52 protein-coding genes (2 of these 52 running past the window's edge) are annotated in these 57671 nt (G+C 60.4%); 26 read left to right on the plus strand and 26 right to left on the minus strand.

Translation table 11 applies throughout. The annotated features are described in order from the left end of the window. A protein-coding gene (locus G5195_RS05415; RefSeq protein WP_216952739.1) for a calcium:proton antiporter crosses the window boundary here: on the plus strand, positions 1-840 show its 3' portion. The gene continues 258 nt to the left of window position 1, outside the view; 840 of the gene's 1098 nt are visible here — the last part of the coding sequence; the start codon falls outside the window, past its left edge; its stop codon occupies positions 838-840. A 145-nt stretch (positions 841-985) separates the two neighbouring features. On the opposite strand, the gene hutH is transcribed toward G5195_RS05415, so the two are convergent. The 10 genes from hutH to ftsY form a co-directional block, all read right to left on the minus strand. Then, positions 986-2518 carry a histidine ammonia-lyase gene (hutH, locus tag G5195_RS05420; protein WP_421223056.1) on the minus strand — a complete coding sequence of 511 codons (1533 nt, stop codon included), beginning with the start codon at positions 2516-2518 and terminating at the stop codon, positions 986-988. Positions 2519-2522: 4 nt separating this feature from the next. Further along, a complete protein-coding gene (gene hutU, locus G5195_RS05425) occupies positions 2523-4232 on the minus strand; it encodes a urocanate hydratase (protein ID WP_421223058.1) in 1710 nt (569 codons plus the stop codon). Positions 4233-4285: 53 nt separating this feature from the next. After that, positions 4286-5242 (minus strand): formimidoylglutamase, encoded by a 957-nt coding sequence (gene hutG / locus G5195_RS05430; RefSeq protein ID WP_421223060.1) that lies wholly within the window; start codon positions 5240-5242, stop codon positions 4286-4288. After that, complete coding sequence (gene hutI, locus G5195_RS05435; RefSeq protein WP_416004414.1) at positions 5235-6470, minus strand: imidazolonepropionase; 1236 nt, start codon at positions 6468-6470, stop codon at positions 5235-5237. Before hutI ends, hutG begins: the two co-directional genes overlap by 8 nt. A gap of 154 nt (positions 6471-6624) precedes the next feature. Beyond that, on the minus strand, positions 6625-7329 hold the full coding sequence (hutC, locus tag G5195_RS05440; RefSeq protein WP_041202413.1) for a histidine utilization repressor: 705 nt from the start codon (positions 7327-7329) through the stop codon (positions 6625-6627). A gap of 11 nt (positions 7330-7340) precedes the next feature. Next, the gene (gene can, locus G5195_RS05445; RefSeq protein ID WP_005339998.1) at positions 7341-8000 is read right to left on the minus strand and encodes a carbonate dehydratase; all 660 of its coding nucleotides are present in this window, start codon (positions 7998-8000) and stop codon (positions 7341-7343) included. 125 nt (positions 8001-8125) lie between these two features. Further along, entirely contained in the window at positions 8126-8980 is an 855-nt protein-coding gene (rpoH, locus tag G5195_RS05450; RefSeq protein WP_005339997.1) for an RNA polymerase sigma factor RpoH, read from the minus strand. 450 nt (positions 8981-9430) lie between these two features. Next, a complete protein-coding gene (gene ftsX / locus G5195_RS05455; RefSeq protein WP_005342860.1) occupies positions 9431-10384 on the minus strand; it encodes a permease-like cell division protein FtsX in 954 nt (317 codons plus the stop codon). Next, positions 10384-11052, minus strand: a complete 669-nt coding sequence (gene ftsE, locus G5195_RS05460) for a cell division ATP-binding protein FtsE (protein WP_005339995.1) — start codon at positions 11050-11052, stop codon at positions 10384-10386. The genes ftsX and ftsE overlap by 1 nt, the downstream gene beginning before the upstream one ends. A gap of 89 nt (positions 11053-11141) precedes the next feature. Next, positions 11142-12914, minus strand: coding sequence for a signal recognition particle-docking protein FtsY (ftsY, locus tag G5195_RS05465; RefSeq protein ID WP_421223063.1), 1773 nt, complete (start codon positions 12912-12914; stop codon positions 11142-11144). 110 nt (positions 12915-13024) lie between these two features. Between ftsY and rsmD the strand changes: the two genes are divergently transcribed. Both rsmD and G5195_RS05475 read left to right on the plus strand, forming a co-directional pair. Next, positions 13025-13654, plus strand: coding sequence for a 16S rRNA (guanine(966)-N(2))-methyltransferase RsmD (gene rsmD / locus G5195_RS05470; protein WP_124930360.1), 630 nt, complete (start codon positions 13025-13027; stop codon positions 13652-13654). Further along, positions 13638-13949 (plus strand): DUF1145 domain-containing protein, encoded by a 312-nt coding sequence (locus G5195_RS05475; protein WP_042052536.1) that lies wholly within the window; start codon positions 13638-13640, stop codon positions 13947-13949. The genes rsmD and G5195_RS05475 overlap by 17 nt, the downstream gene beginning before the upstream one ends. Positions 13950-14802: 853 nt before the next feature. Here G5195_RS05475 and G5195_RS05480 read toward each other — a convergent pair. The 5 genes from G5195_RS05480 to G5195_RS05500 all read right to left on the minus strand — a co-directional run bounded on the left by G5195_RS05480 (position 14803) and on the right by G5195_RS05500 (position 19927). Beyond that, positions 14803-15789, minus strand: a complete 987-nt coding sequence (locus tag G5195_RS05480) for a helix-turn-helix transcriptional regulator (RefSeq protein ID WP_005339987.1) — start codon at positions 15787-15789, stop codon at positions 14803-14805. 290 nt (positions 15790-16079) lie between these two features. Then, complete coding sequence (locus G5195_RS05485) at positions 16080-16466, minus strand: SirB2 family protein (RefSeq protein WP_421223065.1); 387 nt, start codon at positions 16464-16466, stop codon at positions 16080-16082. Next, positions 16463-18319, minus strand: a complete 1857-nt coding sequence (locus G5195_RS05490) for a monovalent cation:proton antiporter-2 (CPA2) family protein (protein WP_337073106.1) — start codon at positions 18317-18319, stop codon at positions 16463-16465. Before G5195_RS05490 ends, G5195_RS05485 begins: the two co-directional genes overlap by 4 nt. Positions 18320-18386: 67 nt before the next feature. Beyond that, positions 18387-18983, minus strand: coding sequence for an NAD(P)H-dependent oxidoreductase (locus G5195_RS05495; protein WP_337073105.1), 597 nt, complete (start codon positions 18981-18983; stop codon positions 18387-18389). 101 nt (positions 18984-19084) lie between these two features. After that, complete coding sequence (locus G5195_RS05500) at positions 19085-19927, minus strand: LysR family transcriptional regulator (protein ID WP_005342847.1); 843 nt, start codon at positions 19925-19927, stop codon at positions 19085-19087. A gap of 142 nt (positions 19928-20069) precedes the next feature. On the opposite strand from G5195_RS05500, the gene G5195_RS05505 reads away from it, so the two are divergent. From G5195_RS05505 to G5195_RS05530, 6 genes are all read left to right on the plus strand, one after another. Continuing rightward, positions 20070-20792 (plus strand): SDR family oxidoreductase, encoded by a 723-nt coding sequence (locus tag G5195_RS05505; RefSeq protein WP_005348556.1) that lies wholly within the window; start codon positions 20070-20072, stop codon positions 20790-20792. Between the two features lie 88 nt (positions 20793-20880). Continuing rightward, positions 20881-21204 (plus strand): hypothetical protein, encoded by a 324-nt coding sequence (locus G5195_RS05510; protein ID WP_279463958.1) that lies wholly within the window; start codon positions 20881-20883, stop codon positions 21202-21204. Positions 21205-21250: 46 nt separating this feature from the next. Then, positions 21251-21682 carry a DUF411 domain-containing protein gene (locus G5195_RS05515; RefSeq protein ID WP_005339953.1) on the plus strand — a complete coding sequence of 144 codons (432 nt, stop codon included), beginning with the start codon at positions 21251-21253 and terminating at the stop codon, positions 21680-21682. A gap of 234 nt (positions 21683-21916) precedes the next feature. After that, entirely contained in the window at positions 21917-24070 is a 2154-nt protein-coding gene (locus G5195_RS05520) for a S9 family peptidase (protein WP_421223069.1), read from the plus strand. A 414-nt stretch (positions 24071-24484) separates the two neighbouring features. Next, a complete protein-coding gene (locus G5195_RS05525) occupies positions 24485-25456 on the plus strand; it encodes a TAXI family TRAP transporter solute-binding subunit (protein WP_204382487.1) in 972 nt (323 codons plus the stop codon). 103 nt (positions 25457-25559) lie between these two features. Then, positions 25560-28115: a TRAP transporter permease gene (locus G5195_RS05530; RefSeq protein WP_227341536.1), complete on the plus strand. Its 2556-nt coding sequence runs from the start codon at positions 25560-25562 to the stop codon at positions 28113-28115. 75 nt (positions 28116-28190) lie between these two features. Here G5195_RS05530 and pmbA read toward each other — a convergent pair whose 3' ends face one another. Further along, positions 28191-29534: a metalloprotease PmbA gene (gene pmbA / locus G5195_RS05535; RefSeq protein ID WP_216952730.1), complete on the minus strand. Its 1344-nt coding sequence runs from the start codon at positions 29532-29534 to the stop codon at positions 28191-28193. 114 nt (positions 29535-29648) lie between these two features. On the opposite strand from pmbA, the gene yjgA reads away from it, so the two are divergent. Beyond that, a complete protein-coding gene (gene yjgA, locus G5195_RS05540; protein WP_005336359.1) occupies positions 29649-30173 on the plus strand; it encodes a ribosome biogenesis factor YjgA in 525 nt (174 codons plus the stop codon). Between the two features lie 392 nt (positions 30174-30565). Continuing rightward, the gene (locus G5195_RS05545; protein ID WP_421223071.1) at positions 30566-31342 is read left to right on the plus strand and encodes a gamma-glutamyl-gamma-aminobutyrate hydrolase family protein; all 777 of its coding nucleotides are present in this window, start codon (positions 30566-30568) and stop codon (positions 31340-31342) included. A 3-nt stretch (positions 31343-31345) separates the two neighbouring features. Here the strand turns inward: G5195_RS05545 and G5195_RS05550 are convergent, their stop codons facing one another. Beyond that, positions 31346-31729 carry a hypothetical protein gene (locus G5195_RS05550; protein ID WP_227343122.1) on the minus strand — a complete coding sequence of 128 codons (384 nt, stop codon included), beginning with the start codon at positions 31727-31729 and terminating at the stop codon, positions 31346-31348. 145 nt (positions 31730-31874) lie between these two features. Here G5195_RS05550 and G5195_RS05555 point away from each other — a divergent pair, with 145 nt between their 5' ends. Together G5195_RS05555 and G5195_RS05560 are read left to right on the plus strand one after the other, a co-directional pair. After that, positions 31875-33401 (plus strand): mechanosensitive ion channel family protein, encoded by a 1527-nt coding sequence (locus tag G5195_RS05555; RefSeq protein ID WP_216954494.1) that lies wholly within the window; start codon positions 31875-31877, stop codon positions 33399-33401. A gap of 45 nt (positions 33402-33446) precedes the next feature. Continuing rightward, complete coding sequence (locus G5195_RS05560) at positions 33447-33845, plus strand: STY0301 family protein (RefSeq protein ID WP_421205628.1); 399 nt, start codon at positions 33447-33449, stop codon at positions 33843-33845. 76 nt (positions 33846-33921) lie between these two features. Here G5195_RS05560 and G5195_RS05565 read toward each other — a convergent pair whose 3' ends face one another. The 6 genes from G5195_RS05565 to lptM all read right to left on the minus strand — a co-directional run bounded on the left by G5195_RS05565 (position 33922) and on the right by lptM (position 38882). Beyond that, positions 33922-34632: an HAD-IA family hydrolase gene (locus tag G5195_RS05565; protein WP_421223073.1), complete on the minus strand. Its 711-nt coding sequence runs from the start codon at positions 34630-34632 to the stop codon at positions 33922-33924. 32 nt (positions 34633-34664) lie between these two features. Continuing rightward, complete coding sequence (gene xerC / locus G5195_RS05570) at positions 34665-35642, minus strand: tyrosine recombinase XerC (RefSeq protein WP_421205631.1); 978 nt, start codon at positions 35640-35642, stop codon at positions 34665-34667. After that, positions 35635-36315, minus strand: a complete 681-nt coding sequence (locus G5195_RS05575; RefSeq protein WP_005336370.1) for a DUF484 family protein — start codon at positions 36313-36315, stop codon at positions 35635-35637. Before G5195_RS05575 ends, xerC begins: the two co-directional genes overlap by 8 nt. Before the next feature lie 91 nt (positions 36316-36406). Beyond that, positions 36407-37237 (minus strand): diaminopimelate epimerase, encoded by an 831-nt coding sequence (gene dapF / locus G5195_RS05580; RefSeq protein WP_005336371.1) that lies wholly within the window; start codon positions 37235-37237, stop codon positions 36407-36409. Positions 37238-37422: 185 nt separating this feature from the next. Continuing rightward, positions 37423-38673 carry a diaminopimelate decarboxylase gene (lysA, locus tag G5195_RS05585; RefSeq protein ID WP_421205633.1) on the minus strand — a complete coding sequence of 417 codons (1251 nt, stop codon included), beginning with the start codon at positions 38671-38673 and terminating at the stop codon, positions 37423-37425. A gap of 32 nt (positions 38674-38705) precedes the next feature. Continuing rightward, positions 38706-38882, minus strand: a complete 177-nt coding sequence (gene lptM, locus G5195_RS05590; RefSeq protein ID WP_019444858.1) for an LPS translocon maturation chaperone LptM — start codon at positions 38880-38882, stop codon at positions 38706-38708. 73 nt (positions 38883-38955) lie between these two features. Here lptM and cyaY point away from each other — a divergent pair, with 73 nt between their 5' ends. Then, positions 38956-39270: an iron donor protein CyaY gene (cyaY, locus tag G5195_RS05595; RefSeq protein WP_019444859.1), complete on the plus strand. Its 315-nt coding sequence runs from the start codon at positions 38956-38958 to the stop codon at positions 39268-39270. Continuing rightward, the gene (locus G5195_RS05600) at positions 39267-39920 is read left to right on the plus strand and encodes an alpha/beta hydrolase (protein ID WP_421223075.1); all 654 of its coding nucleotides are present in this window, start codon (positions 39267-39269) and stop codon (positions 39918-39920) included. The genes cyaY and G5195_RS05600 overlap by 4 nt, the downstream gene beginning before the upstream one ends. Before the next feature lie 63 nt (positions 39921-39983). Here G5195_RS05600 and G5195_RS05605 read toward each other — a convergent pair whose 3' ends face one another. Continuing rightward, the gene (locus G5195_RS05605) at positions 39984-42503 is read right to left on the minus strand and encodes a class I adenylate cyclase (protein WP_216952724.1); all 2520 of its coding nucleotides are present in this window, start codon (positions 42501-42503) and stop codon (positions 39984-39986) included. Positions 42504-42826: 323 nt separating this feature from the next. On the opposite strand from G5195_RS05605, the gene hemC reads away from it, so the two are divergent. From hemC to G5195_RS05625, 4 genes are read left to right on the plus strand one after another with little or no spacing between them, the layout of a single operon-like run. Then, the gene (hemC, locus tag G5195_RS05610; RefSeq protein WP_139740585.1) at positions 42827-43756 is read left to right on the plus strand and encodes a hydroxymethylbilane synthase; all 930 of its coding nucleotides are present in this window, start codon (positions 42827-42829) and stop codon (positions 43754-43756) included. After that, positions 43753-44487 (plus strand): uroporphyrinogen-III synthase, encoded by a 735-nt coding sequence (locus tag G5195_RS05615; RefSeq protein WP_421212210.1) that lies wholly within the window; start codon positions 43753-43755, stop codon positions 44485-44487. Before hemC ends, G5195_RS05615 begins: the two co-directional genes overlap by 4 nt. Continuing rightward, on the plus strand, positions 44484-45533 hold the full coding sequence (locus G5195_RS05620) for a uroporphyrinogen-III C-methyltransferase (protein ID WP_005336380.1): 1050 nt from the start codon (positions 44484-44486) through the stop codon (positions 45531-45533). The genes G5195_RS05615 and G5195_RS05620 overlap by 4 nt, the downstream gene beginning before the upstream one ends. Positions 45534-45543: 10 nt before the next feature. Beyond that, positions 45544-46707, plus strand: a complete 1164-nt coding sequence (locus G5195_RS05625) for a heme biosynthesis HemY N-terminal domain-containing protein (protein ID WP_100646922.1) — start codon at positions 45544-45546, stop codon at positions 46705-46707. A 69-nt stretch (positions 46708-46776) separates the two neighbouring features. On the opposite strand, the gene G5195_RS05630 is transcribed toward G5195_RS05625, so the two are convergent. Beyond that, positions 46777-47028, minus strand: coding sequence for a YkgJ family cysteine cluster protein (locus G5195_RS05630; RefSeq protein WP_005336384.1), 252 nt, complete (start codon positions 47026-47028; stop codon positions 46777-46779). A gap of 134 nt (positions 47029-47162) precedes the next feature. Continuing rightward, the gene (glpX, locus tag G5195_RS05635) at positions 47163-48173 is read right to left on the minus strand and encodes a class II fructose-bisphosphatase (protein WP_005336386.1); all 1011 of its coding nucleotides are present in this window, start codon (positions 48171-48173) and stop codon (positions 47163-47165) included. A 218-nt stretch (positions 48174-48391) separates the two neighbouring features. On the opposite strand from glpX, the gene G5195_RS05640 reads away from it, so the two are divergent. The 7 genes from G5195_RS05640 to G5195_RS05670 form a co-directional block, all read left to right on the plus strand. Then, on the plus strand, positions 48392-49453 hold the full coding sequence (locus tag G5195_RS05640; RefSeq protein ID WP_216952723.1) for a porin: 1062 nt from the start codon (positions 48392-48394) through the stop codon (positions 49451-49453). A gap of 120 nt (positions 49454-49573) precedes the next feature. Further along, entirely contained in the window at positions 49574-50494 is a 921-nt protein-coding gene (locus G5195_RS05645; protein ID WP_421223078.1) for an ABC transporter substrate-binding protein, read from the plus strand. A 33-nt stretch (positions 50495-50527) separates the two neighbouring features. After that, positions 50528-51406 (plus strand): DMT family transporter, encoded by an 879-nt coding sequence (locus tag G5195_RS05650; protein WP_421223079.1) that lies wholly within the window; start codon positions 50528-50530, stop codon positions 51404-51406. Positions 51407-51841: 435 nt separating this feature from the next. Next, positions 51842-53308 (plus strand): glutamate/gamma-aminobutyrate family transporter YjeM, encoded by a 1467-nt coding sequence (gene yjeM, locus G5195_RS05655; RefSeq protein ID WP_042053465.1) that lies wholly within the window; start codon positions 51842-51844, stop codon positions 53306-53308. Positions 53309-53567: 259 nt separating this feature from the next. Further along, entirely contained in the window at positions 53568-54479 is a 912-nt protein-coding gene (gene pbpG / locus G5195_RS05660) for a D-alanyl-D-alanine endopeptidase (protein ID WP_005336410.1), read from the plus strand. Between the two features lie 223 nt (positions 54480-54702). Continuing rightward, complete coding sequence (locus G5195_RS05665) at positions 54703-55740, plus strand: acyltransferase (RefSeq protein ID WP_421235921.1); 1038 nt, start codon at positions 54703-54705, stop codon at positions 55738-55740. Between the two features lie 291 nt (positions 55741-56031). Beyond that, positions 56032-57671, plus strand: partial view of a TonB-dependent receptor gene (locus G5195_RS05670; protein ID WP_421235922.1) — the 5' portion only. 403 nt of this gene lie beyond the right edge of the window; 1640 of the gene's 2043 nt are visible here — the first part of the coding sequence; the start codon lies at positions 56032-56034; the stop codon falls past the right edge of the window.

A 57671-nucleotide genomic window follows, 5' to 3' on the forward strand; every position in this document is an offset into this window, starting at 1 on the left:
ATGATCTCTTCGGTGATGCTGACCGGTGAGCCTAACCCCACCATGGCCCGCGATACCATGTTTGCAGTAGTGATGCTGGTGAGTACCGGTCTGGTGGGCTTCACCCTGCTGTTTGGCGGCTGGCGCTACCACACCCAGAGCTTTAATCTGGACGGGGTCAAATCCTATCTGGTGGCCATCATCCCGCTGGCCCTGCTCTGTCTGGTGCTGCCCAACTTCACCGAGGGCGGTGCAATCGGCAGTATGTCGCGCGCCATGTCGTGGATGCTGATCATCATCTCGATCCTGCTCTACGGGGTCTTTCTGCTGATCCAGACCCGCAGCCACAGCCACTTCTTCGTCGACAGCGATCACGAGGATTATGAGGAGCACCACGGCCCGCTGCAGAGCAACGTCTATCACACCATCCTGCTGCTCGCCTACCTGCTGGTGGTGATCCTGCTGGCCAAGACCCTGGCCATCCCCATCAACTACGGGGTGCATGTGATGGAAGCACCCGCCGCACTGGGCGGCTTTATCGTGGCCTGCATCGTGCTGGCCCCCGAAGCAGTCGGCGCCATCAAAGCCGCCTTCAACAACCAGTTGCAGCGGGCAATGAACCTCTACTTCGGCTCTGTGCTGGCCACCATCGCCCTCACCGTGCCTGCCGTGCTCTTTATCGGCTCCATGCTGGATCAGGAGGTACGCCTCGGCCTCTCCCCCGCCGATATGGTGCTGCTGGTCACAACCCTGATGGTCTGTAAAGTGACCTTCAGCAGCGGCCGCACCAATGTGCTCCATGGAGCGACCCATCTGGTGTTGTTTGTGGTCTATCTGTTCCTGATGTTCGAACACGAATAACCGCGTTCAACCAACGTCAGAAACGCAAAGACCGCCCGATTGGGCGGTCTTTTGTTATCTGCTCCCGGCAGTCACCGGCGCCAGTGAAGCGGCCTCCCCCTCATCCCCCACCCTTCTCCCGCCAGGGGAGAAAGGGGATCAAGGCTTACAGGCTGGGCAGCATCCCGGCCGGGATCAGGTCGTTGTAGCTGGCACGACCCAGCAGGGCGGCGGCAGCTTCGATGTCCGGCGCGAAGTACCTGTCTTTGTCGTAGAAGCTCACCTCTGCCCGCAGTCGTCCCTTGGCCTGCTCGATCAGCTCGGTACTGCGCAGCGGCGCGCGGAAATCGAGCCCCTGTGCCGCCGCCAGCAGTTCAACAGCCAGAATGCCGCGGGTGTTCTCCGCCATGTCTGCCAGCCGGCGGCCAGCGAAGGTCGCCATGGAGACGTGATCCTCCTGATTGGCGGAAGTGGGCAGACTATCCACCGAGGCGGGATGGGCCAGGGTCTTGTTCTCGGAGGCCAGCGCAGCCGAGGTGACCTGAGCGATCATAAAGCCCGAATTCACCCCGCCGTTATTGACCAGAAACGCCGGCAGACCGGACATCCGAGAGTCGATCAACAGCGCCATGCGCCGCTCGGAGAGGGAACCTATCTCGGCGATGGCCAGTGCCAGATTATCGGCGGCGAAGGCGACCGGCTCGGCGTGGAAGTTGCCGCCGGAGATGATCTCCTCATCCTCGGCAAACACCAGCGGGTTGTCGGAGACCGCGTTGGCCTCGCACACCAGCACCTCGGCGGCGTGGCGGATCTGGGTCAGGCAGGCGCCCATCACCTGCGGCTGGCAGCGCAATGAGTAGGGATCCTGTACCTTCTCACAGTTGTGATGGGACATGCCGATCTCGCTGCCATCCACCAGCAGGTGGCGATAGCAGGCGGCCGCATCAATCTGACCACGCTGACCGCGCACTTCGTGGATGCGGGCATCGAACGGCCGGCGGCTGCCAAGGGCGGCCTCCACGCTCATGGCACCGATGGTGATGGCACCGGCGTAGAGATCCTCGGCATGGAACAGCCCTTCCAGCGCGAAGGCGGTGCTCGCCTGAGTGCCGTTGAGCAGCGCCAATCCTTCTTTGGGTGCCAGCGCGATAGGCTCGAGCCCGGCAATTTTCAGCGCTGTGGCGGCGTCGATCAGCTCGCCCTTGTGACGAGCCTTGCCCTCCCCGATCAGCAGGCAGCTCATATGAGCCAGCGGCGCCAGATCGCCAGAGGCACCGACGGATCCCTTCTTCGGCACCACCGGATAGACTTCAGCGTTGATGAGGGTCATCAGGGCCTCAAGCACCGTCAGCCGGATGCCGGAGAAGCCCCGCGCCAGCGAGTTGAGCTTGAGCACCATCATCAGCCGCACGGTGGCGTCATCCATGTACTCGCCAATCCCTGCCGCGTGGGAAAGCACGATGGAACGCTGCAACTCGTCCAGCTGCTCCACCGGAATGCGGGTGTTGGCCAACAGGCCAAAGCCGGTGTTGATGCCATACACCACCCGGTTCTGCTCGATCACCTTGGTAACCACGGCGGCTGAGGCGTGGATCCCCGGCAACGCCGCCGGATCCAGTGCAATATGTACCGGCTCGCGGCTGACGCGGCGCAGGGTGGCAAGATCCAGCTCGCCCGGGGTAATAGTCAATTCAAACATGGTGTTACACCTTTCCTTTGACACCGTTGGCGCCGTCAATCATCGGCAGATCCAGTTTCGCCTCGCAGGCGCAGTTGATGGCAATCTCGTAGCCCGCATCGGCATGGCGCATCACGCCGGTGGCCGGGTCGTTGCGCAGCACCCGACCGACGCGGCGAGCCGCGTCATCGGAGCCATCACAGACGATCACCACGCCGGAGTGCTGGGAGAAGCCCATGCCGACCCCGCCGCCGTGGTGCAGCGACACCCAGGTCGCGCCGCCGGCCGTGTTGAGCAGGGCGTTGAGCAGCGGCCAGTCGGAGACGGCATCGGAGCCATCCATCATCGACTCGGTCTCGCGGTTCGGGCTCGCCACCGAGCCGGAATCCAGATGGTCGCGGCCAATGACGATGGGGGCTTTCAGCTCGCCGTTTTTCACCATCTCATTGAAAGCCAGACCGAGGCGTACCCGATCCTTGACCCCGACCCAGCAGATCCGCGCCGGCAGTCCCTGAAACGCGATGCGCTCGCGGGCCATGTCGAGCCAGTTGTGCAGGTGAGGATCGTCGGGGATCAGCTCTTTCACCTTCTGATCGGTCTTGTAGATATCTTCCGGATCGCCGGAGAGGGCCACCCAGCGGAACGGGCCTATCCCCTCGCAGAACAGCGGGCGGATATAGGCGGGGACGAAGCCGGGGAAGTCGAAGGCGTTCGCCACCCCCTCCTCCAGCGCCATCTGGCGGATGTTGTTGCCGTAATCCAGAGTCGCCGCGCCGCGCTCTTGCAGGGTCAGCATCGCCTCCACCTGACGGGCCATGGAGCGACGAGCAGCCAGATTCACCTCCTGCGGGGCACTCTGTTGCAGCTCGCGCCACTTTGCCACGCTCCAACCCTGCGGCAGGTAGCCGTGAACCGGGTCGTGGGCGGAGGTCTGGTCGGTCACCACATCCGGGGTGATGCCACGAGCCACCAGTTCGGCGAACACGTCAGCGGCGTTGCCGAGTAGGCCGATGGAGATAGCGCTGCCGCTCTGTTTGGCCTCCTCGACCATGGCCAGCGCCTCATCCAGACTGTGGGCCTTCTTGTCCACATAACGGGTGCGCAGACGAAAATCGATGCGGGTTTCGTCGCACTCCACTGCGATCATCGAGAAGCCGGCCATGGTGGCGGCCAGCGGCTGGGCACCGCCCATGCCGCCCAAGCCACCGGTCAGGATCCAGCGCCCCTTGGGTTCGCCGTTGAAGTGCTGATTGGCCACCGCGAAGAAGGTCTCGTAAGTGCCCTGCACGATCCCCTGAGTACCGATGTAGATCCAAGAGCCCGCGGTCATCTGGCCGTACATCATCAACCCCTTCTTATCGAGCTCGTTGAAGTGCTCCCAGTTGGCCCAGTGGGGCACCAGGTTGGAGTTGGCGATCAGCACCCGCGGCGCATCCTTGTGGGTCTGGAACACCCCGACCGGCTTGCCGGATTGCACCAGCAGGGTCTGATCCTCCTCCAGCCGGGTCAGCACCTCGACGATCTTGTCGAAGCAGGCCCAGTTGCGGGCAGCGCGACCGATGCCGCCATACACCACCAGCGACTGGGGATGCTCGGCCACCTCGGGATCCAGGTTGTTCATCAGCATCCGCAGCGGCGCCTCGGTGAGCCAGCTCTTGGCGGTCAGCTCGGTACCGCGCGGGGCACGGATCACGCGGTTCGGATCATGACGGGGATCCTGCTGTTGCACAGACATACACACTCCTTGTTGTATCAATAGGGAGCCTTCGGCGATATGCGGCCAAAGGGTTAACGGGTCAACAGATGAACCAGTCGAGCGACCACGCGGGCGCTGCGATTATCCTGATCCAGCGTCGGGTTGTACTCGGCCAGATCGGCGAGCCTCAGCTTGCCGCTGGCCCGGATATGGGCGATCAGTGGTTCGATCACCGCCAGCTCCACGCCACGGGCGGCGGGAGCACTCACTCCCGGCATCAGGTTGCCGGGCAGCACGTCAAGATCGATGGTCAGATAGAGGTGATCACAATCGGCGATAAAGGCGTCCAGTCCGCTTAGCAAGGCTGGCAGCCCGGTCTGAGTCATCGCCTCATCCAGCACATGCCACACTCCCAGCGCCTTGGCACGGGCAAACAGGGCTTGGGTATTGGCGGTCTCGGCCACCCCGAGGCAGGCGTAGTGAAACGGCGAGCCCTGAGCGGCGCACTGCTCGGCGATCTGGAAGAAGGGGGTGCCGGAGCTTGCCAATTCCTGCTTCATGCGCAGGTCGAAGTGGGCGTCAAAATTGATAATGCCGACTCGCCCCTGACCCGCCAGATGCAAGTTGAGGCCGCTCCAGCTGCCGAAGGCCACCTCGTGGCCGCCCCCCAGCACCAGCGGGAAATGGCCCAGTTCGAGCGCAGCAGCGACCCGCTCGGCCAGACGGCCGTGGGCGGCATCGAGATCCCCATCGGTACAACTCACATCCCCGCCATCGTAGACAGGTCGATTCAGGTGCCAAGCGGTGTTGGCCAGCAGCTTGCGCACCGCCAGCGGCGCACCGGCGGCGCCCACACGCCCCTTATTGCGGAGCACCCCTTCGTCACAGGCAAAACCAAGCAGCACCACGCCGGGCTCGCTGTCGGCGTGCCTAGGCTGCGCCTCTTGCCAAGGCAGAACTTTGTCGTGCCAACGCAGGGCCAGTTCGCCATCTTCCGGATCCTGTCGTCCCTGCCAAAGCGACATGTCGATCGGGTTTAGCTTATCCATGGAGGGTCTCCTCGCCGTTGAAGATGCGGCCTGCCAACTGATCGACGCCGACCATGTAGCTCAACTCGGCCGGATGGGCGCAGTGCCAGAACAGGAAATCGGCCGCCATCCCCAGCCTGAGCTGGCCAAGGTGCTCCTGCTCGCCAAGCGCTTTGGCGGCGTGGCGGGTCACCCCGACCATGGCCTCCACCGGCGTCAGACCAAACAGGGTACAAGCCATGTTCATCGCCATCCGCAGCGAGACGATGGGTGCGGTACCCGGGTTGATATCGGAGGAGACCGCCATCGCCACCCCCGCCTTGCGCAGGGTGGCAACCGGCGGCAGCTTGGTCTCTTTGAGGAAGTAGAAGGCGGTGGGCAGCAGGGTGGCGACCACGCCACGGTGGGCCAGCGCCAGGATCCCTTCCGGATCCAGATACTCCAGATGATCCACCGAGAGGGCGCCAAAGTTGGCAGCGAGGGTGCTGCCACCGAGATTGGAGAGCTGATCCATATGCCCCTTCACCGGCAGGCCGTATTGATCCGCCGCCAGATAGACCTGCTCGGTCTGGGCCAGCGAGAAGCCGATATGCTCGCAGAAGACATCTACCGCATCGGCCAGACCCGCCTCGGCGGCGGCCGGGATGATCTCCTGACAGATGGTCTCGACCCAGCTGTCGGGATCGTCGCGATACTCCGGCGGCACCGCATGGGCCGCCAGCAGAGTGGTCTTGACCCGGATCGGCAACGCCTCTCCCAGTCGACGGGCCACCCGCAGCATCTTGAGTTCATCATCCAGCGTCAGGCCATAGCCGGACTTGATCTCCACCGTGGTGACCCCTTCGCGGATCAGGGATTTCACCCTCGGCAACGCCAGATCGAACAGTTGCTCTTCGCTGGCGGCACGGGTCGCACGCACCGTGCTGATGATGCCGCCGCCCCGACGGGCGATCTCGGCATAGGGCACACCCTGCTGACGCAGCTCGAACTCTTCGGCACGGCTGCCGGCGAAGATGAGGTGTGTATGGCAATCGATAAGGCCGGGGGTGACCAGCTTGCCCTGCATATCATGCCAGTGAGCAGGATACGGCCCCTTCAGTTCGGCCATCGGCACCAGCGCATGGATCTTGCCATCCTTCACGCCGATGGCGTGGAGCGGCAGCAGGCCGTAGTCGGCCAGCTCATCATTCAGGGTGGCGGGTGTCACGTTGAGCCAGACCCGCTCGCAGTTCAACAGTTCCTTGTTCATAGTGACCTCAAATGTATATACATATTCTTATAGTCGATCTCTATGACGAAAGAAAGAGCGAAATTCACATCCTGATAACAGCATCAAACTTAGAGTTTAAGCACAAAAAAGCCCACCAGGAGGTGGGCTTTGCAAAATCAAGTTGTATAGACATTTACTCCAGCTGAGTCTTGGAGCTTAGCTTGTAACGGGAACCGGGGGAGAGCAAACGGGCGTAGGAGACCAGATGCCCCTCCGACCAGGTGCGTCTGTGCAACAACAGGCAGGGGGAATCTACGCGGATCTGCAACAATCCCGCCTCACCGGCGCTCGGCAACACGGCTTCCACCACGTGCTCCATCTCGGAGAGGGGGCAGACATCCATCAGATAGCGGTTGGGGGTCTGTTGGGTAAAATCCTGCTCGCCATAGCCCGGCAAGCGCCCGGCATCGACGAAGCGCTCCTCCAGCTGCAACGGCTCACCATCAGCCTGATGGACGATCAGGCTGTGAAAGATAGGGGCACCTACCCGCAGCCCCAGTTGTACCGCTACCTTCTCGTCGGCGGCCAGCCGCTGCAGCCGGATCACCCGGGCACTGTACTCGCCGCCACGCTCGGCGATCTCGTCAGCGATGTTGCGAATGGCCAGCAACGGCGATTCGGTTCGCCTGTCCGCCACGAAGCTGCCGGAACCGGCGGTACGCACCAGCCACCCCTCAGCCACCAGTTCCCGCAACGCCCGGTTGACCGTCATCCGGCTCACGGTGAACTGCTCGCACAGGGCCGCTTCGGTCGGGATCCTGTCCCCCGCCTGATAGTGGCGTTCGCGGATCCCGTCCAGAATGTGCTGCTTGATCTGCAGATAGAGGGCTGGCGCCACCATGAAGCTCCCTAGCGCCGACGGTGGGGCGGACGCATATCCGGCCAGGCGCGGTAGACGTCGGGGATCTGATCCGGGCCGCTGATGCAGAGATCGAGATCGTGCAGCAGACCATCCTTGATCCCGTAGATCCAGCCATGCACCGCCAGCTCCTGCCCCTTGCGCCAGGCGTTCTGGATGATGGTGGTGTGGCAGACGTTGGCGACCTGCTCGGCCACGTTCAGCTCGCACAGGTAGTCGAAGCGCTCGTGCTCATCCTCGATGGCCTCGAGCTCTTCACCATATTTGAAGTAGACATCCTTGATGTTGCGCAGCCAGTTGTCGATGAGACCCAGCTCCTGATTCTGCATCGCGGCCTTGACGCCGCCGCAGCCATAGTGACCGCAGACGATGATGTGCTTCACCTTGAGCACTTCTACCGCGTATTGCAGCACGGAGAGGCAGTTGAAATCGGTATGCACCACCAGATTGGCGACGTTGCGGTGGACGAAGACATCCCCCGGCAGCAAGCCCATCAGCTGGTTGGCGGGGACCCGGCTGTCGGAACAACCGATCCAGAGGTATTCGGGGGCCTGCTGGGCAGAAAGAGTGGCAAAGAAAGCGGGATCTTCGGCTTTGATCCGTTCGGCCCACTCACGGTTGTTGGTAAACAGGTCGTTCAACAGTTTCACTTCTGCTCTCCCTAATGTGGCAGTGGCGGCAACATAACACACTCACGGGTAACCAAAGCAAGGCCGACCAGATCCCTGCGAAACAAAAACAGGGCCATCAGGCCCTGTTTTTATGAGAGGAAGCATCAGGCTTCCATGGCATCTTTCAGCTTCTTGAGTGCGTTTTTCTCAAGCTGACGCACACGCTCGGCAGAGACGCCGTAGGTATCGGCCAGCTCCTGCAGAGTGGTCTTGCTGTCATCATCGAGCCAGCGGGCACGGATGATGTGTTGGCTGCGCTCATCCAGGGTGGCGAGGGCCGAGCTCAGGCGACGGGTCGCGTGATCGTCCCAGTTGTCGTTCTCGATGGTCGCGGCCAGATCGGAGGATTTGTCCTCCAGATAGTGAACCGGTGCGAAGCCGCCCTCTTCCTCATCATCACCAACCAGATCGAACGCCTGATCGTAGTTGGCCATCCGCGCTTCCATCTCGGTCACGTCAGCGGCAGAAACGCCGAGATCGGCCGCCACGGCCTGAACCTCTTCGTGGTTCAGCCAGCCCAGACGCTTTTTGGATTTGCGCAGGTTGAAGAAGAGCTTGCGCTGGGCCTTGGTGGTCGCCACCTTGACCATGCGCCAGTTGCGCAGGACATATTCGTGGATTTCGGCCTTGATCCAGTGCACGGCAAAGGAGACCAGACGCACGCCGACCGTCGGGTCGAAGCGCTTGACCGCCTTCATCAGGCCGATGTTGCCTTCCTGTACCAGATCGGCCTGAGGCAGACCGTAACCGGCATAACTCTTGGCGACATGAACGACAAAGCGCAGGTGCGACATAACCAGCTGACGGGCAGCCTCGAGATCGCCATCCTGCTGCAAACGCTCAGCCAGTTCACGCTCTTCCTCTGCGCTCAGCACCGGAATAGAGTTTACTGCCTGGATATAGCCTTCCAGACTACCTTGCGGAATCAGAGCCATAGTGCGCTGCAATGAAGTTCCCATCTGTTACCTCTTACTTTTCAATCGAATCAGTCTAACACCCTGAGAGGGTCTGTCTACTGACCGGATGCCATTCTGCGGCGTGTATCAAAGAACATGCCCAGTTTTAGACCGGCTTATCTTAAGCCTGCAGGATGAATCATGAATGAACAGTCAAAAAAAGGGGGTCACAATGAAGGACCCCCGAAAAGTAGCATGCTAAGTCCATTGTTGCGGAGCTCGCAACCTTCACATGCTTGCCAAGTCTGACGAGCAAGGCAGAGGGGCCATACTCGTATAAATGCTTCAGCTTAATAGACTGCTTATAAATCAGAAGGTTCCACGGATCCAGCAAAGATCCGGAAGATCGCCGCTATTCAGAATACTCTGACTGAGGGGGTCAAGCCAGAAACGGAGCCTCTTTTACTTGATCCACCTCTCAAAATCCAGCGATTTACTTTGATAATAAATTAATCAGGATGGCTCTATATCTCGAATGTGACGATGAACCGAAAACCAAGAAGCAATCAGCCCCAGCAAGGCCCCCAGCAGGATCAGGTTCACCCCGTCTACCAGACCCATGCCAACCAGCCGGAAATTACTGTTATACAAGCCCGCAAGCTCCTTCACCACCCCTTCGCTCCAGATCACCATCACCTCGGTCAGCCACCATGCCAGCATGCCGCCGATCACCCCGAACCAGATGCCGGTATAGAGGAAAGGGCGATGGATGAAGGCATCGGTTGCCCCCACCAGCTTGAGCACCTCGATCTCTGAGCGCTGGTTGAGGATGTTGAGACGCAGGGTGTTGCCGACGATCAGCAGCACGGCGGAGAGCAGCAGCACGGCGATACCGGTAATGGTGTGACGCAGCAGGTTCATGATCCCCTGCAGGCGGGTCAGCCACTGCAGATCCAGCTTGCCCTGCTCGACCCCATCCTCATTGTTTAGCTTGCCGAGCAACTCGGCGGCCCCTTCCGGATTCTGCCAGCGCGGATCCGGAATGACGCTTAGCACCGGCGGTAGCGGGTTGCTGTCCAGATAATCGAGGGCATCGCCGAAACCGGAGATCTCGCGAAACTCCCGCAACGCATCGTCACGGCTCAGGTAGGTGACCGAATCCACCTCGGGATAGAGCAGGATCCTGTGCTGCAGATCGAGAATGCTCTGCTCCGGCAGATCCTTGCGCAGATAGAGGGAGATCTGGGAGCTGTTCTGCCAGCTCCCCTCCACCACCTCGGCGTTTTTCAACAATACGTGGAAGCAGGAGGGCAACGCCAGACTGACACCGAGCACCGCCAGCGTCATCAGGGAGGCGAGCGGATTTCGCCACAGCTCCCCGAGACTGGCAAACGCCTGCCGCACATGGTCAACCCCGTACATCATCAGACGACGCAGCGGTGGTTGTTTATGACGAACAATAGCCATCAGAGCTCCTCCCCGGCCGAATACATGCGACCCGCCTTGAGGGTCAGGGTGCGATAGCGCATGCGGGCGATCAGCCCCAGATCGTGAGTAGCAATCAGTACAGAGACCCCAAAATTGTTGAACTCCTGAAATAGCCGCATGATATCCATGGAGAGCTGGGGATCCAGGTTGCCGGTCGGTTCATCCGCCAGCAGCAGCGGCGGCTTGTTGACGATGGCACGGGCGATGCCGACCCGCTGCTGTTCACCCCCGGAGAGCATCCGCGGCTGGTAACGCTCCTTGCCGAGCAGCCCCACCTTGTCCAGCGCCGCCGCCACGCGCTTGTTGATATCGGCGTGGCTGTAGCCATCGATCACCAGCGGCAGCGCCACGTTGTCAAACACGGTGCGGTCCATCAGCAGGCGGTGATCCTGAAAGATCATCCCGATCTGGCGGCGAACATAGGGGATCTGGCTGCGCTGGATATGGCTGACATCATCACCATGAAAGAAGACGCGACCATCGGTCGGACGCTCCATCACGCTGATCAGTTTGAGGAGGGTACTCTTACCCGCCCCCGAGTGCCCGGTCAGAAAGGCCATCTCTCCCTTGCGCAGGTGAAAGCTGACCTTTTGCAGCGCCTGATGGCCGCCGCTGTATACCTTGCTGACCTTGTCAAAACGAATCATAACGGTTCCCTGAAATTGACAAACCCCGACCGGAGTCGGGGCATGGAACACTTACTCATCACGGCAGAGCTGACTCATCACGGCCGGACTTATTCATCGCGGCTGAAGAGCGCCTCGATGAAGTCGTTGGCAACGAAGGGACGCAGATCGTCGATCCCCTCGCCCACCCCGATATAGCGGATCGGGATCTGGAACTTGTCGGCCACCGCAAAGATGACGCCGCCCTTGGCGGTGCCATCCAGCTTGGTGAGGGTGATACCGGTCAGGCCCACTGCCTCGCTGAACAGCTTGGCCTGGCTCAGGGCGTTCTGGCCAGTGCCGGCATCCAGCGTCAGCATGATCTCGTGGGGCGCCTCTTCATCCAGCTTCTTCATCACCCGCACCACCTTCTTGAGCTCCTCCATCAGGTTGCTCTTGTTCTGCAGGCGACCGGCGGTGTCGGCGATCAGCACGTCAGCCCCGCGGGAGCGGGCGGCCTCGATAGCGTCATAAATGACAGAAGCGGAATCGGCGCCAGTGTGCTGGGCAATCACCGGAATGTTGTTGCGCTGACCCCAAACCTGCAGCTGTTCGACCGCTGCGGCACGGAAGGTGTCACCCGCCGCCAGCATCACGCTCTTGCCTTCAGCCTGGAACTGCTTGGCCAGCTTGCCGATGGTGGTGGTCTTGCCGACGCCGTTTACGCCGACCATCAGGATCACATAAGGCTTCTTGCTGGTGTCGATCACCAGCGGCTGTTCGACCTTGGCCAGCATCTCGCCCATGTCCTGCTTGAGCAGGCCGTAGAGCGCCTCGGCATCCTTGAGCTGCTTGCGATCCGCGTGCTGCACCAGCCCCTCGATGATACGAGTAGTGGTATCCACACCGAGATCGGCGGTCAGCAGCTGGGTTTCCAGCTCTTCAAAGAGCTCATCGTCGATCTTCTTGCCACGGAACAGGCCGAAGAAACCGGAGCCGATATTCTCCTTGGTGCGTACCAGACTGCGCTTGAGGCGAGCAAAGAAGCCCTCCCGCTGCGGTTTGTCCTGGGTGTCGTCGTCCACCTTGGCGGCCAGCGGCAGAGCGGCCAGGGCGGCAGCCTCAGCCTCCATCGCTGCGACCAGGCGCATATCTTCCGCTCGCTGGGCCTCTTTGGCGATACGGGCTTCTTCCGCAGCCTGAGCTTCGGCAGCGATGCGAGCCTCGGCAGCAATACGAGCCTCTTCCGCGGCGCGAGCCTCGGCGGCAATGCGAGATTCTTCTGCGGCGCGAGCTTCGGCGGCGATACGAGCATCTTCTGCAGCGCGAGCCTCGGCGGCGATACGAGCATCTTCTGCAGCGCGAGCCTCGGCGGCGATACGAGCATCTTCTGCAGCGCGGGCTTCGGCGGCGATACGAGCCTCTTCCGCGGCGCGAGCTTCGGCAGCAATACGGGCCTCTTCCGCGGCGCGGGTTTCGGCAGCGATACGGGCCTCTTCTGCGGCGCGAGCGTCGGCAGCAATGCGGGCCTCTTCCGCGGCGCGGGCGTCGGCGGCAATGCGAGCGGCTTCAGCGGCACGATCCTCTTCGGCGATCAGTGCTTCATTGACAATCACCGGCTCCAGATCGGAAGCGCACTCCTCCACCACCAGCGGGCCGCGGTCGTCCAGCTCGGTCGGCGGGCAGCAATCATCTTGTAAAACGGGATTCTGTGCGCTGGCAGGCACTTCGGGGGCCACAGCCGGCGTACTATCGGAAACAGTGGTATCGGAAACGAGAGCGGGGGTAGCAGTGACCTCGGGCTCAACGGTAACGGGGGTGGCTTGGGGTGTCTGTGGTTGGACAGCCTCAGCCTCTTCTTTCTTGCGGCCGAAACCCAGCCAGGAAAACAAACCTTTTGCCATCTAAAAATACTCACATCAAAGGCTGACTGCTAAGATAGCCGTCCCTTGGCGGGTCGGCATAAAAATGAACCGCCTTATACTACCACTTTATTTTCTGACGATGAAACGCGATGCCCAGAGTGAAATCCAGCCGTAGCAACCCGAGCAAGAGTCCTGCCCCGCAAGGAAAATCGGGCTTTGTAAGAATCATCAGCGGCCAGTGGCGAGGCCGCAAATTGCCGGTCAAGGATGTGGAGGGGCTCAGACCCACCACGGATCGCGTCAAGGAAACCATCTTCAACTGGCTGGCCCCCCATATTCGCGGCACCCGCTGCCTGGATCTGTTTGCCGGCAGCGGCGGACTCGGACTGGAGGCGCTGTCGCGCTATGCCGAGCAGGTGACCCTGATCGAAATGGACAAAGGGGCCGCCGACCAGATCAAGAAGAACCTGACCGCTCTCGGCAGCAGTCAGGGTCAGGTGATCCAGTCAGATGCAGTGAGCTGGCTGCAAGGCCCGGCCACGCCGTTTGATCTGGTGTTCCTCGATCCGCCGTTTCGCCGCGAGCTGCTGCCGCAAGTGTGCGAACTGCTGGAGCAGCGCGGCTGGCTGGCAGCGGACGCCCTCATCTATCTGGAGCGGGAGAAGGAGATGGCCGATCTGGCGCTGCCCGCCAGCTGGCAACTACTCAAGGACAAACAAGCCGGTCAGGTCTGCTATCAACTCTATCTAAGGGAGGTAAACAATGAAGCGAGTCTTTAATCTGTTGGCGATGGGGCTGATATTGTTCTTCTGGTTTGGTGTGCTGATGAGCCTGATTGCCCCGCTGCCCGGCAAACTCAACGGCTTTCTGCCGGTCTGCGGCGTGATCGTCGCCCTGCTGCACTGGCTGCAGGCCAGCATGATCAAGGCAGCTTGCAAACGCTACTTCGCTGTCACCAAGGCCGAGTTTGTCACTGTGCTGATATTTGGCGTGTTTGGCATGGTCGACATTCGTCAGCGCCTGCAAGAGATCGTCAACGCCGCCCAGCGCGGCAATCTCTCGGACAAACCATAAAGAAAAGGGGACGGCGGTAGCCGTCCCCTAGAGTCGTGTCGTCCTGTCCGTAGAACTGCAATGCTCCCTGCAATCCCTGACGTTATCCTAATCCTTTGGAATATCCCCTTTCCAATCCGTTGGCGTGTCCTGCGGCGTTCCTGGCCTGGCAATTCATCCTGAACTGCTTCCCTGTCTCCATCCTGGAGGTGTCCATTACCACGTCCTGTGGGGTTCCTTGCGTCTTCCTGACAGATAACCATCCGGGTTATCTCACTTCATCCTGAAGTATTCCTCTCGCATCCGGCGAGGTCCTGTTCATCCTGAAGAACGAGGTTCCGTTCGTTCTACTCCCATCCCGAGAGTGTCCTGCCGCATCCCGCGGTGTTCCTTTATTCATCCGTAACGATAATCATCCTGATTATCGAGCTCATCCTGAGGTGTTCCTTGTCCACATCCTGCGGACTATTCCATCTTTATGCGCTGCCCTGCATCCTGCCGGACCAGCTCCGTCCTTGTGAGACCAATACTAAGGAAATGCGCCCCCCGAACAAGGGCCATCCGATGATAAAGATCCGATGCAGCTCTCATCCCAAAAAACAAACTTAAAAACTAACCCTTTAATATCAGTTATTTATTTAGTTTCACGGGAAAGTTCGATCATTCTGGCATGGCTTCGCGTACGGCTCAAAGCGCCAGCCTCTTACAGTCGCTATGGCAGATCTCTTACACGGGTTTCGCCCCCAAAAACGGGGCAGGAAAACGGTTCAATCCTGACGTTAAGACTTAAAAATTAGTTGAATAAATATGCTTAAAAAAACCGCAAAAAAAGAGCCGAGACCAGGCTCGACTCTTCAACATTCCAATTTTTTAATCAGCTCAAGCGGTTGGCCGGATTGAGATAGGCCTTGCGCAACGATTCCGGTGCCAGCACCTCCAGTTCACCGCCGATGTTGTTCAACCAGCTGCGAAACTCCGGGGTGTCCTGCACTTCGGTCTCCACCACCACGCTGCGCTTGTCATAGCGGGTCATGCGCGGATTGTTGCCGGGGATCTGGTTATCCACCAGCGACTGGCTGTTGGCATCGATCCGGCCGACGAAGCGGATCGGGCCGCTCACATCCTGATAGCCCTGATCGCGGATCAGCTTCTGGATATTGAAATCCTTCGGCTGGGTGGCGCTGAAGTTGGTCAGCTCCACGTTCTTGATATGGTCAAACGGGATGCCGTAAACCTTGGGATCCAGCTCGGATAGTGTGCAGAGCAGGATCGGCCCGTCCGGCTGATTGAGAATGCCGAGCGGGTTGATACGGTCGTAGCAGAGCCACACGGTGCGCTCTTTGATCACGCGCTGGATCTCGGCACTGAACTTGCGACCACGCCAGAGCGCATCGCGGATCAGGGTGCTGCGACGGATCTCCGGGTTGCCGGCAAACGGGCGCGGTGACTGGTGGACACTCTCCAGCCAGCGTTCGGCCAGTTCACTCTGGCTGTCGCGGATCACCTGGCTCGCCTTGTCGACCAGCGGATTCAATTCAGTCAGTACACTCGCCGGCAACAGTTGGCTCGCCTGATCACTCCAGGTTTTCAGGGCCACCGCCAGCGAGAGCGGCATGATATTGGCAAAGTCGTTGAGGCCGTGGCGCTCGAAGCACCAGCCATGGGGTTTGCTGCGCTCGTCCGAGGTGAGGTCGAACAGTCCCATGCCGGACATCTCCTCCAGGTCCCGTTGCACGGTACGCAGACTGACATGGATGCCTTCCTCTTCCAGTTTTACCTGAAGTTGGCTGGCGGTCAGCTTGTAAGGGCGGTGCGGGATGCAACGCGCCAAGGTCAGTTGTCGTAACAGCTTCTTACTCATGGTGCATGCCTTCACTGGTTTAGCGTTGACTGTATGCTAGTCGCAACTTGCGACAGTCTATGTCGTAAGTTTTGTAGCGACAACTGTCGCCATTTTCATACAAAATTACGTATATATATGATTGATAAGAAAAAATATGAATAAACACAGCTAACTTGACGTTTTCAGACAAGCTAAGCGTATCGAAGAAAACTAAGTGGAGAGGCAGGCTAACATAGAGGGGCGTAGGATTTTTCTGAATCTATTCTTTTGAGATAGCCGGAGGGAGGCAATCCTCCCTCCCAGCCAAATCACGTCAGCCACGACCAGGCTGACTTGGTGATGGCCGCACCGACCATGTAGCCAAACACCGCCAGCGCCGCCACACCGGCCACCAGCTTCTGACCGCGGGCCGGGCGCTTGAGTGCCATGACACCCAGACCGATATAGAGCACCAGTGCAATCAGCTTGGCCATCAGCCAGGGCTGCTGGCCGGGGCTCAGCTGCAAGGTCACCGCCAGCAGCACGCCAAACAGCAGCAGGAAGGTGTCGTTGATATGGGGCAGGATCTTCAGCCACTTCTGCTGCAACCGATCGCTGCCGGCCAGCGCCAGACTCCAGCGATAGATAAAGAGCAGCAGACTGACCAGCGCCAGCGTCATATGCAGGTGTTTGAACATGGGATAATAGGCAATCATTTTGCTTCCTTGTCGTCGTCGGGTAGCCCGCTGTTCCAGTTGTGGGCATGGATACGCTCCTGCCCCTCCTCGTCGTCTTGCAACAGATCGGAGAGGATCTCCCGGTATTGCAGGCTCTTGTTGATATAAGTGTGTTCGTCGTCCAGATAGTTGACCTGCTCACGCAACAGCCAGTTATCGTGCTGCTTGAAGGTCTGCCCCGCCCGCCAGGCCTGGTTGGCCCGAAAACCGAGCTGGGTCAGGGCTTCCACCCCCAGATCGACCGCCGAGCCCAGGGTTTCCCGGTGCACGCTCTCGACCCCGTGGCGCAGGATCTCGTGGGCATGGGGTCGATCCAGCGCTCGCGCCAGGATCTTCAGGTGCGGGAAGTGCTTCTGCACCATCTCGATCACCGCCAGCGAGGTAGCTGGATCGTTGATGGAGAGCACCAGCAGCTTCGCCTTGTGCGCCCCTGCGGCATGGAGCAGATCGATCCGGCTGGCATCGCCATAGAAGACCTGATAGCCATACTTGCGCAGGGTCTCTATCTGGCTAGCATCCTGCTCGAGGATGGTGGTACCGATGCCGTGACCGTGCAGCAGACGCCCCACGATCTGACCGAAGCGGCCGAAGCCCGCGATGATCACCGGATGCTCCACCAGCTCAGGTTGCTCATGCTGCGGTGCGTCGCTCTGGTTACGGTAATCGAACCAGGGCTGGATCACCCGATCGTTGAGGATCAGCAGCAGCGGGGTGAGCGCCATCGAGAGCGCCACCACCAGCGTCAGCAGCGAGATGGTCTCGCCGGGCAGCACCCGGTTCTGGGCGGCAAACGAGAAGAGCACGAAGGCAAACTCGCCCCCCTGCGCGAGCGCCAGCGCGAAGGTCCAGCGTTGACTCGGCGAGATGCGGATGATGAAGCCGAGCGCCATCAACACCAGCCATTTGAGCACCATCAGGCCAACCACCATAGTGGGTATCAGGAAGGGGTGCTCGGCAAACAGTCCGAAGTCGATCCCCGCCCCCACCGACATAAAGAACAGGCCGAGCAGCAAGCCCTTGAACGGCTCTATGTCGGCCTCCAGCTCATGGCGATATTCGCTGTCGGCCAGCACCACCCCGGCGAGGAAGGAGCCAAGTGCAGGCGAAAGCCCCACCGACTCCATCAACACAGCGATAGCGATCACCAGCAGCAGAGCGGCGGCGACGAAGATCTCCCGCATGTGGGACTGGGCGATGGCACGAAACACCGGCCGCATCAGGTAGTGGCCACCCAGCACTATGCCGGAGATGGCCGCGACCACCAGCAGACCATGCTGCCAACCCGCCAGCTCGGAGCCACCATTGCTGGCGACCGGCGCCATGGCCAGCAGCGGCAGCAGCGCCAGGATCGGAATGACCGCAATATCCTGAAACAGCAGCACCGCAAAGGCGGAGCGACCGCTCTCGCTCTGCATCAGCTTGCGCTCCTGCAGGCTCTGCAACACGATGGCGGTGGAAGAGAGCGCCAGAATGAGGCCGATGGCCAGCCCCTGTTGCAGCGGCAGACCGATCAGGTGCGCCACGCCGGTCAGTGCCGCCGTGGTGAGCAGCACCTGCAGGCCGCCGGTGCCGAGGATCGGCCCCTTCAGCTGCCACAAGAGGGCCGGACGCAATTCAAGACCGACCAGAAACAGCATCAGCACCACGCCAAACTCGGCGAAGTGCATCACATCCTTCTGCTCCCCCACCAGCCCCAGCAGAAAGGGGCCTATGATGATCCCCGCCAGCAGGTAGCCGAGCACCGAGCCCAGCCCCCAGCGTTTGGCCAGCGGCACCGCGATAACGGCGGCGGAGAGATAGATAAAGGCATCAAACAGGATCCCGTGGCCCATCAGTCAGCCCTCCGTTTGAACGTCTGAGCCGACTCATAAGCACGGCCAACAAGCGGCCCGTGTTTCATCAGAGCACCTCCAGCAAGTCGCGCAGATAAGGACGCCCGGCCAGCTGCTCCGGGGTCAACTGATCGTCACGCAGGGCGCAGAGCAACTGGCGATAATCCTGACCGCAGCGGCGCAGGGCTGCGGGATCCTTGATCTTGTGGAACGAGTGAAGCACAAAAGGCGGCAGCCAGTTCATGCCGCACAAGGTGGCAGCCTGCTGAAATGGCAGCAGAAAATCGAGCAACGGTCGGCGGTTGTAACCCTCGCTGCAGTAGGACTCCGGCGCCCCGCCGGTGGTGATGGCGCTCAGCCACTGCTTGCCCTTGAGGGCGTGGGCTTCAGGGCCGTAGGCATAGCCATACTCCAGCACCAGATCCATCCACTCTTTCATGATGGCCGGGCAGGAGTACCAGTAAAACGGGTGCTGAAAGACGATGATGTCGTGATCACAGAGCAGCGCCTGCTCCCGCTTCACATCGATGAACATATCGGGATAGTGCTGGTAGAGGTCGTGAACCGTGACCCCCTCCAGCCCCTCAATCGCCTGCAATAGCTGCTTGTTGGCCCGCGAGCTCTGCAGTGCGGGATGGGAAAAAATAACCAGAATGCGTTTCATGACCACATCACCCGAACAAAGCCTTGCGGTGCAAGGCGCGGTAAACAGAAAAGGGGAGTCTGGGGAGCTGCATCGTAAAGGTGCACAGGAGAGCGACCTTATCAGGAAGCACCATAGCCTGCCAACTCGGGTATCAGCTCCCGCAGCGCCGGATTGAGGGTCTGGTGGGCAGGATAGCAGAGCCCGATCCGGCGAAACATCCGCGGCCCGCTCACCGGCAGGGTACAGAGCCCCGCCTCATCCTCCACCAGCCCGTCCGGCAGAAAACTGATGCCGACCCCCGCCAGCACCAGCGCCATCACCAGCCCCTTGCTCTCGGCCTTGGCTACCAGATTGAGGGTAAGCCGGTCACAGGCCAGCAGGCCGATAGTCTGCTGATGGGCTTCGCAGGGCGGGCACTCAATAAAATCATAATGTTGCAGCTCGGCCAGCTCGATCCTTTCGCGACTGGCCAGGGGATGGTCGACCGGCACGCAGAGCACGTAATCCTCCTCCCACAGCGGCAGAAAGATCTCGTCCTCCCGGCGCAAGGCATCCAGCGTCAAGCGGCAGTCGGCGGGTGTGGTGTAGTCGGAGAGGGTGAGATCCAGTTGCGGCAGCACGCCCTGTACTTGCTGCAACAGCCCGGCCACCCGGCGGCGACTCAAGTCCGGCATGATGGCGATATTGAGCCTCGCACGCGTCGCTTTCTGGCGAAACAGCTCCGGCAAACGGCGCGCCTCCTCCACCAGCTTGACCGCGTGGGGATAGAGATAGTGGGCCGGATCTTTCGCCACCACCCCCTTCTTGCCCCGGACAAACAGGCTGTCACCGAGCGCCTCTTCCAGCTGGCGCAGCCCCGCCGAGAGGGAGGGCTGGCTGACGTGGCAGCGCTCGGCCGCCGCCGTGATGTTCTTCTCTTCATAGATGGCGATGAAGAAACGCAGCAATCTCAGGTCCAGCATAAACCAACCATAGTTTTTTCAGATGATAACCAGCGGAAAACAATATTTATCACTTATAGATGCAGTGACTATAGTGATTGGGTTCCGTGCTGGCCAGCCACCTGTTTGCTCAAACCGACTCTTGAATCAGAAGGAAAGACCCATGTCCAAATCTCTCGTCGTGATCACCGGTGCCTCCGCCGGGATCGGTGCCGCCATCGCCCGTGCCTTCTCTGCCGCCGGTCATCCGCTGCTACTGCTGGCCCGCCGGGTCGAGCCGATGCAGGCACTGAACCTGCCCGATACCCTCTGCATCGGGGTCGATGTAACCGACACCGCTGCCATGAAGGCCGCCGTCCAGCAGGCAGAAGCCAAATTTGGCCCGGTCGGCTGCATGGTCAACAACGCCGGTGTCATGCTGCTGGGTCAGGCAGATGTGCAGGATCCCGCCGAGTGGCAGCAGATGCTCAACATCAACGTGATGGGGGTGCTGAACGGCGTCCACGCAGTGCTGGCAGGCATGAAGGAGCGCCGCAGCGGTACCATCATCAACATCAGCTCCATCGCCGGTCGCAAGACCTTCCCGAACCATGCTGCCTACTGCGCCACCAAGTTCGCCGTGCACGCCCTGACCGAGAACATCCGGGAAGAGGTGGCCGATGTCGGCGTGCGGATGGTGACCATAGCCCCGGGTGCGGTGGAGACCGAGCTGCTCAGCCATACCACTGACGAGAGCATCAAGGCCGGTTACCACGACTGGAAAGATCAGATGGGTGGCGTCATTGCGCCGGAAGTGATCGCCGATGCCGTGCTCTACGCCTGGAACCAGCCTGCCAACGTCTGCGTGCGCGAGATCGTGCTGGCGGCGACCCGTCAGCAACCTTAATCCTAGCTGACTGACACCATGGGGAGGGCTTGACCCTCCCCCTGGGCACAGGGTTAACATGTGCCCCTTGTTATTTTCGAGTCATTCCATGGTTCTCACCCGTCGCCAACTCGCTCACGCCCGTCGCTGGCTCCCCTTGTGGAGTCTGGTGCTGGTGTTGATGTCGTTTGGCAGCCGGGCCGCAACCGACCTCTGTACCCTGACTACCCACTGCAGCCAGAGCGAGCGCACCCTGGAAAAGGCGATGCCCTGCGGCAGCTTTACCACCGCCCTCTCGATGACGCTGGTAGGCAGCGACAGCCTGACGGTCGCCGTACTGGAACCGGATACCCCCGACTTCGCCTCCCCCTCTCTCTTTATGCCGGACGCTCCGCGCGAGCGGCTCGAACGTCCCCCACGCACCCAGACCTGAAACGCATCCCGTATCGGGCATCTTTTCTTTCAATCTGAGGTGAGTGATGTACAAACCCCTGTTACTGGCCATGCTGGCCGGTACCGTCAGCTTTTCAGCCCTCGCGGCCGAGAAGATGACCGTCTACAAATCCAAATATTGTGGCTGCTGCCAAAGCTGGAACGAGCATATGGAGCAGAATGGCTTCGAACTGGAAGTTATCGAAACCGAGCAGCTCGGCGCAGTGAAGCAGCAATACGGTATCGCGCCGGAACTGGCTTCTTGCCATACCGGTATCGTAAATGGCTATGTGATCGAGGGGCATGTACCGGCCGCCGATGTGCAGAAGCTGCTCAGGGAAAAACCGGCGATCCGTGGCCTGACCATTCCGGGCATGCCCCAGAGTGCGCCGGGCATGGATATTCCGGGCCATCCCTATGAGGTACTGAGTATCAGCAACGAGGGCGCGACCAACCGCTGGTCGAGCTACCCCGGCTGACGAAAACTGGTCATGAGAGGGCACTCCCATATCATGTGAGGCACACCTGAGCGGACTCTTGCCGCTCATGGCCAGAAAGAGGGCCGCTATCGCGAGATAGCGGCTTTTTTTGATTACATTTCCTGCAATAACAAGGGATTGCTTGCAACCACCGGCAACAAGGGGCAGATTTAACGCCAATTCATGGAGCCGATGCTCAGGTCTACCAACCCTTTCCAGCGCCAAGGATGCGACATGTTTACCTTTTCCCGAGGAGTTCTGCTGCTAGCCTTTCTGACAGTTCTCCCTCCCACTTATGCCAATGAAGAGCCCGCCATGCTGACAAGCGAACATCCAATCCAGCCGCCCGTGGCCGCCAAACATCCCCGCACTCTGAAAAAACACGGGGATACCCGCATCGACAACTACTACTGGCTGCGTGACGACGAGCGGCAGAAGCCCGAGGTATTGGACTATCTCAAGGCCGAGAACGCCTATACCGAGGCCATCCTCAAGCCGACCCAACCCCTGCGCGAACAGCTTTACAAAGAGATGGTCGCCCGCATCCCCCAGCAGGATGAGTCGGTACCCTATGTGAAGAACGGCTACCGCTACCAGACCCGCTATGAGCCGGGCAAGGAGTACGGGATCTATTCGCGCACCAAGCTCGGTGAAGAGCAGGCGAGTCTGCTGCTCGACAGCAACCAGCGGGCAGAAGGGCACGAGTTCTATGCCCTCGGCGCCCTTGAGGTGAGCCGCAACAACCGCTGGCTGGCGGTGGCGGAAGATTTCCTCTCCCGCCGTCAGTACCAGATCCAGTTCCTCGATCTGGAGAGCGGCCAGTGGGCCACCGACAAACTGGAAAATACCTCCGGCAATCTGGTGTGGGCCAACGACAACAAGACCGTCTTCTATGTGCGCAAGCACCCGCAGACCCTGCTGCCCTATCAGGTCTATCGCCACACGCTCGGGACGGATCCGGCCACGGACAAGCTGGTCTACGAGGAGAAGGATGACTCCTTCTACATCAGCCTCTACGCCACCACCTCGGAAGATTTCATCGTCATCGCCCTCTCCAGCACGACTACCGGCGAAGCACGGCTGATCGATGCCAACCAGCCGGAGCACGCCCCCCGCCTGTTCCTGCCCCGTCAGGTGGATCACGAATACAGCCTGGATCACTACCGCGGCCGCTTCTATGTGCGCTCCAACAAGGACGGCAAGAACTTCGGCCTCTACGAGACCAAAGAGAGCCCGGTGGATCGCTGGAAGGCGGTGATTGCCCCCAATCCGGACGTGCTGCTGGAGAGTTACGCCCTGTTCAAGGATTGGCTGGTACTGGAAGAGCGCAACAAGGGGCTGACCCGACTGCGCCAGATCAACTGGCAGAGCGGTGACGAGAAGGAGATCGCCTTCGACGATCCCGCCTATGTCACCTGGCTCGCCTACAACCCGGAGCCGGATACCAGCGCCCTGCGTTATGGCTACTCCTCCATGACCACCCCCGCCTCCACCTATGAGCTGGATATGGCGAGCGGCAAGCGCACCCTGCTCAAGCAGCAACCGGTGGCCGGCTTCAAGGCCGACCAGTACGCCAGCGAGCGGCTCTGGGTAACCGCCCGCGACGGCGTATCGGTGCCGGTGTCGCTGGTCTATCGCAAGGACAAGTTCAAGAAAGAGCAGGCCGATGCGCCCAAGAATCCGCTGCTGGTCTATGGCTATGGATCCTACGGCGCCAGCATGGATCCCGACTTCAGCAGCTCGCGCCTGAGCCTTCTGGACAGAGGCTTTGTCTACGCCATCGCCCATATCCGGGGTGGCGAAGAGCTGGGCCGTCACTGGTACGAAGATGGCAAGTTGCTAAAAAAGCAGAACACCTTCAATGACTTCATCGATGTCACCAAGGCGCTGGTGGAGCAAGGCTACGGTGCCAAGGATCAGGTCTACGCCATGGGCGGCAGCGCCGGTGGTCTGCTGATGGGGGCCGTCATCAATCAGGCGCCCGAACTCTATCGCGGCGTGGTGGCGCAGGTGCCGTTCGTCGATGTGGTCACCACCATGCTGGACGAGTCCATACCCCTTACCACCGGGGAGTATGACGAATGGGGCAACCCGAACCAGAAGCGCTACTACGACTACATGAAGAGCTACAGCCCCTACGATCAGGTGAAGGCGCAAGCCTACCCCAACCTGCTGGTCACCACCGGGCTGCACGACTCGCAAGTGCAGTATTGGGAGCCCGCCAAGTGGGTCGCCAAGCTGCGCGAACTGAAGACAGATGATAACAAGTTGTTACTGAATACCGACATGGACGCCGGCCACGGTGGCAAGTCGGGCCGCTTCAAAGCCTACGAAGATATCGCGCTGGAGTACGCCTTTATCCTGGATCTGGCCACCGCGGCCAACTGATCCAGTATGACCCCGGCCCTTGTCACGCAAGGGCCACATAAGAATCCCACCCTAGTTTTTCCCTCTTCCATTTCCCTTCATATCAAATTAATCTTCGGCTAGAAAATGAATGATCGAGGTCATGTTTCTCAAGATTAAACTCCGTGATTTTGCCATTTCGTTTGATTTATGTTGGGTGAATGTGCTTAATCGGAGTGCTTGCAACTTTTTATTTGGCCCCTCAGGGGCCAATTTATCTTCGACCGACAGGAGGTCGGTAGCCTCACCACAGGATGAGGGTGACCGCCGGAAAAGGGGGCAATCAACTCCCCCGCTTTCGCGCAACGAGAAGAGCGGGCAAGCCCGGCGCAGAACGGGATTGCCATCAATTTATCCGGGGATCGGATAAACAAAATCAAAGAAAAGGGAGAAAAAATGAAAGGATTAACTTTGGCATGCGCCCTGTCGGCGGCTCTGGTCGGTGTTTCATTCGGTGGTCCGGTGCAAGCGCAGGAGCGCTTCGTGACCATAGGCACCGGCGGTCAGACCGGCGTCTACTATGTCGCTGGCCAGTCCATCTGCCGCTTCCTCAATCGCGGCGCCGCCGATCACCAGATCAAGTGCAACGCCCCGGCCAGTGGCGGCGGTGTTGCCAACGTCAACGGCATCCGCAGCGGTGAGTTCAACTTCGGCATCATGCAATCCGACCACCAGTTCAAGGCGATGAAGGGGCTGCCACCGTTCCAGGCCGAAGGGGCCATGGACGATATGCGCGCCGTCTTCTCCCTGCAGAGCGAGGTATTCACCATCCTGGCTCGCCGCGATGCCAAGATCGCCAGCTTCGACGATCTGAAGGGCAAGCGCGTCAACATCGGCAACCCGGGCTCCGGCCAACGTGACACCATGGAAGAGATCATGGCGGTCAAAGGCTGGAAGAAGGGTGACTTCGGTCTGGTCTCCGAGCTGAAACCGGCCGAACAGGCCTCCGCCCTCGGTGACAACAACATCGACGCCATGAGCTACTTCGTCGGTCACCCGAACGGTGCCATTCAGGAAGCCTCCACCACCACAGATGCAGTACTGGTACCTGTGACCGGCGCCGACATCGACAAGCTGCTGGCCGAGAAGAGCTACTACAGCAAAGCCGAGATCCCGGGCGGCATCTACAAGGGCAGCGACAAGCCGACCCCCTCCATCGGTGGCAAAGCGGTGCTCTCCACCAGCGCCAAAACCGATCCGGAAGTGGTCTATCAGCTGGTCAAGTCGGTGTTCGACAACCTGGATCGCTTCAAGCGCCTGCACCCTGCCTTTGCCGACCTGAAAGAGGCCGACATGATCAAGGTGGGTCTCTCTGCACCGCTGCATGAAGGGGCTGCCCGCTACTACAAAGAGCGCGGCTGGATCTGATTGAAGGCCCCGGGGCCTTTGTCACTCTCTTCGACACCCGTCCGCCGCCTGATTGCGGGGGCGGGTGTCGCTCTTGTTGTACTCGTTGGCACAAGTTAACCCTATGCAAGATAAACAACTCTCTACCGAGGAACTGATCGCCCAGGATGTGGGCGCTCGCCTGCCGCTGGGCATCATGGGCTGGCTCATCACCGCGCTGGCGCTGGCCTGGTCCCTGTTCCAGCTCTGGATCGCCTCGCCACTCCCCTTCATGGTGGGGTTTGGCGTACTCAATGACACCGAAACCCGCTCCATTCACCTCACCTTCGCCCTGTTGCTGGCTTTTCTGGTGTTCCCGGCATTTCGCTCCTCGCCGCGGGATCGGGTTCCCCTCGGCGATATCGCCCTCGGTCTGATCGCTGCTGGCGCCGCCTCTTACCTGTTCGTGATGTATGAAGCACTGGCGCTGCGTCCCGGCACCCTCACCACCGCCGATCTGGTGACCGCCTGCATCGGCATTCCGCTGCTGCTGGAAGCGGCGCGCCGCGCCCTGGGGCCGGCACTGGCGGTCATCGCCATCGTCTTTCTGATCTACAGTCTGGCGGGCCCCTGGATGCCGGGACTGCTGGCACACCGCGGGGTAGGTTTCACCGCGCTGGCCAACCACCAGTGGATCACCACCGAAGGGGTGTTTGGCATTGCCCTTGGCGTCTCCACCAGCTTCGTGTTCCTGTTCGTGCTGTTCGGCGCCCTGCTGGAACGGGCCGGTGCCGGTCACTACTTTATCCAGCTCGCCTTCAGCCTGCTCGGCCACCTGCGCGGCGGCCCCGCCAAGGCGGCAGTGGTCGCCTCCGGCCTGACCGGTCTGATTTCCGGCTCGTCGATTGCCAACGTGGTGACCACCGGTACCTTCACCATCCCGATGATGAAGAAGGTGGGCTTCAGTTCAGAGAAAGCGGGGGCGGTGGAAGTAGCCTCCTCGGTCAACGGCCAGATCATGCCACCCGTGATGGGGGCTGCGGCTTTCCTGATGGTCGAATACGTGGGCATCCCCTATGTGGAGATCATCAAGCACGCCTTCCTGCCTGCCACCATCTCCTACATAGCGCTGCTCTACATCGTCCATCTGGAGGCGCTGAAACTGGGCATGCAGCCCATCGGCAACCATCAACCCAAACCCTGGCTGCGTCGCCTGACCGGTTTTGCCTTTGGCGCGGCCCTCATCAGCGGCCTGTCACTGGCGGTCTACTATGGCCTCGGCTGGCTCAAACCTGCACTGGGTGACTACGCCCTGCCGGGGATCTCGGTACTGCTGGCTGCCACCTATGTGGCCCTGTTGAAGATCGCCGCCAGCAATGAACCGCTGCCTGCCGAAGATCCCGACAAGCCGCTCACCGAATTGCCCAACACCCGCGCCGTGCTGCTCTCCGGCCTGCACTTCCTGCTGCCGGTGGTGGTACTGGTGTGGTGCCTGATGGTGGAGCGGCTCTCGCCGGGGCTGTCGGCCTTCTGGGGGACCGTGATGCTGGTGATCATCCTGCTGACCCAGCGCCCGCTGCTCAACTGGCTGCGCAAGGACGGCAAGCACGACTACGGCACCGTCGCTGACGGCGTGGTGGATCTGCGGGAAGGGCTGGTCGCCGGTGCCCGCAACATGATCGGTATCGGCATTGCCACCGCCACCGCGGGGATTATCGTGGGTGCGGTCTCCCAGACCGGGGTCGGTCTGGTGCTGGCGGATCTGGTGGAGTTCCTCTCCATGGGCAACCTGCTGCTGATGCTGCTGCTCACCGCCCTGTTGAGCCTGATCCTCGGCATGGGGCTGCCCACCACTGCCAACTACATCGTGGTGTCCAGCCTGCTGGCACCAGTGGTGGTGACGCTGGGGCAGCAAAACGGGCTGATCGTGCCGCTTATCGCAGTGCACCTGTTCGTATTCTACTTCGGCATCATGGCGGATGTGACGCCGCCGGTGGGACTGGCCTCCTTCGCGGCAGCGGCTGTCTCCAAGGGCGACCCCATCAAGACCGGGATCACGGCGTTTTACTACAGCCTGCGTACCGCAGCGCTGCCGTTCCTGTTTATCTTCAACACCGATCTGCTGCTGATCGACGTGGACTTCGCCCACGGGGTGCTGATCTTCATCGTGGCGACCATCGCCATGCTGATCTTCGCCGCCGCCACTCAGGGCTGGTTCCTGGTGAAGAGCCGCTGGTACGAGAGCGTGCTGCTGTTGCTGGTCGCCTTTACCCTGTTCCGCCCGGGTTTCTGGATGGACATGGTGCACGACCCCTATCGCGAGACCCCGCCTGCCCAGCTGGCCCAAACCATGGGTGAAGTGGAGGCGGAGAGCACCCTGCGGCTGCGGATCCTCGGTGAAGATGCAGTGGGCAAGCCACGCAAGTTCACCCTGCTGGTCGCCGTACCGGATGGGGCAAATGGCGAAGAGCGGCTGGCCAATCTGGGGCTGAGCCTCTATGAGCAAGATGGCAAAACGCTGATCGACAACGTCGCCTTTGGCAGCCCGGCCGCCACCATGGGGCTGGAGTTCGATCAGGAGATCCTCACCGTCAAGGCGCCCACCGATCGCTGGCGCAAGGAGTGGATGTGGATCCCGGGCTTCCTGCTGTTCGGGGTGATCGTCTGGCTGCAGCGTCGCCGCAGCGTCAAGGCCGGTTAATCCGCCAGGCAAATAAGACAGAGGGCCGCGATTGCGGCCCTCTTTTTATGGATATCGATCTCGCTGCAGCGGCGATCAGTGACCCGCCAGCTTCATATTCTCTACCAGCACCGAGCCGGTCTTGAGACTGGAGCGCTCATCCTCGTCACGGCCCACCGCCACGATGTGGCTGAACATCTCGGCCAGATTGCCGGCGATGGTGATCTCCTCGACCGGATAGGCTATCTCGCCATTCTCGACCCAGAAACCGGCGGCGCCGCGGGAGTAGTCGCCATTGACGATATTGACCCCCTGCCCCATCAGCTCGGTCACCAACAGGCCGGTGCCCATCTCTTTCAGCATGCCCTGAAAATCCTGGCCGGTATTGGAAACCTGCCAGTTGTGGATGCCACCAGCGTGACCCGTGGTGGTCAACCCCAGCTTGCGAGCGGAGTAGGAGGTAAGCAGCCAGCTCATCAGCTCGCCGTTACGGATGATATCCATATCGCAGGTACGCACCCCTTCCCCATCAAACGGAGTACTGGCGAGCCCGCCCAGCAGGTGAGGGAACTCCTGAATGGTGAGCCACTCTGGCAGGATCTGCTTGCCCAACTTGTCGAGCAGGAAGCTCGACTTGCGATAGAGGTTGCCCCCGCTGATGGCCATTACCAGATGGCCCCACAGGCCGGAGGCAGTATCGGGGTGGAACAGCACAGGGGCATGGCGGGTAGAAATCTTGCGGGCGCCGAGACGGGAGACGGTACGCTCCACCGCCTCGTCGGCGATGCGCTGCGCGCTCCAGAGCCCGTCGAGGGAACGGCTGGAGGAGTAGCCGTAATCCCGCTGCATGTCGCCATCCTGCTCGCCGATCAGCACGCAGCTAAGGGAGTTACGCGACGCCGCGTAGCCTTTGACGAAGCCGTGGCTGTTACCATAGACCTTGATGCCAAGATGGCTGGAGAAACCGGCACCGTCGGAGTGCTTGATACGGATATCGCGACCCAGAGCGAGTCGTTCGCACTCGATGGCCAGATCGATGCCGCGCTGGGGATCCAGCTCGATTTGGTGACACAGTTGCAGGTCGGGGGCATCCCAGGCCAGCAGCTCGGCGTCCGCCAGACCGGCGCAATCATCCGCCGAGGTGTGGCGGGCAATCTCGATGGCCGCTTCAACGGCGGCACGAATGGCGGGTTTGCTCAGATCGGTGGTCGAGGAAGATCCCTTGCAACCATCGCGATAGACGGCGATGCCGAGGGCGCCATCCTTATTGAATTCAATGCTTTCTAGTTCACAACCCCGGGTGTTCACCGACAACCCGGTCTGCTTGCTGATGGAGACTTCGGCCAGCGAGGCGCCCAGTCCTTTGGCTATCTCCAGGGCTTCGGCAACCACGGCCTCGAGATGGGCTTGATCCTGGCGGATTTGGTCTTGCTGATCCATAACTCACATCTGTATGAAAGAAGGAAAGGGGGGTAAGCATATCAGACCCCTGCGCCCAGCGGGAGAAGCTGGTAACATATCCGCCAAACGTGAATGACAGGAATCAAGAGACCGATGAGTCAATATCAAGACGACAACGAGTTCGAAGACTGGGGCCCCAGCAAGAGCCAGCTCAAGCGCGATGCCGAAGCATTGCAGAAAATGGGGGAAGAGATCGTCTCCCTCAGCCACAGCGAGCTGGAAAAAATCCCGTTGGATGAAGAGCTTGCAGAAGCTGTCGAGCTGGGTCGCAAACTCAAGCCGAAGAAGGATGAGTCCTTCCGTCGCCATCTGCAGTTCATCGGCCGCCTGATGCGCAGCCGCGATATCGAGCCGATTGCCGAAGCGCTCTCCATCATCAAGAACCGTCACTCCACCGTGAATGCGCGCCTGCATCGCCTGGAGCAGTGGCGCGAGCGCCTGATCACCGAAGGTGACAGCGCCCTCAACGAGCTGATGTCCCAGTTCCACGAACTGGATCGCCAGAAGCTGCGCCAGCTGATCCGCTCCGCCAACAAGGAGCGGGAGCTGAACAAGCCGCCGGTCGCCTACCGCGAGATGTACCAGTATCTGCGCGGCGAGATCGAAGACCTGCTGTGATCCCCGAAACACGCCTCCCCTCGCGGAGGCGTGTTTATCTTGATGCCTTTTCCCCTACCCCCTCCCTGTGCGTTTAATATATCCACCACTCTGGTGTTCTTGGCATACATCCCTATCCGTTTTTCCCAGTAAAATCGGCACTAAAGAACCATTCAAAACTATGGCATTAACAATCTTGCATCATTTTGTTTGACATATTGAACAGCCTTGGCAGACTGGGGAGAGGATCCAGGCTGTCGCTGCCGAGGCTGACCGACGATTCGATTCTGCCACCCGGTAAGACGCGGGATCCCATGACCATACCTTGAGGCATGCCCTTGCCCAGCCGATGTGCAAGGGTCTGCCCAAGGTGCAGGATGAGACTTCAACGCCAGGGATAATCAGGGTGTTCTATGCCAAATTCCATACTCGTCACCAACCGTAAACCCGTCGTGCTGATGACCATGGGGGCCCAGCCCCGCAACGGCCACGCCTATCAGGTAATGACCCACAAATACATCATGCCGCTGGTCGAGATCAGTGGCTGTGTCCCGCTGCTGGTGCCCACCTGCTGTGGCACCGCCGATCTGAAGCAGTATCTGGATCTGGCTGACGGCATCTATCTGAGCGGCGCCGGCTCCAACATCGATCCGGCGCTTTACGGACAGGAGAACCTCACCCCGGAGAAACAGCAGGACAGGGATCGCGACCTGTTCGATCTGCCCCTCATTAAGGGAGCCCTCGCCCGTGGCTTGCCGATCCTCGGGATCTGTCGCGGCATGCAGGAGATCAACGTGGCACTGGGCGGCGATATCCACCAGAAGGTCTACACCGAACCGGGTTATGACGATCATCGGGAAGATGCCGACGATCCGGTCGACGAACAGTATGGGCCAAGCCATCAGATTGAGCTGCTGCCGGGCAGCTGGTTTGCCGAACTGATGGGGGCTGAACAGATACCGGTCAACTCCCTGCATGGACAGGGGCTAAACCGTCTTGGTGATGGCCTAGAGCCGCTGGCCCATGCCGAAGATGGACTGGTCGAGGCCATCCATGCCCCTACCCTCTCCCCTTTCCTGCTGGCAGTACAGTGGCACCCGGAGTGGAAAGCCAGCGAGAATCCTCACTCCATCAAGATCTTCCAGGCCTTTGGTGACGCCTGCCGACGCCGTCAGAGAGATAATCGTTAACGCTTATTCACCAAATCCTCGCGCCTTGAGCTTGGGCAATCCGCCCCGCTCGGGGCGCAGGGTACGGCAAATATCCATCCCCTTGAGCCCACGCTGGATATGATCAGGCGAATGGCCAAACACCATGCCGTTGCTGCGGTAGAGGTTGTTGTCATCCAGCTCGAACTTCTCGCCGCCGATCAGCAACTGCTCGCGGCCATTGACCGTATCACCCCGTTTGATGGGCACCTTCATATCGCTCAGCACCTCGCCGGTGGCACACCCCTCGCGCCAGCGCGCCTCGCTGGAGAAGGGGGTAATAGCTATTTCACGCCAGGAGCCATCCCGGAATTCGACCCGATACTTCTCGACCAGCAGATCGCAGCCAGCCAGTGGCAACAGGGCCATCAAACAGATGATTTTCTTTGAAAATTTCACTCAATCGCACTCCTTTGCCCGGTTCTGCACAGGATAAATAAATTGCTGCCCCAACGCACCATTTCCCCGTGCCGGAACGGCTATGCTGGAAATAAAACCATCACAAGGGGCCGTCATGTTCAGCGACAACCTCACTGCGCTACCCACACTGATATGGATCCGCGAACACCCGTTCTGGACCCTGCTCACACTCTCTCTGATGCTGCTCCACTTCTGGCGCCGCCCCGGGCAACGACGGGAGCTGCTCTCCGAGCTCAGCTTCGTGATGATAAGCACTGTCGTGATCCTGCTGATCCAGTTGGAAGGGGGCTGGTTCAAACTGCCGCTGCCCCATCAATTGCTGATCGAGATCTCCACCCTGCTGGCGGGCCTGATATTGGTAAAAGTGTGGGGGATACTGCTGTTCGAATTTCTTCTGCCCCTCTGCCAGATCCGCATCCCGCGGATCATCGCCGACATCGTCATCACCATCGGCTATATCGGCTGGGGTCTGTTTCGCCTCTACGCCTCCGGCATGGCGCTCGGGGAGATAGTCACCACCTCGGCGGTGATCACCGCGGTCATCGCCTTCGCCATGCAGGATACTTTGGGCAACCTGCTGGCCGGGGTCTCCATCCAGCTCGACAACTCCATCGCCATCGGGGACTGGCTGCAAGTAGACACCACCCAGGGCCGGGTGGTGGAGATCAACTGGCGTGCCACCACCATCGAGACCCGCAACTGGGAGACCGTCGTCATCCCCAACAGCCATCTGCTCAAACAGCGCTTCACCGTGCTCGGGCGTCGCCGTGGCGAGCCGCTGCAGTGGCGACGCTGGGTCTGGTTCGATCTGACCCTGGATACCCTGCCGACCCAGATCATCGCCCTGATCGAGAAATCCCTGCGAGAGACCAAGCTCCCCTGCGTCGCCAAGCATCCCCAACCGGACTGTCTGCTGATGAATGTCGAGGGGGGGATTGCCCGCTATGCAGTGCGCTACTGGCTGACCGATCTGGCTCGCGATGATCCGACCGACTCCATGGTACGCAGCCTGATCGATGCCGCCCTGCGTCGCAACGATCGCCGCCTTACCCCACCGATCTTCAATGTCTTTATGGCCAAGGAGAAGCAGCACCTGGATGCCCGCCACAAACGCCACACGGTCGAACGCACCGCGACCCTGCGCAAGTTACCTCTGTTTGCCATGTTGCAGGAGGATGAGTTGATCAGACTGGCGGACCAGGTGAAGTTTGCCCCCTTTGTCAGCGGTGACATCATGCTTGAGCAGGGAGAGGTCTCCAACTGGCTGTTCGTACTGGTCAAAGGGGAAGCCGAGATGCTGATTAATCTGGAAGGGAAAGAGTTGAAACTCGGCACTCTCGGCGCAGGTGACTTCTTCGGGGAACTGAGCCTGCTCACCGGTGAACCCAGTACCTTCACCGTGCGGGCGGTAGCCACCGTCGAAACCTATCGCATCAATCAGAGCATGTTCCAGGAGCTGGTCGCCCAACGCGAGTCACTGGTCGAGCCCCTCTACCGGGTGCTGAGTGACCGTCAACAAGAGCAACAGGCACTGCTGGAACGAGAGGCGGAGTCAATGAAACGGCCACCACAACAGCTTGATCTGCTTGATAAACTGATGAAGCTGTTCGGCGGCAGATGACGTAGCATGGCATCTTGTTGAGGACGTGAAGAGAGAACAGCAGCCATGTTACTGACAACCCTGGCCCTTGCCACCAGCCTGCAATTTGATTGTCCCGCCACCATCGAGACTCGCCAGCGGCTGCTGACCCCGCAGCAGGGCTGGCAGGCGTTCACCCGCAATGACGATGGCAAACCGGACGAAACCCTCAGTCACCGGCTCGATAATCTGGCCCTGTTCGATGGAGATCCTGCCGAACTGGCCCAACTCAAACCGGATAATGGCGACAGCGACGAGCTCCACTACTGGAGCCAGCTCGATAGCAGCCTGCGCCCGCTCTATCTGGTCTGCCGCTATCAGAACAGCGCCATCACCCTGCAGCAGGCGCTGCCCGTCGGCATCAGCTACTGCCGCGTCAACCAGCGCGATCGCAACACCCTGCTCGGGTTGATTTGTCGCAAATAGCGGGCGTAACCCCTTGCCATATATCGCTATTCGCTGACAGCCATTACCGCCTGAGCGTGGCCACCCGCCAGCGCCATCAGAGCAGCAGCTCGGCCAGCTCCTCCAGTGCCGTCAGCTCCACGTCCGGCAACAGTTGCAGCTGTTGCCACGGTTGCTGCCGTTCGTTGAGCCAGGCGGCGCGAAAGCCATGCAGACGGGCACCCAGTACATCGGTCTCGGGATGATCCCCCACATGGAGGATCCGCTGCGCAGGCAGCTTGAGGGCACTGCGGGTCTGCTCAAACATATCCGGCGCCGGTTTCATCCTGGCGCCCGCCCCCGCCTTGCAGACCAGCGTGAAGTAGCGATCCAGCCCGGCCTGAAGCAGATCCAGATTGCCGTTGGTGATGACCACCAGCGGGTAGCGTTCGGCCAATCTGGCCAGCAGCTGATGAGTGGACTCGCTCACATCGATCTTCGAGCGCTCTGCCAGAAACGCAGCAAAGACCTGCTCCGCCTCGCGACTGGCCTGCTGGTCGGCCATCCCCCCCTCGACCATGGCGGCGCGGATGGTCTGCTGGCGCGCCAGGCTGACATCGTGGCGCAGCCCGGGGTTGGCCAGCAACACAGCGCGTTTTAGCTCCAGCCAGCGTGGCTTGTCGAGCATGGCTGTCGCCAGATATTCGCTGCGCAGATGGCTCAACATCCACTGCTCGGCCCGCACGATGGCGGGGCCGTTGTCATAGAGGGTGTCATCGAGGTCAAACGAGATGGCAGCAACCGGCTGCCAGCGGCGATAGAAGTGCATGGACTATCCTCTGCAACGGGGCTCAGGGCCCGTTATTCATCGTCCTGCGCATCCGGGTCACGCTTGGCCCTGGGGTGGGCGCTGTCGTAAACCTTGGCCAGATGCTGGAAGTCGAGGTGGGTATAGATCTGGGTGGTGGAGAGGTCGGCATGTCCCAGCAGCTCCTGAACCGCCCGGAGATCGCCGGAAGACTCCAGCATATGGGTGGCGAAGCTGTGGCGCAGCTTGTGGGGATGGACGTGGGAGTTAAGCGCCTGCTTGTTGCCCCAGCCATCGAGGCGGGCCTGCACCGAGCGCGCCGACAGCCGCTGCTTGCGGTTGGAGACAAACAGCGCCTCGCTCTCATCCCCGGCCAGCAGCGGGCGCACCTTGAGCCACTTCTGCAGCCACTCGACCGCCATCCGGCCGATGGGCAGCACCCGCTCCCGCGAGCCCTTGCCGGTCACCTTGAGCTGGCGGTCGTCGAGCTTCAGATCCACCAGATTGATCCCCACCAGCTCGGCCAGACGCAGCCCTGAAGAGTACATCAGCTCCATGATGGCGCGATCCCGCACCGCCAGCGGATCCTGCTCGTCGGTAATGTTGAGCAGCTGGTGCATCTCGTCCACATCGAGGTTTTTCGGCAGCGGCCGCCCCTGTTTGGGGGTGACGATACCGCGAGCCGGATTGGCGGTGAGCCGCCCCTGCCGCACCTGCCAGTCGCAAAAGCTGCGCAGGGCCGAGACCTTGGTGGAAAGGGAACGAGGAGCAAGGCCCCCCTTGTGCATCCGGGTCACCAGAGTGCGCACCTGACTCGCCTCGAGCCGACCCCAATCAGTGAGCCCGAGGGCCACCAGCTCGGCGGTCATCGCCTCCAGATGGGCTTGATAGTTATTGCGGGTATGAGGGCTGAGCTGACGCTCGACCCTCAGGTATTCGATAAAGGCCGCCAGCTCGTCCGCCAGTGCCGCAGGCAGTGGCGGTGCGATGACGGGTGCTTTGGCAGGCGCCTTGGCCGGTGTTCTAGCCATGAGTCAACTCGGGCAGACGCAGTTGCAGCAGGCGCCCCAGTTGGCCCAGCAGCAGGGTGTCGTTGTGGGGAGTAAAGTGGCCGGGATCCGAGCTGGCGAAGGCCAGCACACCGAGATCGCCGAGCCGCATCAGGGCCACCGAGTTGACCAGCACATCATGGCCAAACAGCGCCTGCTTCTCGCTCTGGCTCAGGCGGCCAAAGTAGTAATCCTGCCCCGGCAGACGCTGACCCAGCAGGGATTCGAGCTGCTTGCCCTGCGCCAGAAAGCGCTGCTCGGGCCCGCTCAGGGCAAACTTCTTGGGATTGAGCCAGAGCCGCAGCCCGGTCAGGCGCAGCCGCTGGACAAAGGCCTTGCCCATCACGGCACTTACCTCGAACAGGGTCTGGCAGCCGTACAGCTCGCCGTAGAGATCGGCATAGACCCGGAAGATCCGCTCGTTTTCGCTGGCGATCCCCATCAATTCGGTGATCTCCTGCTCCAGCTGTTCGATCCGCTCGCGCTGACGCTCCAGCTGGCGCTCGACCAGCGAGACCGACCCTTTGCGTTCATGGGGAATGCGGATCCGGTCCAGCACGGCGGCATGGCGTTGGAAAAACTCGGGATAACGGGCCAGGTACTCCAGCACAGTGGCTTCATCCACCGATTGCTCCTGCCGTTTGAGTTCGCTCATAAATTGGTTGATCCATCAGAGAAATGGGGCTCGCTGCCCCGACATCATGGGCAAAGGGGGCCAGCGCCCCCCGTACCTGAACCTTTATCGGCTAAACCTCTATCTGGCCGTCAAACACATGCTCGGCGGGGCCTGTCATGTAGACCGGCTGGCCCGGCCCCTTCCAGGCGATGGTCAGCTTGCCGCCCGGCAGACTGACGGTGACCCGCTCCTTGAGCTTGCCCTGACTGATGCCAATCACCGCCGCCGCACAGGCACCGGTGCCGCAGGCCAGGGTCTCGCCACAGCCCCGCTCGAATACACGCAGTTTGATCTCGGTGGCGTTGACCATCTCCATGAAGCCGACGTTGACCCGCTCGGGAAAACGCTCGTGGCGCTCCATGATGGCACCCAGCGTTTCGACCGGCGCATCGGCGACCGAAGGCACTTCGATGACGCAGTGGGGATTGCCCATGGAGACCACGCCACACATCACGGTATGCTCCTGCGCCCGCAACAGATAGGTTTTCTCTGCCTTCTGGGCCCGGAACGGGATCTTGCCCGGCTCAAACTGGGGAACACCCATGTTGACCGTGACCTGGTTCTCCCCCTCCAGCTGCAACACGATGCGACCCCGGGCGGTGCTGACCGCGATGCGATCCCGGTTTATCAGCCCCTTGAGACGCACGAAACGGGCAAAACAGCGGGCACCGTTGCCACACTGCTCCACCTCGCTGCCATCGGCATTGAAAATGCGATAGTGAAAGTCGAGTTCAGGGTCATAGGGCGGCTCCACCAGCAGCAGCTGGTCAAAGCCGATCCCGAAGTGGCGATCTGCCAGCTTCTTGATGACGTCATTGCTGAAAAATACCTTCTGGGTGACGCCATCCACCACCATGAAGTCGTTGCCCAAGCCATGCATCTTGGAAAAATCTATCAACATCGTGCATTCCTGTGCTGTTAGGGCTGTAAAAATTCACCGAACCAAGGGTCGCTAAACGCCATGAAGTAGTTGTCCAAAGCCCCATGCATCCTGGAACAATCTGTCAACATCGTGCATTCCTGTGCTGTTAGGGCTGTAAAAACTCACCGTCAACCGTTATGAAATCATTGTCCCAGCCTGCGCCATCAGGGCAGCAGGTGCTCACCGCGCCAGAGATCGGCCAACTGCTCACGCTCGCGGATCAGGTGCGCCTTGGCACCATCCACCAGCACTTCGGCTGCGCGCGGACGGGTGTTGTAGTTGGATGACATGGTAAAGCCGTAGGCTCCGGCCGAACGCACCGCCAGCAGGGAGCCCTCGGCAATGGCCAGGGTGCGCTCCTTGCCGAGGAAGTCGCCGGTCTCGCACACCGGGCCCACCACGTCATAGAGCGCGGGAGCATGGCCGGCACGGCTATCCACCTCGATGATGTTCATCCAGGCGCCGTAGAGCGAAGGGCGCAGCATGTCGTTCATGCCGGCATCGATCAGCGCGAAGTTGCGGGTCTCGCCCGGCTTCAGGTACTCGACCCGGGTCAGCAGCACGCCGGCATTGGCGACGATGGCGCGGCCCGGCTCGAACAGCAGGGTCAGATCCCGGCCCGCCAGCTTCTGCTTCAGCGCTTCGGCGTACTCGGTCGGATGGGGCGGCTGCTCGGAACCGTAGTTGACCCCCAGACCCCCCCCCACGTCCAGATGATGGATATGAATGCCTTCCGCTGCCAGACCGTCGATCAGCCGCAGCAACTTGTCAGCCGCTTCCATAAAGGGATTCAATTCAGTGAGTTGCGAGCCGATATGGCAATCCACCCCGACGATCTCGATGTTCGCCATCGCGGCCGCCTTGCGATAGATGGCTGGCGCCAGCTCGATGGGAATGCCGAACTTGTTCTGCTTGAGGCCGGTGGATATATAGGGGTGAGTACCGGCATCGATATCCGGATTGACCCGCACCGAGACGCGAGCCTTCTTGCCCATGCTGCCCGCCACCCGATTGAGGCGCTCCAGCTCGGCTTCCGACTCCAGATTGAAGCAGAGGATCTCTTTATCCAGCGCGAGGCGCATCTCCGCTTCACTCTTGGCGACCCCGGAGAAGACCACTTTGGCCGGATCACCGCCCGCCGCCAGTACCCGCGACAGCTCGCCACCGGAGACGATGTCAAACCCCGAGCCCAGACGGGCCAGCAGGTTGAGCAGCGCCAGGTTAGAGTTGGCCTTCACCGCATAGCAGATCAGATGGGGAATATCGCCAGCGGCCTTGTCGAAGGCGTGCCAGTGGCGCTCGAGGGTCGCACGGGAGTAGACGTAAAGCGGGGTACCGTACTGCTCGGCAAGCTGTTGCAGCGGGGTTTGCTCGGCCTGAAGCTGGCCGTCGGCGTCGTAGTTAAAGTGATCCAAGGGGGCGGTTCCTTCCTAGAATGGGTGCGGCATTAGTGCGGCGCGGCCTCGGTGGCAGCCTCAGTGGTCGCAGGCGGCGCTGCTTGCGGTGTACTCTGGCTCTGTGGCTGCTCGGGGGGCGGCATATAGAGCGGCCCCTTCAGACCGCACGCGGCCAACCCGAGGGACAGAAGAGTGGCAAGCAGACACTTGGTGAACTGGGTGATCATAATGGTTCGCTGCGAAAAAATTTTTGGCCCTCTATAATCGCACTCACATTGTTAAAAGCAACAGGATAAACCGATGAAGGATCACGAGTATCACGCCCTGACCGACGCCTTTTTCCAATATGTGGAAGACACGCTCGACGAGGGGTATCCGGATATCGACTGCGAACGCAGCGGCGGCGTATTGACCCTCTCTTTCGAGAACAAGACCAAGGTCATCATCAACAAGCAGGAGCCACTGCACCAGATTTGGGTCGCCACCCGCGAGAACGGCTTCCACTTCGAACTGCAGGGTGACACCTGGATCGACAACCGCTTCGGCCACGAGCTCAAGGCGCTGTTAAGCCAATCCTGCACCGCCCAGGCGGGCGAAGAGGTAGTGTTCCCATGATCGACCTGCACCCGCAGGGCGCCCGTCATGCGGTGATCTGGCTGCATGGGCTGGGTGATTCCGGCGCCGGTCTCGCCCCGCTGGTGGACGCGCTGGATCTGCCCGCCGAGCTGCCGGTGCGTCACCTGCTGCCGGATGCCCCCGAGCGCCCCATCACCATCAACATGGGCTACAAGATGCGCGGCTGGTACGACATCAAGAGCTTCGAGGATCCCGCCGAGCGGGCCGTGGAGTCCCATGTCCGTGAATCAGCCGACCAGATTGCCGCATTGCTGGATCAGCTGGTGGCCGACGGGTTTGCCCCCGAGCATATCGTGCTGGCAGGCTTCTCACAGGGCGGGGTAATTGCCTCCTTCACCGCGCTGCGCTATCAGGCTACGCTGGCGGGCTTGCTCTGCATGTCCACCTATCTGGCTGCCCCCGACAAGCTGCTCGGCGAGATGAGCGAGGCTGCTCGCGCCCTGCCCATCTGCTACATGCACGGCATCTACGACGATGTGGTGAGCCTGTCGCTCGGTTGGGATGCCAAGAACCGGCTGGAAAGCGCCGGGCTCGACCCCGAGTGGCACGAGTACCCGATGCGTCACGAGATCTGCCGTCCGCAGCTCGGCGACATTCGCAGCTGGCTGCTGGCCCGCCTCGGCGCCTGAGCAACCGCAAAAGCAAACGGCCTGCATCTGCAGGCCGTTTTTATGGCGACTTACCCTCGCGGGTCACCCGACATCACGAGTGGGTGACACCTGCTCACGCGGAGCTCCCTGGCTGCGATAGGGGATCACTGCCAGCTCGCTCCCCTGCTGCACTATCTCGTAGTACTGGGGCAGGTTGAAGTTGATGAACTGACCATCATCGCTGAACCGCTCGTGGTTGGAGGTGTAGAAGCGGTTGACCCCCGCCACCAGCTCATCCTTGTTGCCGGCAAAGTGCTGGTAGATCTCCACCCGGTTCGCCTCATCGAGGATATAGATGTTGGTGCCCGCATCCCGGGTATCGAAGAAGAACTGCACCAACCCTTCGCTGGCGTAGGCATCGACGATGCTCGGCAGATGCTGGCTGTGGGTCTTGTCGAGCCGCAGCGGCAGGTGATCCAGCTTGTTGTGGGAGATGTGACGGTAAAAATCGATGGCGTTCTCCAGCTTCTTCACCGACACCCCGCGCCGCTCGAAGAAGATGCCGTACTTCTCGCGGCCAAGGGCCATGGTCTTGACCAGCTGCTGCTTGTCGCGGGCAAGGCGCAGATCGATACACTCCGCCACCAGCTTCTGGAAACGGGAGCGCACCAGAGATCGGAAGTGCTGGCTATAGCAGAACACCTCGATCATCTCGGGGGCGGCGGCATCCTGATGCATCTTGCCGAGGATGGTGGTGAGGGCATCGACCACAGCTTCATCCCCCTGGAAGTGCAGAGTACGGATCTCGCTCCAGGAGTTGCGATAGACCAGATCCACCGAACCGACCAGACACTCCTGATTGCGACCGAACGAGAAGACATCCACTGTATTGGCGTCAAATTCGATCACCTGACCGACCCAGTGGCTGGTCGGGTCCATCTCCAGGTTGAGGAAGATGGAGAGCTGACGGATCTCGCACGGCCGACTGAGCGCCAGGTTGGTGGCCAGCGGGTACTTCTCGGGGAAGCAGCCGGAGAGATCGCGGCAGAACTGGTGCAGATTGTCGATGTGCAGATCCGAGCCCTGATTGAACAGGTGCACCCGCGACTGGGGGGTCAGCAGATCGTTGAAGTAGGCCCAGGAGACCAGCTTGCTGATGTAGCCGTTGAACTCGAGCGGCGCGCGACCAATGATGTCCACCGGCTCCAGCGAATGTTTGTAGAGATACCAGCCGGCGCGGTTGAGGCGACCGTGGGGCACCTGCACGAAGCTAAGGTCGGGCTCGCTCAGATCCGGCGCGATCTTGAGGTTCACCCGCTGCACCTTGCCCGGCAGGCTCTCGAACGCGGCGTATAGTTTACGCGACAGGATGCCGATATCTTCCGGGTTGATCGACTCGCTGATGTTGTTGCGACGGGCGAACTGGATCAGGTTGCGGTAGCTCTGCATCAGGGCCTCCAGCAACTCGGCATGGGCGATCTTCACCTCCTCGACCTTCCACTCGTGGCGATGATCGAGGTGGTACAGTTTATCCTGGCTCCAACCCCAGTAGGAGACCAGTTGGCTCATCTGCTCGCGGCGCCACTCGGGAGAGTGATCATCCTTGGGATGACTGAGGCCATCGCACACCTTGAGGTAGAAGCAGCGGCGCACCAGATCGAGTCGCGCCATGTCGCCGATGGACTTGAGGTAATTGGTCACCTTGTCCAGCATCAGACAATAGTTGTCGAGCCGGTAGTGCATCCCCTCGTTGTGCTGAAACCAGTCGCGGCTGATCATCGATAGCAACCGGGTGTTGGGGTACTCGTGGGAATAAGCCTCCATCAGCACCGACTTGAGCACCGCCTTATAGGGGGAATCGATCCCCTTGTAGAGCTGCCACAGGGCAGAGCCGAAATACTCCTCCGCCGGAATCCGGTCAAAACTGCCGAGATCGAGCCAGTCATCCTGCCTGAGCTTGCCACTCTCGAACAACCCGTTCACATAGTCGTCGTAGTGATCATCACACTCGGTGGGCACCAGATACCAGATCAAGCGTTTGCCCGCGATACGCATGGCGCTGCGGTAGAACTCGTCAAGCAGCAGCAGGTGCTGGGCGCTGCCACAGCTCTCTCCCTGCATCTCGGCATCGTTGGTCTGGCGGAACTTGTCTTCGGGGATCAGGAAGAAGTTGAGGTCGACCCCGCGCTGCTCCGCCCACTTGGAGAGCAACCGGCACTTCTGCTCCAGCAGGGCGAGCCGCTCCTGCGACAAGCCAGCCACGTGGCAAACCCAGATATCGAGATCGGAGTGACAGCACTGGCCGATGGAGGAGGTGCTGCCCATGGAGTAGAGCCCCTGAATGGCTCGATCATGGGTTGCCAGGCCGCTCTGACAGTTGGCGTTGCGACAGAGGTCATCGATAAAGGCTTGCTGCTCGGCGCTGGCGCTGAAGCTCCAGATGCCATGAGGAACATCACCGGAGACATAACCGGGGAGCAGGGGGTGATTGAAGTGCAGCATGACGGGCAGCAGTTGGAATACCTGCTGCCCGTAGCGACTCATGAGACCTAACGCCCGTTGCGTCTTGAGACGGGTAATGTCGTCATAACGCGCAACCAGCGTATCGATGTGTTCCTGCAATGCCCTGCCTATCACCTAAGTGAAAATGACGCACCAAAAGAGGGATACGTCAAAAAAGTGTGATCATGTTAACAATGCAAACAGCGGTGGTAAACAAGCCTTCAGCTAAACGTCAGATTATTTCTGGTATGACCACATCAAGTATCAGGGGAAATCATTAAATTCCAATGCATTCAATGAATTAATCAAGGCCGCTTGCTTAATGAAAATCATTTTCAGCATGCATTTTTGAGCTTGGCCCCGCTTTTGCCGGCTCCGCCATGAAAGCACGGGCAAAGGGTGGTAATATCGATTTCCTTCTAAAAATGAAACAACTGATTGATATGGCAGCCCGAACCCTGAAAATTGCCACTCGCAAGAGCCCTCTGGCCCTGTGGCAGGCCAACTTTGTCAAAGACCGGCTCGAAGCCCTGCACCCGCAGTTGCAGGTCGAACTGGTGCCCATGAGCACTCAGGGTGACAAGATCCTCGATACCCCGCTGGCCAAGGTCGGTGGCAAGGGGTTGTTCGTCAAGGAGCTGGAGACCGCCATGCTGGAAGGGCGGGCCGATATCGCCGTTCACTCCATGAAAGACGTGCCGGTGGAGTTCCCCGAGGGACTTGGTCTGCACACTATCTGCGAGCGGGAAGATCCCCGCGACGCCTTCGTTTCCAACCGTTTCAAAGCTATTGCCGAACTGCCGCAAGGGGCCGTGGTCGGCACCTCCAGCCTGCGCCGCCAGTGCCAGTTGCGCGCGGCGCGCCCGGATTTGGTGATCCGCGACCTACGTGGCAACGTCAACACCCGCCTCGCCAAGCTGGATGCCGGTGAGTACGACGCCATCATCCTCGCCGCCGCCGGTCTGAAACGACTGGAGATGGCGCACCGCATCACCGCCTTTATCGAGCCGGAGCAGAGCCTGCCCGCCAACGGTCAGGGTGCCGTCGGTATCGAATGTCGCCTCGACGATGTTGAGCTTCACGCCCTGCTGGCGCCGCTGGAGCACGCCGAGACCCGCGCCCGGGTGCTGACCGAACGCGCCATGAATCGCGCCCTGCAAGGGGGATGTCAGGTGCCTATCGGTGCCTACGCACTGGTCGAAGGCGAGCAGATCTGGCTGCGCGGTCTGGTGGGTAGCCCGGATGGCAGCCAGGTAATCCGTGACGAGATCCGCGGCCCGCTGGCCGATGGTGAGGCCCTCGGCGAGCAACTGGCCCAGCGCCTGCTGGCCGCCGGTGCCGACGAGATCCTCGCCGAGGTCTACCGCGCATGACCCCGCTGGTGGTGCGTCCGGCCGCCCAGGCCGCCGAACTGGTGCAGTTGTTGCGCCAGCACGGCCATGCACCACTCTGCTGCCCGCTGCTGGAAACCGTGGCGGGCAGTGAACTCCCCCGCTTGCCCAACCTGTTGCACAGCGCCGATATCGTTATCGCGGTCAGCATCCATGCCGTTCATTTTGCACACGATTTTCTGTTGCAAACTGGTCAGACCTGGCCACATATTGAGTACTTTGCGGTGGGTCAGGCCAGCGCAGATGCGTTTGCCGCTATCGGCATCACAGCAAGCTGCCCGGATGACCCGCGCAGCGAAGGGCTGCTGGCCCTGCCCGCCCTGCAGCAGGTAGCAGGCAAACGGGTACTGATCTTGCGCGGTAATGGCGGGCGGGATCTCATCGCCAGCACGCTGGCCTCACGCGGTGCTCTGGTGCACTATTGTGCGGCCTATGAACGCCACTACCCCGAGCTAGACGGGGAGACATTGACCCGCCACTGGCAGGCAGCGGGGCTGGACAGCCTGCTCATTACCAGTGGTGAACTGCTGCAACGGCTGCTGGAGCTGGTTCCCGACCACCAGCGGCCCTGGCTTTTTGACCGCCTGCTGGTGGTCCCCAGCCCGCGAGTGGCCGAGATGGCCCACTCCGCGGGCTTTATCCATATCACGATTGCCCAAGGTGCATCCAACCAGGCCCTGACGGCCGCACTGGAACTGAGGAAGATGGAATGACAGAACAACAAGAATCCCAGGTAAAACCCCAGCCGACCGCTGCGGTCAATGGCAGCAAGAGCCGCTCCGGTGCCGTACTGGGAGGGGTCGCCATCCTGCTGGCCCTTGGCCTGACCGGCGGTCTCTATCTGCACGGTCACAAGAATGCCGTGGCCCAGCAAGCCGAACTGGCCCAGCTCAAGCAGCAGCTGGCGAGCGCCCTGAGCAAGATCGACCAGACCAGCAGCAAGGATGCCGAGCAGCTGGCCGCGCTGGATCAAACCCAGCAGCGGCTGCAAGGGGAGATGCAGGGTCTGCAGAACCGGGTACTGGATCTCAACGATAAACGCCCCAACGACTGGATGCTGGCCGAATCCGAGTATCTGGTTCGGATGGCGGGTCGCAAACTGTGGCTGGAGCATGACCTCGTCTCCGCCATCACATTGCTCGGCAATGCCGACGAGCGGATCGCCGCCCTCAACGACCCCAGCCTGATGCCGATCCGCAAGGCGCTGGCCGAGGATATCGCCAAGCTCAAGGGGATGCCGCGCATCGACCGCGAGGGACTGACCCTCAAGCTGGCGGCACTGTCCGACCAGATCGAGCTGCTGCCCCTCTCCACCGTCAGCATGCCGGAAGCCAAGGCCGAGCCGGATCAAGCGGTCAGCACCAATCCAGACGAGTGGGAGAGCAATCTGAAGAAGAACTGGGTCAAGTTCACCGAGAACTTCGTCACCATCCGTCGCCGCGATGGCGCGGTCGAGGCGCTGCTCTCGCCGCAGCAGGAGATCTTCCTGCGTGAAAACCTCAAAACCAAGCTGTTGCAGGCCCAGCTCTCCGTCTATCGCGAGCAGCAGGCGCTCTACGAAGACAGCTTGGACAAGGCCCAGCGCTGGCTGACCCAATATTTCGACACCGACAACAGCGCCACCCGCTACATGCAGGGCGAGATCGACAAGCTAAAGGGTGAGCAGATCCAGATCGACTATCCGGCCCAGTTCAAGACCCAGGCCATGCTGGAGCAGGTGCTGACCGAACGCCTGCAACGCATTCTGGCCAGCAGCTGAGGAGGGCACCATGATCCGTATAATCATTCTGGTTGCCGTGATGGTCGCAGGGCTGATCTTTGGCCCGCAAGCCTCCGGTAACAAGGGCTATGTACTGATTGCCCTTGGCAATTACACCATCGAATCTTCCGTCACCAGCGCGGTGATCCTGGCCGTGCTGTTCTACGGCGCCCTGCTGATCGTCGAGTGGCTGCTGGGTCGGGTATTCGGCCTGCGCCGCAAGACCCTCGGCTGGTACGGCTCGCGCCGCCGCCGCAAGGCCAATCAACAGACCGTCGCCGCCACCCTGGCGATGGCCGAAGGGCACTACAGTCAGGCTGAAAAACTGATGATCAAGGGGGCCAGCAACAGCGATACCCCGCTGCTCAACTACCTGAGCGCCGCCAAGGCGGCACAGGCCCGTGGTGACGACGCCCGCCGGGATCAATACCTGCAAAAAGCGCAGGAAGAGAATCCCAAAGCCGAGCTGGCGCTCACCCTGACCCAAACCCAATTGCAAATCGAGCAGGGCCAGTACGATACCGCGCTGGCGATGCTGGAGTCGGTCTACGCCCTCAACCCGCGCCACCCCATGGTGCTGGATCAGCTGCGTCAGGTGCATCTGGCCCGTCAGGACTGGAGCGCCCTGTGCGACCTGATCCCGGCGCTGCACAAGGTGGGCAAGCTGACCCCGAAACAGGAAGAAGATCTGCTGCAACAAGCCTGGTGTGGTCGCCTGCAACAGGCTGCCGGCAGCCTCGAGACCCTCAAGGCGGTGTGGCAGGATCTGCCGCGCAAACTGCGCCTCGAGCCAGAACTGCTGGCCTGCTACGGCGATCTGCTGCGCCAGCTGGGCGCCGATGGCGAGGCCGCCACCCTGTGGCAGGAGGCGCTGCGCAAACAGCCGATGCCGCAGCTGCTGGCTCGCCTGCCCAAGCTGAAACTCGACAGCTACCAGCCGCTGTTGGCACTGCTGCAAAAACAGCAGGGGCAACCGGAGGTGGACACCGCACTGGCCCAGCTCTATCTACTGGCCGGTCAGCTGGACGATGCCCAGAAGCTGCTGGAGCAGGAGGTGGAGCGGGCGCCGAGCGCCGCCGCCTACCATGCTCTCGGCCAGCTGATGGACAAGCGCCGCCTTACCAACAAGGCCAACGAGTACTATCGTCAGGCACTGGAGCTGGCGGGGATCTGATCCCCGGCGAATAGAAACGCGAGAGGCCGCATGATGCGGCCTCTTTTTTATCGCTTCACTCTGCCCTCGTCAGGTGGTGAGCCGCTCCAGCTCGCCGATCAGCCAGATGGCCTCGGCACGGTGGCTGCCGCACACATCCATCATGGGGCGAAAACCGCCGCACACCGCCGGGCGCTCCGGTTGACCGAAGATCTTGCAGCCAAGGGCGCTATCGAGCTGGATACAGGGGACGCCAGCCGGTTTGCCATCTGGCATACCGGGAATGGCACTGCTGATACTGGGGGCGATGCAACAGGCAGCGCAGCCGCTACGACACTCCATAGACTCCACTCCTTTGGGACGGTCTGAGCCACCATAGCCGAAGCGGCGGCACAAACGTAGCTGGCGCACAAGAAAAAGCCCGACCGCACGGGCGATCGGGCTTCAGACAACACAGCCGGTTCAGCGAGCCATCATCACAAGATGATATCGCGTACCACGCTGTCTTTGCGCTCAAGGTAATGGATCGACTTGATACGACGAATGGTGCGGGATTTACCACGGATCAACAGAGTCTCGGTGGTCGCCATCACGCCATCGCTGGTGATGCCATCCAGCAGATCACCCTTGGTGATGCCGGTGGCGGAGAAGATGACGTTGTCATTCTTCGCCATGTCTTCCAGCTTGAGCACCTTGTTGACATCGATGCCCAGCGCTTCGCAGCGGGCAATTTCCTGCTCGCCCAGCGCACGCACTTCCGGGCTGTCGCCCTTGACGCGGTGACGCGGCACCAGACGGGCCTGCATATCGCCATCCAGCGCGCGGATCACCGCCGCGGAGATCACCCCTTCCGGTGCGCCGCCGATGCCATACAGCATGTCGACTTCGCTGTCCGGCAGACAGGTGAGGATGGAGGCGGCAACGTCACCATCAGGAATGGCGAACACCCGCACGCCCAGACCCTGCATCTCCTTGATTGCCTTGTCATGACGCGGCTTGGCCAGGGTAATGACGGTCAGACGGGAGAGCGGCTTGCCCAGCGCCTTGGCCACGGACTTCAGGTTCAGCTCGAGAGCCTGATCCAGGTCGATGGCGCCTTTGGCCTTGGGCCCGACGATCAGCTTTTCCATGTACATGTCAGGTGCTTTCAGGAAAGAACCCTTGTCGCCCACCGCCAGCACGGCCAGCGCGTTGGCCTGACCCATGGCGGTCATGCGGGTACCCTCGATGGGATCGACCGCGATATCCACCGCGTCGCCGTGTCCGGTACCGACCTTCTCGCCGATATAGAGCATCGGCGCTTCATCAATTTCACCTTCGCCGATCACAATCTCACCATCGATCTCGATCTGGTTGAGAATGTGGCGCATGGCCGCTACGGCCGCCCCATCAGCGATATTCTTGTCACCACGTCCGAGCCACTTGTAGCCAGCCAGTGCAGCCGCTTCCGTCACTCGGGAAAACTCGATTGCCAGTTCACGTCTCATCGCATATCCAACCTATGGAGCTCGAAAACGGGCGGCATTCTACCACAAGGGCAAACCTTTGCGCACAAAAGTAGCTGCCAGGTGCATAAATGTAGCCAATTCATCCAATTGCAACCCAATTGCCATCGACTCTTCATCCAGTTGTCACCCCGCTGTCATGCATCTTCCCTAGGATGGCCCCGTCTTCAAAACAAAAGCTTGCAACACAAGGGATTAAGATGAAAAAGCTGACTGTAGTGGCACTGGCTCTGACCGCCGCCTTCCAGGCGCAAGCCGTTGAGGTGTATAAAAATGATACCGCCATGCTGGACCTGTATGGCCGCATCTACGCCGGTCAATTCTTCGGCGACAAGAAAGAAAACGTCGATACCGCCAACCCGAATGGCACCAAGGATTACAGCGCCAAGCAAGGGGCTAACCAGTTTGTCCGCTTCGGTGCCAAGGCCGAGACCCAGATCCAGAGCGGTCTGAAGGCGCTGGCCCAGTACGAAGTGCAGATGTACATCAACGACAGCGAGAAGACCATCAGCGAGAGCTCCGACAACCTACGTACCCGTCTGGCCTTTGCCGGTGTGGGCGCTGACTGGGGTACAGTGACCTTCGGCCGCCAGAAAGGTGCCCCGGGTTTCCTGGCGGACTGGACTGATGTCTCCCTCTCCGACGGCTACGGTAACGAAGCGCTGGGTGCAAAAACCGACACCTTCGCCACCAACCGCGCCGGTTCCGTACTGAAATACTCCGGCCTGTTCAATGGCTTCCAGCTCGACACCAGCTACAAGTTCGACGGTGGTGACACCGAAGAGACTACCAGCAAGGATAGCGACGCGGCCTACGGAGCAGCCGTGGCCTATACCTTCCCTTTCAACCTGTCGCTGGGTACCGCCTATAACGTCGGCCTGCGCGACAAGAGCGGTGAAGAAGATGCAAAACTGTGGCTGATCTCCGCCAAGTTTGACAACAAGGCCGCCTACGCCGCCCTGAGTTATGCCGATGGCAGCGACTTCCTGGCGACCGGCACCGATCACACCGGTTGGGAAGCCGCGCTGGGCTACAACTTCGAGAATGGCTTCGGTCTGATGGCGCTGTGGAACAAACAGGAGCAGGACAAGGCTGGCACCAAGAAAGACAATGTGGATTACTACACCCTGGGAGCCCAGTACAAGTTCAACAAGAACCTGCGGGTGATTGGCGAGTACCGCATCAACAATCTAGACAGCGTTGCCGGCAAAGCGACCGCCAACAAGGATGACTTCCAGCTGGCTGCCCGCTACGACTTCTAATCGAGGTTTTGCGGATCCCAAAAGCGCGATGGCTTGCCATCGCGCTTTTTGCTGAGCGTCGCTCACGACCGGAGAAAGTGGCCTAGGCTCAACAGTAGATTTATCGCCGGAGAGATGATCATGGTCAGGCTGCCTTTCGTCCTGCTGTTGCTGCTGGCTCTTCCCGCTCACGCCCTCTCTATCGCCATGGTGCTGTGGCGCGGTGAAACCGCAGCCGAAACGGGCTTTCGGGCAGAGCTGACCCGTCTTGGCTATCAGGCCACCATCACCACCTATAACGCCGATCAGGATCGCACAGCGCTGGCAACCATGCTGCGCCAGCAGATGCTGCCGAAACTGGCCGAATACGACTACATCTACACCTTTGGCACCACCGCCACCACCATGACCAAGAGTCTGGTAGCCAACCGCAAGCCACTGATCTTCAACGTGGTATCCGATCCGGTCGGGGCAGACATTCTCTCGGAAGATAAAGCCCAGAACAGCATGGTGGCCGGGGTAAGCAACATGGTGCCGATGGCACTGCAACTGGCCAACGCCAGCGAGCATCTGGCCACCGGAAAACGGCTGCTGCTACCCTTCAACCCCCGTGAGCAGAACACCCTGCTGGTGGCCGATATGTTGCTCAATGAAGCGAAACGCTACCAGTGGCAGATGGTCACCTGGCGAATGGCCCCTGACCCACGGCGGCTGGACAACGAACTGAAGCGGCTGCAACAGGATGCCAAAAACGACATCGTCTTTCTGGCCGCAGACAGCTATCTGCTCTCCATCGCCCCCCGTTTGCTGAATGCACTCAACGCAGCTGCCATCCCTACCATCTGCAGTGCAGAGCTGTTCGTCGAGCACGGCTGCAGCGTTGGCACCATCAGCAGCTACGAGGCGCTGGGCAAGATGGCCGCAGTAATCATCCATCGCCACCAGCAGGGAACGCAGTTGCAGGATATTCCGCTGCAGACAGATCCCCACCCCAAACTGGTGCTGGGGCAACTGGGCAGCACCACCAAGCAGGAGAAGAACCCCGAGAAACCGAAGCTTTGATAAAGATCTCGGCCAATCAGGCTCCAGACGGGTATGCTGTTGGCCCCCATCGCCCGAGAGCCCTTTCCCATGAGCACCACCGTCTTTTTTGCCGTTCTGCTGGCAGCCCTGCTTCACGCCAGCTGGAATGCGCTGGTCAAAATTGGCGAAGAGCGGCTGGTGGGGGTGTCACTGGTGGCGATCTTTTCAGGGCTTATCGCCGCCGTGGCGCTGCTGCCCATGGGGCTTCCCTCTGCTGCCGAGCTGCCCTGGCTCGGCCTCTCAGTCCTGCTCCATATCGGTTACTGCCTGTTTCTCAGCAATGCCTACAATCAGGGCGATTTTGGCCAGATCTATCCGCTGGCCCGTGGCAGTGCCCCGCTGCTCGCCATGGCGTTAAGTGCCATATTGCTGGGGGACTACCCCGGTTACGGCGGCATCATCGGCGCCTGCGTGCTGATCATGGGGGTCTTGCTGATGGCCAGGCGAGGTGGGCAGCAGCGCCTTGACAGCAAAGCGGTTCGGGCAGCACTGATCACGGCCATGTTCACGGCGACCTATACCCTCTCGGATGGGGCCGGCGCCCGCGCAGGGGGTGAACCGGTACGCTACACCCTCTGGCTCTTTGCCTGTACCGGGCTGGCGATGCTGCTGGTGCTGCTCGCCCACCAGAAACGCAAGGCATGGAGCCAGATCCGTCAATATGCGCTGGTTGGCGCTACCGGAGGTGCCATGTCACTGCTCGCCTATGGGATTGTTATCTGGGCCATGACCCAAGCTCCCATTGGCGTAGTCGCGGCTCTGCGCGAAAGCAGTGTGCTGTTTGCCATGCTGCTCTCGGTCTGGCTGCTGAAAAAGCCGCTCGGGCGCATGCGGCTGACGGCGGCGGCCATTATTACCGGCGGCGTGCTGCTGACCCGGCTGGGAGGATAAGCGCTGTCGCCATTGGGGCGGATTTATCAGGCTGGATGGCGCAATTCACTCCGCCAAATATGCCGAATACCAATAATGGAAATAAGTGTCGGCCTAGGCGTAAATGTTTACATCCGCAACGTATCAATTAACTGGCAGGTCTGTTTATTTCAACCACAGCTTCATTCGGGAAACTTACCTGCCCAGCAGCATTAATGATAAAATCGTTCACAGTTAATTTTCGGCAACGCTGACCAATACCGCGCATGGCACAGACCATGCAGCTCCGCCCATACATTCATTGACCGCCTGACGGGTAAGCCAGCCCGGTCAGAGATGACCCGATCGCGCCCGCCACAGCAAGATGGCATGGCGCTACTGCGTTATTAATGGGTCCGGTTTCGTCCGTTTAATTTTTGATTATTTTAAATCCAGCACCATCAGGGAGTTTTTAATATGTCAGCAAAAAAGCTGAAATTGGGCGCCTTTATATTGATGATATTAACATCGGTATTTGGCGTCACTAATATCGGGATCGGTTTTTACCGAATGGGATATGCCGCCATTCCGATGTTCGTGATCGGCGGTCTGTTCTTCTTCATCCCGTTCATTTTGATGATGATCGAATTCGGCACCGGCTTTCGCAAAGAGGCAGGCGGCATCTTTACCTGGATGCGCCACTCGGTCTCGACCCGATTCGCCTTTATCGGTCTGACCATGTGGTTCGCCTCCTACGTCATCTGGATGTTTGGCAAGGCGCTCTCCATGTGGGTGCCCCTCTCCTTCATGCTGTTTGGCCGCGACATCACCGTCATCCCGGTCACCCTGGGCACCGGCATCGACTTTGGCCCCTTTATTCTGGGCGTAGTCGCCATCGCACTGGTTGCCACCGTCACCAAGCTCATCACCCTGGGCAGCGCCCGCTTCGCCAAAGTGGCGGCTATCGGCGGTCTCTCCGTGGTGGCACTCAACGTGTTGCTGCTGGTCGGTGGCGTCTTCACCTTCGCGGTGAGCGGCATGACTCTGCAGGAGCCCTTCACCCAGGCATCACTGACGGCGTCTCCCAATGCCGCGTTCAACGACATCATCCCCTTCCTCGGCTTTATGGTGTTCGCCATCTTCGCCTACGGCGGGGTCGAGGCGATGGCCGGGGTGGCTGACGAGCTGGAAGATCCCGAGCGTGACCTCAAGCGCGGCATCTTCCTCTCCGGCGCCTTCATCGTACTCTGCTACATCATCGGCTTTCTGGCGGTTGGCTCAATCATGCGCTGGAGCGACTTCCCGGCCGAGGGGATCACCTCTCTCTCCGCCCTCTTCATCATCATGTTGGAGCTGGGGCGCCATCTCGGTGGCGAGTGGCTGGGACAGGTGTTCATGCGCTTTGCTGGCCTTGGCATGTTCCTGAGCTATCTGGGCGCCTTTATCGCCCTCTCATACGCGCCACTGCGCCAGTTCATCACCGGCACCCCGAGCTACTTCTGGCCGGAGCGTTTCCAGCGCGAGAACGAGAATGGCGTGCGCATTGAAGCCCTCAAGGTGCAAGCCTGGGTGGTCTGTCTGTTCATTGCCGCCAAGTCCATCTTTACCCTGATCAACCCGGAAGGGGCCGCCGCCCTCTACGAGCTGATCATCACCATGACCAACGTCGGCATGACCCTGCCCTACATGTTCCTCATCTACGCCTGGTATCGCTATCGCAACAACCCGGCGCTGGGCAAGGACCTGATCTTCTTCAAGAGCGCGGGCTCGGTACTGCTTGCCACCATCATCAGCCTGATCCTGGTCGCCTTCGGCAACGTCTTTACCGTGGTCGCCCCCTTTATCTCCGGCGATATCTCCACCGGCGTCTGGACCATCATTGGCCCGCTGCTGTTCGTGGTGATCGCCATGCGCTTCAAGATCAAGCAGGAAGATGCCCACTAACCGGCAGGCAATGCTCCATGCCAATCGGGACCGTTCTGGTCCCGATTTTTTTAGCGCCGGCTTCCGCTCGCCATCACGGCCAGTCCATAGTTTCAATGCAAAAAAAGACTCTATGGAGACCTCTTTTACGCTCTCCTCGCCGTCAGAGCACGCTCAACGCCGTAAATTATCAATATCAAGGTGAGAATGATTGTGAAGCGCCAGTTCACGACATATAACTTAGCGAGATATCCCTGTATTTCGTCCGGTAGAGCTGATCATGATGATGCGTTCCCTCCTTCCCCTGTTGCTTGGCGCAGTAATGCTGCCGGCCACTATGGACAGTGCCCATGCCAACCCCTTTTCCGCCAGCAGCAAGAGCAGCAGCGGCTTTCTCGAGCGACGGGATGTGCCCAACCTCAGCTCGGCTGCCTTCGTGGTGGCCAACCACAGAACCGGCGAGGTGATCTCCGAGCGCAACGGCAACCGGGTAATGCCCATCGCCTCACTCACCAAGCTGATGACGGCGCTGGTAGTGCTGGATGCCAACCTGCGCCTCAACGAAATGCTCACCGTGACCAATGCCGACATCGACCGCATCAAGGGAACCGGTTCACGCCTGGCCATCGGCTCTAGGCTCAGCCGCGCCGAAATGCTCCATATCGCCCTGATGTCCTCTGAAAACCGTGCCGCCTCGGCACTGGCCCGCCACTATCCCGGCGGTCAGCGCGCCTTTGTCGAGGCGATGAACGCCAAAGCCCGCATGCTGGGGATGTGGAATACCCGCTACGCTGACAGCACAGGGCTCAACCCGCGCAATGTCTCCACCGCGCAGGATCTCGCCAAACTCGCCGCCGCAGCGGCCTCCTATCCGCTGATCCGCCAGTACTCCACCGACGAGCAGAGTTATGTGCGCACCAACAAGCGTCAGCTGCACTACCTCAACTCCAACCGGTTGATCCGCGAAGGGCAATGGGAGTTCACTCTCTCCAAGACCGGCTATATCCGCGAAGCGGGCCGCTGTCTGGTGCTGGGCACCAAGGTCAATCGCGAGCCGGTGATCATGGTGCTGCTCAATGCCGAGACCACCAACGATAGGGTCGCCGATGCCAAGCGGATCAAAACCTGGCTGGAGAGCTCGGGCAGAACCACCCTGGCCGCCAACCAGAGCAGCATGCTGACTCACCAGTAAGCTCGAGCTCCCCAACCAAGCGAGGCGTCCGCCTCGCTTTTTTTATCTGCATGAGCGCGCCCAAAAAACGGGAGCTTGCTCCCGTTACAGGTAACACCTTCCACCATCCCGTTACAAAACGTAACTACTCAACAGCGTGATTCACACTAATAGAATCAATTGGTTGTAAGTTTTCGGCAAGAATTTTAGCGTGCCGTCACAACCCCTGTAGTGACGAGCCACCATGCGTATTTCCAGTATCGAGTGCGGGCGGGTACTGGCCATTCTGGCCGTGATGACCATTCACATATCCCCCTTCGCCAATCCGTTCAATCCCGCCCTGTGGGGAAGTGGATCCTGGCTCTGGCTGAGCGGCACCATCAACCAGTTATGCCGCTTTGCCGTGCCGCTGTTTTTCCTCTGTGCCGGTTACTTTCTGCAGCCGAGACTGAGTCGCGAGGCGCCGCTGACCGTGGCTTGGCACTACTGCCGCCCCTTGCTGTTGCTCTGGCTGGTTTGGAGTCTGGTCTACCTGCTGGTGCCGTTCAATCCGCTGGATGCCGTGCAACAGGGCTATCTGGCCTCCCTGCGTGGGCAGTGGCAATTCCAGCTCGGCGACCCCCTCAATGGATGGCTGGTGGGCGGCATGATCCACCTCTGGTTCCTGCCAGCCCTGGTCATGGCGGTGGCCCTGCTGGCACTCTGCTACCGGCTTGGCAGACCATCGCTCGCCATCTGGCTGGGTCTTGGCCTCTACCTGCTGGCGCTGCTGGGGGGCTCCTATGCCAAGCCGCTGCTGGGCGCCGAGTGGCCACTGCTCACCCGTAACGGCCCCTTCTTCTCCCTGCTGTTTGTGGCGCTCGGGGCCCTGTTGCGCCAGCGTCAGTGGCAGCCCGATGCCCGCACCGGCTGGCAACTGCTGCTGGCGGGCGTGACGCTCTATGGCTGTGAAGCCTGGGCGCTGCAGCACTTTGCCGCAGTGCCGCTCACCCGCCACGACTTCCTGCTCGGCTCCCTTCCCTGGGCTCTCGGCCTGTTTGGACTGCTGCTGGCCAACCCCGAGTGGGGCAAGGGCAGCTGGCTTGAACGTCAGGCCCCCAAAGTGCTCGGGATCTACTGCCTGCACATGATGCTGGTGGTCTGGCTCTTCGTGTTTGGCCCGCAGGCCGCATCCATCCTGTGGGAGATCGCCAAGGTGCCGCTGCTGCTGGGATCGTCTCTGCTGGTCTATCGCCTGCTGGCGACTATCCCCCTCACCCGCCGACTGCTGAGCACTCGCTGAGTCCGATATCCGGCCCGTCCTATCGGGCCGGATATCGCTTCACATTTCGCACCTTTTTCTTCCGCTACGCCCTTTTCCCTCGCTTCGTTCTCGCGGTTTGCTGTAATGGCTCTGCTTTTCAGCCGAGCTCTGCCGACCACACAACACGCACCCAAAGCCCCCTCCATTTTCACCTTGCCAGACAAATGAAAATCAATATCATTGGCATCCCGCTTAAACTGGTCAGGCTAATTATAATTAAATCAATATGTTCGAGCCGTCAGGTCGACATCCAAAGAGTCAATATTGAATATGCAGCACCCTCACTTTCGCAGAACGCTGGTCTCGCTGGCACTGCTGGGCACCGGCTTCACTGCCCAGGCCACCGATGAAACCATGACTGTGGTTGGCAAACGCTCCCAGCATCAGGAAGTTGCCACCGCAACCCGTACCAATACGCCAGCCAAGCTGGTTCCCCAGACCATCGACAGCGTCAAGGTCAGCGAGCTGACCGCCTTCGGCCAACCGACGCTGAGTGAAGCCCTGAGCGGCATTCCCGGTGTCAACGCCAGCGGTGATACCCGCTTCGATGGAGTCAATATCCGCGGCTTCAGCGCCAGCAACGACTTCTATCTCGACGGGTTCCGCGACGACATGCAGTACACCCGGGATCTCGGCAACATCGAGCGTGTGGAAGTGCTCAAGGGCCCGGCTGCCGTGCTCTACGGCCGTGGCAGTACGGGGGGCATCGTCAACCGGGTCAGCAAGAAGCCGCAGAAAGGGCAGGAGTCCAGCGTCACCGCCCGGGTCGGCAGCTTTGACAGCCAGCGACTGGCTGCCGACCTCAATGGCGAGGCGAGTGAGCAGGTGCAACTGCGCCTCAACATGGCGCAAGAGGACAAAGATAGCTTCCGCAACGGCGTGAAGAGCAAGCGCACCCTGCTGGCCCCCTCCGTCAACTGGGAGATCAGCGACAACCTCAACTGGCTGGTGCAGTACGAGCGCAACGAACATGACCGCACCCCGGATCGCGGCATTCCCGGGGTCAATGGCCGTCCGGCCGATGTGCCGCGAGAGTATGTCTACAGCGATACCAGCCGCGACTTCATCGATGACGTGGCACAATCCACCCGCTCACGCCTCTCCTGGGATATCAACGATCAGTGGCAGTTGCGCCAGCAGCTCGGTTACTCCACCCTCGACAGCCAGTTTGACAACACCTATGTCACCAGCGTCAAAGGGGATCAGGTGACCCGCTCCCGCTGGCAGCAGGATCTGAAAGCGAAGAACCTGATCAGCAACACCGAGGCAGAAGGTCTGTTCCAGACCGGCCCGGTGGAACATCGCCTGCTGGCCGGCTTCGAGCAGAACTGGCAGGAGCGCACACCCAAGCTCTACCAGAACGCCACCGCCATCCCGTCCGGCAACCTCTACGACCCGGGCTCACTGCCTACCTACAATGGCGCCATGAAGCTCTCCAGCGACGCCAAACACAAGGTGCGCGGCAATGGCCTCTATCTGCAGGATCAGCTCAGCCTGGGTGACTGGCATCTGGTGGGCGGGCTGCGCCGTGACGACTTCACCGTCACCAGTCGCCGCTACGACCTCAACAAGGAGGAGAGCGTCTCGGTCAACAGCCTGAGCCCGCGCCTCGGTCTGGTGTGGAATCCCCTCGAGGATCACGCCTTCTACACCTCCTACAGCAAGACCTTCACTCCGGTGGGCGGCGAGCTGATCGGCATCACCCCGGGCGACAAAAACAACGGGCTGGAACCCCAGCACACCCGCCTCTACGAAGGTGGGGTGAAGAGTGACTGGCTGAGCGGCAAGCTGGCGACCACTCTCTCCCTCTATCGACTGGAGATGTACAACAAGCGCACCAAGGATCCGCTGGATCCCACCAAGGTGATCCTCACCGGCCTGCAGCGTACCGAAGGGGTCGAACTGAGCGC

Origin of the sequence: Aeromonas sp. 601039, assembly GCF_049174415.1 — a bacterium.
Classification (GTDB): Bacteria; Pseudomonadota; Gammaproteobacteria; order Enterobacterales; family Aeromonadaceae; genus Aeromonas; species Aeromonas veronii_A.

What these genes read in the sequence shown, in the direction of transcription:
- hutH (WP_421223056.1), bottom strand. Translation starts at nt 2,518, where the DNA reads ATGTTTGAATTGACTATTACCCCGGGCGAGCTGGATCTTGCCACCCTG.
- hutU (WP_421223058.1), bottom strand. Translation starts at nt 4,232, where the DNA reads ATGTCTGTGCAACAGCAGGATCCCCGTCATGATCCGAACCGCGTGATC.
- hutG (WP_421223060.1), bottom strand. Translation starts at nt 5,242, where the DNA reads ATGGATAAGCTAAACCCGATCGACATGTCGCTTTGGCAGGGACGACAG.
- hutI (WP_416004414.1), bottom strand. Translation starts at nt 6,470, where the DNA reads ATGAACAAGGAACTGTTGAACTGCGAGCGGGTCTGGCTCAACGTGACA.
- rpoH (WP_005339997.1), bottom strand. Translation starts at nt 8,980, where the DNA reads ATGGGAACTTCATTGCAGCGCACTATGGCTCTGATTCCGCAAGGTAGT.
- ftsX (WP_005342860.1), bottom strand. Translation starts at nt 10,384, where the DNA reads ATGGCTATTGTTCGTCATAAACAACCACCGCTGCGTCGTCTGATGATG.
- ftsE (WP_005339995.1), bottom strand. Translation starts at nt 11,052, where the DNA reads ATGATTCGTTTTGACAAGGTCAGCAAGGTATACAGCGGCGGCCATCAG.
- ftsY (WP_421223063.1), bottom strand. Translation starts at nt 12,914, where the DNA reads ATGGCAAAAGGTTTGTTTTCCTGGCTGGGTTTCGGCCGCAAGAAAGAA.
- rsmD (WP_124930360.1), top strand. Translation starts at nt 13,025, where the DNA reads ATGCCCAGAGTGAAATCCAGCCGTAGCAACCCGAGCAAGAGTCCTGCC.
- G5195_RS05475 (WP_042052536.1), top strand. Translation starts at nt 13,638, where the DNA reads ATGAAGCGAGTCTTTAATCTGTTGGCGATGGGGCTGATATTGTTCTTC.
- G5195_RS05480 (WP_005339987.1), bottom strand. Translation starts at nt 15,789, where the DNA reads ATGAGTAAGAAGCTGTTACGACAACTGACCTTGGCGCGTTGCATCCCG.
- G5195_RS05485 (WP_421223065.1), bottom strand. Translation starts at nt 16,466, where the DNA reads ATGATTGCCTATTATCCCATGTTCAAACACCTGCATATGACGCTGGCG.
- G5195_RS05490 (WP_337073106.1), bottom strand. Translation starts at nt 18,319, where the DNA reads ATGGGCCACGGGATCCTGTTTGATGCCTTTATCTATCTCTCCGCCGCC.
- G5195_RS05495 (WP_337073105.1), bottom strand. Translation starts at nt 18,983, where the DNA reads ATGAAACGCATTCTGGTTATTTTTTCCCATCCCGCACTGCAGAGCTCG.
- G5195_RS05500 (WP_005342847.1), bottom strand. Translation starts at nt 19,927, where the DNA reads ATGCTGGACCTGAGATTGCTGCGTTTCTTCATCGCCATCTATGAAGAG.
- G5195_RS05505 (WP_005348556.1), top strand. Translation starts at nt 20,070, where the DNA reads ATGTCCAAATCTCTCGTCGTGATCACCGGTGCCTCCGCCGGGATCGGT.
- G5195_RS05510 (WP_279463958.1), top strand. Translation starts at nt 20,881, where the DNA reads ATGGTTCTCACCCGTCGCCAACTCGCTCACGCCCGTCGCTGGCTCCCC.
- G5195_RS05515 (WP_005339953.1), top strand. Translation starts at nt 21,251, where the DNA reads ATGTACAAACCCCTGTTACTGGCCATGCTGGCCGGTACCGTCAGCTTT.
- G5195_RS05520 (WP_421223069.1), top strand. Translation starts at nt 21,917, where the DNA reads ATGTTTACCTTTTCCCGAGGAGTTCTGCTGCTAGCCTTTCTGACAGTT.
- G5195_RS05525 (WP_204382487.1), top strand. Translation starts at nt 24,485, where the DNA reads ATGAAAGGATTAACTTTGGCATGCGCCCTGTCGGCGGCTCTGGTCGGT.
- G5195_RS05530 (WP_227341536.1), top strand. Translation starts at nt 25,560, where the DNA reads ATGCAAGATAAACAACTCTCTACCGAGGAACTGATCGCCCAGGATGTG.
- pmbA (WP_216952730.1), bottom strand. Translation starts at nt 29,534, where the DNA reads ATGGATCAGCAAGACCAAATCCGCCAGGATCAAGCCCATCTCGAGGCC.
- yjgA (WP_005336359.1), top strand. Translation starts at nt 29,649, where the DNA reads ATGAGTCAATATCAAGACGACAACGAGTTCGAAGACTGGGGCCCCAGC.
- G5195_RS05545 (WP_421223071.1), top strand. Translation starts at nt 30,566, where the DNA reads ATGCCAAATTCCATACTCGTCACCAACCGTAAACCCGTCGTGCTGATG.
- G5195_RS05550 (WP_227343122.1), bottom strand. Translation starts at nt 31,729, where the DNA reads ATGGCCCTGTTGCCACTGGCTGGCTGCGATCTGCTGGTCGAGAAGTAT.
- G5195_RS05555 (WP_216954494.1), top strand. Translation starts at nt 31,875, where the DNA reads ATGTTCAGCGACAACCTCACTGCGCTACCCACACTGATATGGATCCGC.
- G5195_RS05560 (WP_421205628.1), top strand. Translation starts at nt 33,447, where the DNA reads ATGTTACTGACAACCCTGGCCCTTGCCACCAGCCTGCAATTTGATTGT.
- G5195_RS05565 (WP_421223073.1), bottom strand. Translation starts at nt 34,632, where the DNA reads ATGCACTTCTATCGCCGCTGGCAGCCGGTTGCTGCCATCTCGTTTGAC.
- xerC (WP_421205631.1), bottom strand. Translation starts at nt 35,642, where the DNA reads ATGGCTAGAACACCGGCCAAGGCGCCTGCCAAAGCACCCGTCATCGCA.
- G5195_RS05575 (WP_005336370.1), bottom strand. Translation starts at nt 36,315, where the DNA reads ATGAGCGAACTCAAACGGCAGGAGCAATCGGTGGATGAAGCCACTGTG.
- dapF (WP_005336371.1), bottom strand. Translation starts at nt 37,237, where the DNA reads ATGTTGATAGATTTTTCCAAGATGCATGGCTTGGGCAACGACTTCATG.
- lptM (WP_019444858.1), bottom strand. Translation starts at nt 38,882, where the DNA reads ATGATCACCCAGTTCACCAAGTGTCTGCTTGCCACTCTTCTGTCCCTC.
- cyaY (WP_019444859.1), top strand. Translation starts at nt 38,956, where the DNA reads ATGAAGGATCACGAGTATCACGCCCTGACCGACGCCTTTTTCCAATAT.
- G5195_RS05600 (WP_421223075.1), top strand. Translation starts at nt 39,267, where the DNA reads ATGATCGACCTGCACCCGCAGGGCGCCCGTCATGCGGTGATCTGGCTG.
- hemC (WP_139740585.1), top strand. Translation starts at nt 42,827, where the DNA reads ATGGCAGCCCGAACCCTGAAAATTGCCACTCGCAAGAGCCCTCTGGCC.
- G5195_RS05615 (WP_421212210.1), top strand. Translation starts at nt 43,753, where the DNA reads ATGACCCCGCTGGTGGTGCGTCCGGCCGCCCAGGCCGCCGAACTGGTG.
- G5195_RS05620 (WP_005336380.1), top strand. Translation starts at nt 44,484, where the DNA reads ATGACAGAACAACAAGAATCCCAGGTAAAACCCCAGCCGACCGCTGCG.
- G5195_RS05625 (WP_100646922.1), top strand. Translation starts at nt 45,544, where the DNA reads ATGATCCGTATAATCATTCTGGTTGCCGTGATGGTCGCAGGGCTGATC.
- G5195_RS05630 (WP_005336384.1), bottom strand. Translation starts at nt 47,028, where the DNA reads ATGGAGTGTCGTAGCGGCTGCGCTGCCTGTTGCATCGCCCCCAGTATC.
- glpX (WP_005336386.1), bottom strand. Translation starts at nt 48,173, where the DNA reads ATGAGACGTGAACTGGCAATCGAGTTTTCCCGAGTGACGGAAGCGGCT.
- G5195_RS05640 (WP_216952723.1), top strand. Translation starts at nt 48,392, where the DNA reads ATGAAAAAGCTGACTGTAGTGGCACTGGCTCTGACCGCCGCCTTCCAG.
- G5195_RS05645 (WP_421223078.1), top strand. Translation starts at nt 49,574, where the DNA reads ATGGTCAGGCTGCCTTTCGTCCTGCTGTTGCTGCTGGCTCTTCCCGCT.
- G5195_RS05650 (WP_421223079.1), top strand. Translation starts at nt 50,528, where the DNA reads ATGCTGTTGGCCCCCATCGCCCGAGAGCCCTTTCCCATGAGCACCACC.
- yjeM (WP_042053465.1), top strand. Translation starts at nt 51,842, where the DNA reads ATGTCAGCAAAAAAGCTGAAATTGGGCGCCTTTATATTGATGATATTA.
- pbpG (WP_005336410.1), top strand. Translation starts at nt 53,568, where the DNA reads ATGATGATGCGTTCCCTCCTTCCCCTGTTGCTTGGCGCAGTAATGCTG.
- G5195_RS05665 (WP_421235921.1), top strand. Translation starts at nt 54,703, where the DNA reads ATGCGTATTTCCAGTATCGAGTGCGGGCGGGTACTGGCCATTCTGGCC.